This window comes from Janthinobacterium kumbetense (genome assembly GCF_023703445.1).
GTDB lineage: Bacteria > Pseudomonadota > Gammaproteobacteria > Burkholderiales > Burkholderiaceae_D > Janthinobacterium > Janthinobacterium kumbetense.
Genome location: NZ_JAMQGR010000007.1, coordinates 163788 through 220350, shown reverse-complemented (window position 1 = coordinate 220350; position 56563 = coordinate 163788). Strand labels below are relative to the sequence as shown.

50 protein-coding genes, 5 tRNA genes, 1 other RNA gene and 1 riboswitch (2 of these 57 only partly in view) are annotated in these 56563 nt (G+C 62.2%); of the genes, 33 read left to right on the top strand and 23 right to left on the bottom strand.

What is annotated here, in order from left to right; all coding sequences use genetic code 11:
* From NCG91_RS19860 to NCG91_RS19845, 4 genes are all read right to left on the bottom strand, one after another.
* A protein-coding gene (locus NCG91_RS19860; protein WP_251350907.1) for a GNAT family N-acetyltransferase crosses the window boundary here: on the bottom strand, window positions 1-1814 show its 5' portion. Its footprint begins 340 nt before the window's first position; 1814 of the gene's 2154 nt are visible here — the first part of the coding sequence; the start codon lies at window positions 1812-1814; the stop codon falls past the left edge of the window.
* 89 nt (window positions 1815-1903) lie between these two features.
* Window positions 1904-2281, bottom strand: a complete 378-nt coding sequence (locus NCG91_RS19855; RefSeq protein WP_251350906.1) for an ASCH domain-containing protein — start codon at window positions 2279-2281, stop codon at window positions 1904-1906.
* Between the two features lie 285 nt (window positions 2282-2566).
* Window positions 2567-2642 (bottom strand) — tRNA-Lys (locus NCG91_RS19850).
* Between the two features lie 72 nt (window positions 2643-2714).
* Window positions 2715-2790: transfer RNA gene (locus tag NCG91_RS19845), tRNA-Lys, on the bottom strand.
* Window positions 2791-2909: 119 nt separating this feature from the next.
* On the opposite strand from NCG91_RS19845, the gene NCG91_RS19840 reads away from it, so the two are divergent.
* Window positions 2910-3368 carry a MarR family winged helix-turn-helix transcriptional regulator gene (locus NCG91_RS19840; RefSeq protein ID WP_251350905.1) on the top strand — a complete coding sequence of 153 codons (459 nt, stop codon included), beginning with the start codon at window positions 2910-2912 and terminating at the stop codon, window positions 3366-3368.
* The gene (locus NCG91_RS19835) at window positions 3365-4852 is read left to right on the top strand and encodes an MDR family MFS transporter (RefSeq protein WP_251350904.1); all 1488 of its coding nucleotides are present in this window, start codon (window positions 3365-3367) and stop codon (window positions 4850-4852) included. Before NCG91_RS19840 ends, NCG91_RS19835 begins: the two co-directional genes overlap by 4 nt.
* On the opposite strand, the gene NCG91_RS19830 is transcribed toward NCG91_RS19835, so the two are convergent.
* A complete protein-coding gene (locus NCG91_RS19830; RefSeq protein WP_251350903.1) occupies window positions 4846-5934 on the bottom strand; it encodes an NADH:flavin oxidoreductase/NADH oxidase in 1089 nt (362 codons plus the stop codon). The two genes, NCG91_RS19835 and NCG91_RS19830, sit on opposite strands and share 7 nt — an antisense overlap.
* A gap of 106 nt (window positions 5935-6040) precedes the next feature.
* Between NCG91_RS19830 and NCG91_RS19825 the strand changes: the two genes are divergently transcribed.
* The 4 genes from NCG91_RS19825 (at window position 6041) to NCG91_RS19810 (ending at window position 8250) form a co-directional block, all read left to right on the top strand.
* Window positions 6041-6382 carry an ArsR/SmtB family transcription factor gene (locus NCG91_RS19825; protein ID WP_251350902.1) on the top strand — a complete coding sequence of 114 codons (342 nt, stop codon included), beginning with the start codon at window positions 6041-6043 and terminating at the stop codon, window positions 6380-6382.
* Window positions 6383-6504: 122 nt separating this feature from the next.
* On the top strand, window positions 6505-7635 hold the full coding sequence (locus NCG91_RS19820) for an acyltransferase family protein (protein WP_251350901.1): 1131 nt from the start codon (window positions 6505-6507) through the stop codon (window positions 7633-7635).
* 83 nt (window positions 7636-7718) lie between these two features.
* Complete coding sequence (locus NCG91_RS19815) at window positions 7719-7991, top strand: BrnT family toxin (RefSeq protein ID WP_251350900.1); 273 nt, start codon at window positions 7719-7721, stop codon at window positions 7989-7991.
* Window positions 7951-8250: a BrnA antitoxin family protein gene (locus NCG91_RS19810; RefSeq protein ID WP_251350899.1), complete on the top strand. Its 300-nt coding sequence runs from the start codon at window positions 7951-7953 to the stop codon at window positions 8248-8250. Before NCG91_RS19815 ends, NCG91_RS19810 begins: the two co-directional genes overlap by 41 nt.
* 149 nt (window positions 8251-8399) lie before the next feature.
* Here NCG91_RS19810 and NCG91_RS19805 read toward each other — a convergent pair whose 3' ends face one another.
* From NCG91_RS19805 to ybgC, 10 genes are all read right to left on the bottom strand, one after another.
* The gene (locus NCG91_RS19805; protein WP_251350898.1) at window positions 8400-9797 is read right to left on the bottom strand and encodes an ATP-binding protein; all 1398 of its coding nucleotides are present in this window, start codon (window positions 9795-9797) and stop codon (window positions 8400-8402) included.
* A gap of 137 nt (window positions 9798-9934) precedes the next feature.
* Window positions 9935-10010, bottom strand: a tRNA-Lys gene (locus tag NCG91_RS19800).
* A gap of 89 nt (window positions 10011-10099) precedes the next feature.
* Window positions 10100-10175: transfer RNA gene (locus NCG91_RS19795), tRNA-Lys, on the bottom strand.
* Between the two features lie 67 nt (window positions 10176-10242).
* Window positions 10243-11001: a tol-pal system protein YbgF gene (gene ybgF, locus NCG91_RS19790; protein WP_099664974.1), complete on the bottom strand. Its 759-nt coding sequence runs from the start codon at window positions 10999-11001 to the stop codon at window positions 10243-10245.
* A gap of 134 nt (window positions 11002-11135) precedes the next feature.
* A complete protein-coding gene (gene pal / locus NCG91_RS19785; protein ID WP_034786578.1) occupies window positions 11136-11657 on the bottom strand; it encodes a peptidoglycan-associated lipoprotein Pal in 522 nt (173 codons plus the stop codon).
* Window positions 11658-11700: 43 nt separating this feature from the next.
* The gene (gene tolB / locus NCG91_RS19780) at window positions 11701-12969 is read right to left on the bottom strand and encodes a Tol-Pal system beta propeller repeat protein TolB (protein WP_369811619.1); all 1269 of its coding nucleotides are present in this window, start codon (window positions 12967-12969) and stop codon (window positions 11701-11703) included.
* 5 nt (window positions 12970-12974) lie between these two features.
* Window positions 12975-13994, bottom strand: coding sequence for a cell envelope integrity protein TolA (gene tolA, locus NCG91_RS19775; protein WP_251350897.1), 1020 nt, complete (start codon window positions 13992-13994; stop codon window positions 12975-12977).
* A 48-nt stretch (window positions 13995-14042) separates the two neighbouring features.
* Window positions 14043-14483, bottom strand: a complete 441-nt coding sequence (locus NCG91_RS19770) for an ExbD/TolR family protein (RefSeq protein ID WP_223278896.1) — start codon at window positions 14481-14483, stop codon at window positions 14043-14045.
* A gap of 15 nt (window positions 14484-14498) precedes the next feature.
* Complete coding sequence (tolQ, locus tag NCG91_RS19765; protein WP_034759183.1) at window positions 14499-15188, bottom strand: protein TolQ; 690 nt, start codon at window positions 15186-15188, stop codon at window positions 14499-14501.
* Between the two features lie 47 nt (window positions 15189-15235).
* Window positions 15236-15637 carry a tol-pal system-associated acyl-CoA thioesterase gene (gene ybgC, locus NCG91_RS19760; RefSeq protein ID WP_099387060.1) on the bottom strand — a complete coding sequence of 134 codons (402 nt, stop codon included), beginning with the start codon at window positions 15635-15637 and terminating at the stop codon, window positions 15236-15238.
* A gap of 314 nt (window positions 15638-15951) precedes the next feature.
* Window positions 15952-16076: riboswitch (ZMP/ZTP riboswitch) on the top strand.
* Window positions 16077-16187: 111 nt separating this feature from the next.
* On the opposite strand from ybgC, the gene glyA reads away from it, so the two are divergent.
* The 11 genes from glyA to NCG91_RS19705 all read left to right on the top strand — a co-directional run bounded on the left by glyA (window position 16188) and on the right by NCG91_RS19705 (window position 28968).
* Window positions 16188-17435 carry a serine hydroxymethyltransferase gene (gene glyA / locus NCG91_RS19755; RefSeq protein WP_034786580.1) on the top strand — a complete coding sequence of 416 codons (1248 nt, stop codon included), beginning with the start codon at window positions 16188-16190 and terminating at the stop codon, window positions 17433-17435.
* Window positions 17436-17579: 144 nt separating this feature from the next.
* Window positions 17580-18041 carry a transcriptional regulator NrdR gene (gene nrdR, locus NCG91_RS19750; protein ID WP_077401309.1) on the top strand — a complete coding sequence of 154 codons (462 nt, stop codon included), beginning with the start codon at window positions 17580-17582 and terminating at the stop codon, window positions 18039-18041.
* Window positions 18042-18262: 221 nt separating this feature from the next.
* The gene (gene pilV / locus NCG91_RS19745) at window positions 18263-18853 is read left to right on the top strand and encodes a type IV pilus modification protein PilV (RefSeq protein ID WP_251350896.1); all 591 of its coding nucleotides are present in this window, start codon (window positions 18263-18265) and stop codon (window positions 18851-18853) included.
* Window positions 18850-19809, top strand: coding sequence for a PilW family protein (locus NCG91_RS19740; protein WP_354004630.1), 960 nt, complete (start codon window positions 18850-18852; stop codon window positions 19807-19809). Before pilV ends, NCG91_RS19740 begins: the two co-directional genes overlap by 4 nt.
* Before the next feature lie 39 nt (window positions 19810-19848).
* Entirely contained in the window at window positions 19849-20478 is a 630-nt protein-coding gene (locus tag NCG91_RS19735) for a pilus assembly PilX family protein (protein WP_251350894.1), read from the top strand.
* Window positions 20479-20570: 92 nt separating this feature from the next.
* Complete coding sequence (locus tag NCG91_RS19730; RefSeq protein ID WP_251350893.1) at window positions 20571-24437, top strand: PilC/PilY family type IV pilus protein; 3867 nt, start codon at window positions 20571-20573, stop codon at window positions 24435-24437.
* A gap of 57 nt (window positions 24438-24494) precedes the next feature.
* The gene (locus tag NCG91_RS19725) at window positions 24495-24998 is read left to right on the top strand and encodes a type IV pilin protein (RefSeq protein WP_251350892.1); all 504 of its coding nucleotides are present in this window, start codon (window positions 24495-24497) and stop codon (window positions 24996-24998) included.
* 48 nt (window positions 24999-25046) lie between these two features.
* Window positions 25047-25658 (top strand): GspH/FimT family protein, encoded by a 612-nt coding sequence (locus NCG91_RS19720; protein ID WP_435526502.1) that lies wholly within the window; start codon window positions 25047-25049, stop codon window positions 25656-25658.
* Between the two features lie 76 nt (window positions 25659-25734).
* Window positions 25735-26808, top strand: coding sequence for a bifunctional diaminohydroxyphosphoribosylaminopyrimidine deaminase/5-amino-6-(5-phosphoribosylamino)uracil reductase RibD (ribD, locus tag NCG91_RS19715; protein WP_285817183.1), 1074 nt, complete (start codon window positions 25735-25737; stop codon window positions 26806-26808).
* A 30-nt stretch (window positions 26809-26838) separates the two neighbouring features.
* On the top strand, window positions 26839-27474 hold the full coding sequence (locus tag NCG91_RS19710; protein WP_034786589.1) for a riboflavin synthase: 636 nt from the start codon (window positions 26839-26841) through the stop codon (window positions 27472-27474).
* Between the two features lie 99 nt (window positions 27475-27573).
* Complete coding sequence (locus NCG91_RS19705; RefSeq protein WP_251350889.1) at window positions 27574-28968, top strand: hypothetical protein; 1395 nt, start codon at window positions 27574-27576, stop codon at window positions 28966-28968.
* Here NCG91_RS19705 and NCG91_RS19700 read toward each other — a convergent pair.
* The gene (locus tag NCG91_RS19700) at window positions 28965-29390 is read right to left on the bottom strand and encodes an OsmC family protein (protein WP_251350888.1); all 426 of its coding nucleotides are present in this window, start codon (window positions 29388-29390) and stop codon (window positions 28965-28967) included. The genes NCG91_RS19705 and NCG91_RS19700 overlap by 4 nt on opposite strands.
* Window positions 29391-29812: 422 nt before the next feature.
* Here NCG91_RS19700 and ribBA point away from each other — a divergent pair, with 422 nt between their 5' ends.
* The 3 genes from ribBA (at window position 29813) to nusB (ending at window position 32263) form a co-directional block, all read left to right on the top strand.
* Window positions 29813-30931 (top strand): bifunctional 3,4-dihydroxy-2-butanone-4-phosphate synthase/GTP cyclohydrolase II, encoded by a 1119-nt coding sequence (ribBA, locus tag NCG91_RS19695; RefSeq protein ID WP_099664962.1) that lies wholly within the window; start codon window positions 29813-29815, stop codon window positions 30929-30931.
* Window positions 30932-31107: 176 nt separating this feature from the next.
* Window positions 31108-31590, top strand: coding sequence for a 6,7-dimethyl-8-ribityllumazine synthase (gene ribH, locus NCG91_RS19690; RefSeq protein WP_099664961.1), 483 nt, complete (start codon window positions 31108-31110; stop codon window positions 31588-31590).
* A gap of 202 nt (window positions 31591-31792) precedes the next feature.
* Window positions 31793-32263: a transcription antitermination factor NusB gene (nusB, locus tag NCG91_RS19685; RefSeq protein WP_034759129.1), complete on the top strand. Its 471-nt coding sequence runs from the start codon at window positions 31793-31795 to the stop codon at window positions 32261-32263.
* A 121-nt stretch (window positions 32264-32384) separates the two neighbouring features.
* On the opposite strand, the gene NCG91_RS19680 is transcribed toward nusB, so the two are convergent.
* Window positions 32385-33302 carry a transglycosylase SLT domain-containing protein gene (locus NCG91_RS19680; protein ID WP_180278601.1) on the bottom strand — a complete coding sequence of 306 codons (918 nt, stop codon included), beginning with the start codon at window positions 33300-33302 and terminating at the stop codon, window positions 32385-32387.
* 479 nt (window positions 33303-33781) lie between these two features.
* Here NCG91_RS19680 and ubiD point away from each other — a divergent pair, with 479 nt between their 5' ends.
* Window positions 33782-35266: a 4-hydroxy-3-polyprenylbenzoate decarboxylase gene (ubiD, locus tag NCG91_RS19675; protein ID WP_071650179.1), complete on the top strand. Its 1485-nt coding sequence runs from the start codon at window positions 33782-33784 to the stop codon at window positions 35264-35266.
* A 122-nt stretch (window positions 35267-35388) separates the two neighbouring features.
* Window positions 35389-35487, top strand: an RNA gene (gene ffs / locus NCG91_RS19670) — signal recognition particle sRNA small type.
* Between the two features lie 28 nt (window positions 35488-35515).
* Here the strand turns inward: ffs and NCG91_RS19665 are convergent.
* The gene (locus NCG91_RS19665; protein WP_161789605.1) at window positions 35516-35668 is read right to left on the bottom strand and encodes a hypothetical protein; all 153 of its coding nucleotides are present in this window, start codon (window positions 35666-35668) and stop codon (window positions 35516-35518) included.
* Between the two features lie 56 nt (window positions 35669-35724).
* On the opposite strand from NCG91_RS19665, the gene NCG91_RS19660 reads away from it, so the two are divergent.
* The 5 genes from NCG91_RS19660 to NCG91_RS19640 all read left to right on the top strand — a co-directional run bounded on the left by NCG91_RS19660 (window position 35725) and on the right by NCG91_RS19640 (window position 41484).
* Entirely contained in the window at window positions 35725-38028 is a 2304-nt protein-coding gene (locus NCG91_RS19660) for a DNA polymerase III subunit gamma/tau (protein WP_251350886.1), read from the top strand.
* Window positions 38029-38069: 41 nt separating this feature from the next.
* Window positions 38070-38396 carry a YbaB/EbfC family nucleoid-associated protein gene (locus tag NCG91_RS19655; RefSeq protein WP_034759121.1) on the top strand — a complete coding sequence of 109 codons (327 nt, stop codon included), beginning with the start codon at window positions 38070-38072 and terminating at the stop codon, window positions 38394-38396.
* A 47-nt stretch (window positions 38397-38443) separates the two neighbouring features.
* Complete coding sequence (recR, locus tag NCG91_RS19650) at window positions 38444-39034, top strand: recombination mediator RecR (protein ID WP_034786598.1); 591 nt, start codon at window positions 38444-38446, stop codon at window positions 39032-39034.
* A gap of 7 nt (window positions 39035-39041) precedes the next feature.
* On the top strand, window positions 39042-40262 hold the full coding sequence (locus NCG91_RS19645; RefSeq protein ID WP_251350885.1) for a CaiB/BaiF CoA transferase family protein: 1221 nt from the start codon (window positions 39042-39044) through the stop codon (window positions 40260-40262).
* An 88-nt stretch (window positions 40263-40350) separates the two neighbouring features.
* Window positions 40351-41484 carry an esterase-like activity of phytase family protein gene (locus tag NCG91_RS19640; protein WP_251350884.1) on the top strand — a complete coding sequence of 378 codons (1134 nt, stop codon included), beginning with the start codon at window positions 40351-40353 and terminating at the stop codon, window positions 41482-41484.
* On the opposite strand, the gene NCG91_RS19635 is transcribed toward NCG91_RS19640, so the two are convergent.
* The 4 genes from NCG91_RS19635 to NCG91_RS19620 form a co-directional block, all read right to left on the bottom strand.
* Window positions 41453-43612: a putative bifunctional diguanylate cyclase/phosphodiesterase gene (locus NCG91_RS19635; protein ID WP_099664956.1), complete on the bottom strand. Its 2160-nt coding sequence runs from the start codon at window positions 43610-43612 to the stop codon at window positions 41453-41455. The two genes, NCG91_RS19640 and NCG91_RS19635, sit on opposite strands and share 32 nt — an antisense overlap.
* 1 nt (window position 43613) lies before the next feature.
* Entirely contained in the window at window positions 43614-46472 is a 2859-nt protein-coding gene (locus NCG91_RS19630; RefSeq protein WP_251350883.1) for a hybrid sensor histidine kinase/response regulator, read from the bottom strand.
* Between the two features lie 315 nt (window positions 46473-46787).
* Window positions 46788-46988, bottom strand: a complete 201-nt coding sequence (locus tag NCG91_RS19625; protein WP_100876906.1) for a YbdD/YjiX family protein — start codon at window positions 46986-46988, stop codon at window positions 46788-46790.
* Complete coding sequence (locus NCG91_RS19620; RefSeq protein ID WP_251350882.1) at window positions 46988-49048, bottom strand: carbon starvation CstA family protein; 2061 nt, start codon at window positions 49046-49048, stop codon at window positions 46988-46990. The genes NCG91_RS19625 and NCG91_RS19620 overlap by 1 nt, the downstream gene beginning before the upstream one ends.
* A 241-nt stretch (window positions 49049-49289) precedes the next feature.
* Between NCG91_RS19620 and NCG91_RS19615 the strand changes: the two genes are divergently transcribed.
* The 6 genes from NCG91_RS19615 (at window position 49290) to NCG91_RS19590 (ending at window position 56329) form a co-directional block, all read left to right on the top strand.
* Window positions 49290-50660 carry a cache domain-containing protein gene (locus NCG91_RS19615; protein ID WP_099664953.1) on the top strand — a complete coding sequence of 457 codons (1371 nt, stop codon included), beginning with the start codon at window positions 49290-49292 and terminating at the stop codon, window positions 50658-50660.
* Window positions 50661-50674: 14 nt separating this feature from the next.
* Window positions 50675-51304: a response regulator transcription factor gene (locus NCG91_RS19610; protein WP_099664952.1), complete on the top strand. Its 630-nt coding sequence runs from the start codon at window positions 50675-50677 to the stop codon at window positions 51302-51304.
* A gap of 302 nt (window positions 51305-51606) precedes the next feature.
* Window positions 51607-52695, top strand: coding sequence for an EAL and HDOD domain-containing protein (locus NCG91_RS19605; RefSeq protein ID WP_354004628.1), 1089 nt, complete (start codon window positions 51607-51609; stop codon window positions 52693-52695).
* A 1-nt stretch (window position 52696) separates the two neighbouring features.
* Window positions 52697-54742: a putative bifunctional diguanylate cyclase/phosphodiesterase gene (locus NCG91_RS19600; RefSeq protein WP_251350880.1), complete on the top strand. Its 2046-nt coding sequence runs from the start codon at window positions 52697-52699 to the stop codon at window positions 54740-54742.
* A gap of 121 nt (window positions 54743-54863) precedes the next feature.
* Window positions 54864-54953, top strand: a tRNA-Ser gene (locus NCG91_RS19595).
* A gap of 194 nt (window positions 54954-55147) precedes the next feature.
* Window positions 55148-56329 (top strand): tyrosine-type recombinase/integrase, encoded by a 1182-nt coding sequence (locus NCG91_RS19590; protein ID WP_251350879.1) that lies wholly within the window; start codon window positions 55148-55150, stop codon window positions 56327-56329.
* A gap of 143 nt (window positions 56330-56472) precedes the next feature.
* Here NCG91_RS19590 and NCG91_RS19585 read toward each other — a convergent pair whose 3' ends face one another.
* Window positions 56473-56563, bottom strand: partial view of a hypothetical protein gene (locus tag NCG91_RS19585; protein ID WP_251350878.1) — the 3' portion only. The gene runs 77 nt beyond the window's last position; 91 of the gene's 168 nt are visible here — the last part of the coding sequence; the start codon falls outside the window, past its right edge; the stop codon is at window positions 56473-56475.

The following is a 56563-nucleotide window of genomic DNA, read 5'->3' as shown; positions in this document are numbered from 1 at the left end:
GATCGAATTGTGGCTGGCCCACCAATATAATGACGCTGACGAGATAGTTGAGCACGAGACCTCGGAAGCAATGATAATTGAGGCGAATGATTTAGAAGCGGCTCCGCATATTGAGGTTGGACAGGTACCAAAACACCTTTACGACCTTGCAAGCCAAATAGTCCAGGGCTGAATAAGCTTTCGAGCCGAAAGATGCTTAGAAGTGCAAGCTCACCATCTGCGCGTCCTACGGAGATTTGCTGGTCAATATGGCTAAATTGTACTGGTGATGACGGCAGCGTGATATCACAACATTCAATGAGTTTTCTTCGAACGACACCCCAATTTTTTGCTGTAATTACGTCGCCGATGCGTACTTTCTGCAGCTCGTTATTGGCCAGCTGACGACTGTAACCATAGCCTGCGGCAATTTCTCGTACTAACGCTTGCTTGGACGGAGAGTGTAATCTTATTCGATTGACTACTGAAAAATCATTCTGTTCGTCTACAAAGTTAAGCAAGAGGCGAGTGGTGTCAGACGCTGCCGCACTGCTCTCTGAAACCGCGATGCTGCCGATCAGAGTATTCTTCAAAAGAGTCTTTGCGAGAACCAAATATCCGGTTACATCGGTTCCCGCGCGTACCACTACTCGCTGTGAAGGATGTTCTCCACCATCGAAGGCCGCCCATCGGCTAGCCATTGCCGCAGGTGTCACATCGAGCGCATTTAGAATGGCACGGATACTTGGCTCATCGTCAGGTTGGGCCGTCAAAAGGGTAAGGGTATCTTCTGCCGTAGAAGGTTGGCTTTCGACAGGCCTGCGTTCGGTAGTGTCATTTTGAAAGGACTCTGGGGAAATTACCTCAATAGAAAATTCCTTGCGAAGTTGCGCAGAAGAATTAAGTATGGATGAGTCCGATGTTATGAGACCATGTAAACCATGGAAGATCGAAGTGGCTAAATGGCGGAGATCCGATATATCGTTAGCTGTTAGTGAGTTTGCCGTCGCTCGTTCGGGAAATACAATTTTCGCCAATTGCGGGCACAACACATCAGTGTATTCAACAGGGGGAATTGGAAATCTTGGCAATGCACGTGCAAGGGCTTGCATTGGATCAGTTTTTCCCTTATGAGCTGTGCGCTTAAGCTCGGCATCTATTTCTGAACTAATTGCAAGGCTGCAGGTTTGACCTCTCTCAGCCCTGAATACAGCTATCGCCTGCTCATGCCGTGTGCGGCGTGGGCCAAGATCGAACAGTACGTTCAAATCAAGAAGCAGCAATGGTCGAATGTCCTCTAGCTTATTTTCAAACCCTAATGGATTGGTTACTGAAATGCCACTCGGCTGGAAGAGTTGAGGCGTTTCCAGTTCATGGGCTCTGACCACAATCATTCGCTTCTTGGTCTGCCCTCCAGTGGATACACGTTGAGGATAGAACCCTTGTGCCTCCCAAAACGCGTTAGCATCTTGTAGATCCTCAGCTACTCGGGCTTGGATGGAAATGTATTGCAGTGACGTTAGCTGAGCTTTGAGAGCGTCTAAAATGAGTCGCCCAAGTCCATGGCCTCGGTATATGTTTTTGACATAAATCTGTCTGACATGTGCCTTGGGAAATGTCACATCGAAAAGCAAGTGACCTGCGTACTCATCTGATTGTCCATCCCTTGTCGCAATTACGAATAGCAGTTCGCGGCGGGCGAAATCCGTAAAGACGCTTTTTGGGAAAAATCCTAAAGCATGCTTATTATTGTCGGCTGCCGCCACAACCGCAGGCAGATGCGTGGATACTTCCGAATAGGAAGTTAAGATATGGAAAGACAGGTCGTTGTTCACAGCTTTATCCTGGAAGTTGATCCATGATAATTATAGTGCACCCACCGTTGATTATTGGAAATTCTGCTGAGTATAGTGACAATGATTTGCTATTTTTTTATGTAGCAAAAAGACTGCGGAGCGATCCCGCTTGGTAGTATGGTGTCGAGCGCGCGAGGTCGAGCATACCGTTTCACGGCTTTTATCTGGATAGCATGCGCGAGTGCTTTTCCGGAAAAATACTCATCAAAATAGCGTCGGCTAATCCCTGCACTTTCTTTGGTTTGGCTCCAAATTTTTTTTGGGGTATCGGAAATAATTTGGGAAATTTCGAACTCACCAACAACCTTGCCAATTGGTCGAGAGGCATAAATGACGATAATTTTGATATTCTGTGCTTTGGGGAGAATCTTTCGAAACTCATACTTCTTTTCCCCCGAGAGTATTTTTTCAGCAAACTCGGGTTTTATTGATAGAAGCACTTTCATATTTCCCTTAGCGTCTAGTACATGGCACAGGCGAATAAGCCGCGAAGCGCACCCAACGTGCGCACGATCAAAGTGGCGCCATGATAGGGGTACCCCCAAAAAAAAGCCAGTCCGAGACTGGTTTTCTGCGAACATTGGTAGACTATGCGGCGCTCGAACTTGTGACCAAAAGAGCAGCCATCCGCTTGTTTTAGTGTGGATTTAGAGGTGTTTCTCGATGTTCAGGACCAGAAATGGACCAAAACAGAAAAGCCAACCGCGAACGGTTGGCTTCTCTGAAGTATTTGGTAGGCCGTGCGGGATTCGAACCTGCGACCAACGGATTAAAAGTCCGCTGCTCTACCAGCTGAGCTAACGACCCAAAAACTTTTACAACTGAACTGCGGTAACGCTGTGCCGTATCAACATGCTTGCCATGCTGACGACTGAATCTTGGTAGGCCGTGCGGGATTCGAACCTGCGACCAACGGATTAAAAGTCCGCTGCTCTACCAGCTGAGCTAACGACCCAAGGGCGGCTATTATGACGGCCAATGGTGGTTTTGGGAAGGGCGGGGATGGAAAAAACCTTGCGCAACGCTCGGGGGCGGACTAATATAAGTAGATAGCCTACCTACTTATATGTTTCCATGTCCACTACCGAAGACCTTCCCATCCCCGAACGCGCGCTGGCGCTGTCCGATGAATTGCGCACGGCGTTCAAGCGCCTGCTGCGCTCCATGCAGCGAGAAGGGGGCGAGCTGGAAGGTGGCGTGTCGATGATGCAGTACATGCTGCTGGCGCTGATCCACGAGCAGCCCGGCATCGGCGTGGCCGCGCTGGCGCGCCTGCAGAACGTGCGCGGGCCGACCGTCAGCGCGCAGGTCAAGTCGCTCGAAGAGGCGGGTCTCGTCGAGCGCAGCGCGCCCGATCCGCAGGACCGGCGCCGTTCCGGCCTGCACCTGTCCGCACATGGCCTGGCCATCCTCGACACCCTGCGCGCGCGGCGCCGCGATGCGCTGGCGCGGCGCATCGCCCGCCTGACGCCGCAGCAGGTCGACGCGCTGGCCGCCGCCATGCAGCCGCTGCTCGAGATAGGCCAGGCATGAGCGGCCTTGGCATACCCGCAGGCGCAGAGGCGCCATTGACGGAGCGCGAAGTGCGCGCCACCTACCTGGGTCTGATGGCCGTGCTGGGCCTCGGCGCGCTGGACCAGAGCATCGTCGCCACGGCCTTGCCGCGCATCGTCGATGACCTGGGCGGCATGGCGCACCTGTCGTGGGTGGTGACGGCGTACGTGCTGGCCTCGACGGCCACCATGCCCCTGTACGGCAAGTTGGCCGACCAGTACGGCCGCCGCCCCATGATTTTCACGGCCTTGCTGACTTTCCTGCTCGGTTCCGTGCTGTGCGGGCTGGCGCAGAACATGACGGAACTGATCATCTTCCGCGCCATCCAGGGCCTGGGCGCGGGCGGCTTCATGCCGCTGGCGCAAATCATCATCGGCGACATCGTGCCGCCCGCCGAGCGGGGCAAGCGGCAAGGCATGGTGCCCATCGTGTTTGCCGTCACCAGCGTGCTGGGGCCCGTGCTGGGCGGCGTGATCACGGATGCCCTGTCGTGGCACTGGATTTTCTTTGTCAACCTGCCCGTCGGCGCCGCCGCCTTTGTCATCATCGCGCGCGCCATGCGCAAACCCGCGCCCGCGCATGCGCACAAGATTGATTATCTGGGCTCCGCCTTGCTGACGGGCGCCGTCACGGCGGCGCTGCTGGTGCTGGCATTGGGCGGCACCGAGTGGCCGTGGGATGCGCTGGCCATTAAGGTGTGCGGCGGCGTCGCCGTGCTGCTGGGGATCTGGCTGGCGTTCCACGTGGGGCGGGTGGATGAACCCGTGCTGCCGCCCGACCTGTTCGAGAACTGCACCTTCAATATCGCCAGCCTGGTGATGGCCATGACGTTCATGGGCCTGATGGGCGCCAGCGTCTTCTTTCCCCTGTTCTTCCAGCTGGTGATGGGCACCAGTCCCGCCGAATCGGGCGTCATGACGGTGGCGATGATGGTGGGGCTGGTGGCGTCGTCGATGTTCAACGGCCGGGTGCTGTCGCGTTCGGGCAAGTACAAGATGGTGCAGGTGGCGGGGCTGGCCGTGGCGGTCGTGGCGTTTGCCGTGCTGGCCTGGGCCATGGAAACGTCGCGCGGTTACTGGATCATCGAGCCGGCCATCTTCTTCCTGGGCACGGGGCTGGGGCTGGTGATGCCGAACATGACGATCGCCGTGCAAAATGCCTTGCCGCTGGCGCGCCGCGGCGTGGGCACGGCCATGCTGGCCTTTTTCCGCTCGCTGGGCGGCTTGCTGGGCGTGACGGCGTCCGGCGCTATCCTCGCCCGCCAGCTGCACCAGCATGGCGTGGAAGCTGTCTCGGCGCTGGGTGCGCAGGCGGCCGTGCAGACGGTGGAGGTGTACCGCCATGCGATCGCCAGCGTGTTCGGCGCCGGCGCCGTGCTGCTGCTGGTGGGACTGGTCTTCCTGCTATTCCTGCCGGAACTGCCCCTGGAGGGGCATCCGGCGACGGTCAAGGATGATCAGTAGCGTTCCAGCCAGTGCGCGTAGGGCGCAGGCAGGGCCCACGAGGCGCGTTCCACGCCGAGTTCCTTGGCGGCAAAATATGCCCAGTGCGGGTTGGCCAGGTGCGCCTTGCCGACCATCACCACGTCCAGCTGTTCATCCTTGACGACGCGCTCGGCGATGGCCGGCGTGCCGAAGCCCCAGGCGGACGAGACGGGCACGCCCGCTTCGCGTCGCACTCTCTCGGCGATCGGACCCATGAAGGCAGGGCCCCAGGGAATTGCCACATCGGGAATGGTAAAGCCCATGCTGACACTGATCATATCCATGCCGGCATCCTTGAACTGGCGCACGAGGGCTATCGATTCGAGCAGGGTTTGCTCGTCGCGGCCGTCGAATTCCAGCACGCCGAAGCGGATAGTCAGCGGCAGGTGCTCGGGCCACACTTCACGCACGGCTTTCAATGTTTCCAGCAGGAAGCGGCTGCGGTTTTCCAGGCTGCCGCCATAGATATCGTCGCGCTGGTTCGAGTGGGCGGAAAAGAAGCTTTGCGCCAGGTAGCCGTGGGCGAAGTGCAGTTCCAGCCATTCGAAGCCCACTTCGCGGGCGCGCATGGCCGCGTCGACGAAGTTCTGTTTCACGCGGGCAATATCGTCGAGGTCCATGGCGCGGGGCACTTTCGGCAGGCCGCCGCCAAAGGCGATGGCGGATGGGGCGATGGTTTGCCAGCCGCGCGCGTCTCCTTCGGCAATATGGTCGTCGCCTTCCCAGGGGCGGTTGGCGCTGGCCTTGCGGCCCGCGTGGGCGATCTGGATGCCGGGCACGGAGCCGGCCGCCTTGATGGCTTTCACGACGGGCACGAACGCTTGCGCCAGGTCATCGTTCCAGATGCCCGTGCAGCCCGGCGTGATGCGGCCTTCCGGCGCCACGGCCGTCGCTTCGACGATCACCAGGCCCGCGCCGCCGCGCGCCATGCCCGCGTAGTGCGACAGATGCCAGTCGTTGGCCTGGCCATCGACGGCCATGTACTGGCACATGGGCGGCACGGCGATGCGGTTGCGCAGGGTGATGCCTTTGAGGGTGTAGGGCTGGAAGAGGGCGGACATGGTGGCCTTTGTGTTTGTTGGTGGAAATGTCAGGGAATTCTGATTCGGTAGTTCGTAAATATTCGAAGAATGGAATTAGTATAGCGCATGCTGTATGATTCTGCTCATGCGCCCACACAAACATCCTTCTGCCAGCGAATTCGTCCTCGAACGCGTGCTGTACGCCTTGAGCGATTCCATCCGCCTCGACATCGTGCGCCACCTGGCCAGAGTCGACGCGGCCGCTTGCGGCGACCTCGATGGCGGACGGCCGAAATCGACCGTTTCCCACCATTTCAAGGTCTTGCGCGAAGCGGGCCTCGTCTACACGGAAAACGCGGGCACGACGCACATGAATACCCTGCGCCGCGCCGATATCGAGAGCCGCTTCCCCGGCTTGCTGGATGCCATCCTGGCGCAGCAGCCCTTGGTGTCCGAGCCGCCGCAGGCGGAAAAGCCGACAGTTTAGCCGCGTGCCGTACCCCGCCATTTTCCAGGCTCGGCTATGATATCGGCCTTTCGGTAAATCCTCAGCCGCGCGCCTGTTGCGCGATGGGCTGGCGAGACTACCTGGCATGGCAAGGGATGGGAATGACGGCAGCAGCAGTGGTATCACAGGCGGACCTGGCACATCGTCCGCAGTTTGGCTGGATCAATGGTTTGAAGGCAGGCGCGGCGCAGTTGATCGTGTTGCATCACCTGGCGTTTTACGGGCCCATGTCCGACTACGTGCAACCCCTGTGGCCCGAGCTGCTAGGCTGGCTGGGCGGTAGCGCGCGCATCGCCGTGCAAGTGTTCCTCGTCATCGGCGGCTTTCTCGTCGCCAAATCCCTGTCGCCCGCCGGCCGCCCCGGCATTGCCACGCCGCTGCAGGCGATCTGGCGCCGCTATGCCAAGCTGGCGCCGCCTTTCCTCGCAGCCACCTTGCTCGCGGCCATCGTCACGCCCGTGGCCGGCATCTGGATGCTGCACGATTCCATGTCGGCCGCCGTCACCCTGGGCCAGCTGAGTGCCCATGCCTTGCTGCTGCACGGCGTGCTCGGCTATGAGTCGCTGTCGGCCGGCGCCTGGTACGTGGCCATCGATTTTCAGCTGTACTTGCTGACGGTAGCGCTGCTGTGGCTGGGCGGCCGCCTGGCGGGCCAGCGGCGCGGGCATTGGCTGATGCCGCTGGCCGTCACCGTGGGCATCACCTTTTCCTTGCTGTATTTCAATCTCGACGCGGGCTGGGACAATTGGGCGCCGTATTTCTTCGGCAGCTACGGTCTCGGCATGCTGGCCTGGTGGGCCAGCGATCCGGCCCGCAAACCCGCTGCCATGAGCGCGCTCATGGCCCTGGCAGCCGTGCCCGTTCTGCTGGCCCTGGCTGTCGACTACCGCAGCCGCATCGCCCTGGCCCTGATCGTCGCCTGCGCCCTGTTCCTGTTCGGCCGCGCCCGCACGCCGTCCCAGGGCGGCGCCTGGAATGTCATCAACGCCCTCGGACGCATCTCGTATGCCGTGTTTCTCGTCCACTTTCCCGTCAGCCTGCTGGTCAATGCGCTGTTTATCAGCTATGTCCCGCTTGAGCCGGAGTGGCAGGCGCTGGGCATGCTGACGGCCTGGGGCGCCAGCCTGGCGGCCGGTGCCGCGTTTTACCGCTGGGTGGAGGTGCCGCTGGGGCGGGCGATGGGCAGCGTGGTGGCGCATCTGGCCGGGAGGTCGGCGTTGGTGTCGCGTTAAGGGTGGTGATGTAGCCGTCCCGATGGGGCCCTTGTTCGCGAAACAGGGCTGGCTGTTTCTATTATTTGTTACTACAATAAATAATGAGAATCACTTTTGATGCTGTCAAGCGTGAAAAGACGCTCAGGGAGTGTGGTCTCGACCTTGCGCGTGCGCGTGTAGTGTTTGACGGCCTCACCATTACGCTGCCGGACCAGCGCCAGGACTACGGCGAACCCCGCTTCATCACTGCAAGTTGGCTTGACGAGCGCCTGGTTGTACTGGTCTGGACGCCGCGTGGCCGGGCGCGCAGAATCATCAGCATGAGGAAGGCAAATGAACGCGAAATCGACAAATACAAGCAAAGCCTGGGCTGATCCGGACGATGCGCCTGAATTGACGGACGGTTTTTTCGAGCAGGGTGTCTGGCAAGTGGGCGATAAGCCCGTTTCCCGTCCCGAGGCGCGGCAGGAAGCGGTGCGCCGCCGCGGCAGACCCGCTGGCACTGGTGGCAAGGTCAGCACGACCATACGTTTCGATGCCGACATCCTCGAAGCCTTCAAGGCCACCGGCGATGGGTGGCAAACACGCATGAATGATGCGTTGAAGGAGTGGCTGCGGGCGCAGCGGGCGTAGTTTTTTTTTGCCAGTCTGGAATGAAATCGTGTGCCAATCGTGGTGAGTAACCTGGCCCCTTTGTCGTAGAAATTTTTCCTTGATCGAATTATTAAATTTTCATGAAATAAAAATTCGATCAAGTACTTTAAATGCATAATTTTAAGTTTCTATTGTCGTTTTCGATATTGGAAATTAAAAGCTGATGCATTTGGATCTACAACTTCAATTTTTTCTTCGGCGCGAAGTTTTTGAAGTGCTTTCTTTACCTTGTTAATGTCATCTTCCCCGCTAAGCTGTCTTGCTAGCTTATTTGTTACGATGGAATTTGGCGCGCTATTTAAGTACTGCAATACAACATCTTCAATGGATGCAATTCGTTGATGTCTCATGATAACTACAAATGCATTGCCTCTTTGCTCAAAAAAAGGCGCAACTAACCCGGCTTTAGCTAATTCATTTCGAACTGTGTCGAGGCCTTCTCCAATGTCATGATTCAGCGGATCTGGAAGATTGTGCAGCATCCGGACCAAGTTTGGATTTCTTGAAAAACGTTCATCGTAGAGATTTTCAATCGTCATGTAGCCAGGTAATACGCCAGGGCTAGAAATTTCAAGACGATTATCAAATATTCTAATGTGAATATCATCATTTAAGCTGTAGTCTCGATGGATAACAGCATTAACTAGAACCTCTTTAATTGCTTCCGCTGGATAGCGAAGAGAAACAAGTTTCTTTCCTTCATAATAAGATGATCCATCTAGTAGTTCGGAAACTTTCTCGATGGTCTTTAATATCAGTTCTTCTATGGGGCCATTTATTGTGGCTGGCATTTCTGCAAGATGCTCTCGTTTGTATTCAGCATCGGAGGTTCGGAGGCGATATACTTTAATGGCGCATCTGGTTTCTATGCTGGCCTGCGGCTCTTCATCGAAGAGTAATACGCAGCCAACATTTGGCACAAGTTTTTTTTCTTTTTCTATGAGTAGACGTTGTTTTCGCAGAAATTTTTCCATACCAAGTGCAGTTGGAGTTCTTTCTATGTACGAAGCCAGAACGCGGGATTCAATGATTTCTTGTAGATTTACAGACTCAACTCCAACACGTTCATATGGGGCTGAGCCTTTTGAATAGGCAAGACTTGTGATGCGTTCGCCTTTTATTTTAACTTTTCCGCCGTTTAATCGGATGAAACATTCACCTGTACCTGTGTAGTGAACTTTTGGACTCTTAGGTATGGATATGTGCAGGATGTGTCCTCCCGTTGAGGGTTGTAGGAATTCGATGTCTACGTTTTCAACGGAAGGTGTAGTTTGTTCTAGTAATACTGTAAGAATATTGTTTGCCTCTTCTTTTTGAGAAAAGGGTTGCAGTCGATTGCTCTTAAATTTCTTATCTTCGATGCCAATGTATAAGTCTCCGCCGTCGGCATTAGCAAATGCGACGAAAGACTCTTGAAGTTTGGATGGGAGTATTTGTTTTCCCTTGAGGTCAAAAAAATGATCCTCCTCGGTGGAGATAAGTTTGGAAAGTTCCTGCTGGGTAAGCTTTCTATCGTCTATCATCATATATTCTTGGAGTTCTGGCAAGCTTGCACTATACCTAAATTCGAGGCAAAAAGCCCATAGGTATACCGATCTATGTGCATTTGACTAGGTATAAAACAAAAAAGCCAACCGCGAACGGTTGGCTTCTTCATAGTATTTGGTAGGCCGTGCGGGATTCGAACCTGCGACCAACGGATTAAAAGTCCGCTGCTCTACCAGCTGAGCTAACGACCCAAAAACTTTTTACAACAACTTCGGTAACACTGTGCCGTAAAAAAATGCTTGCTATAACAACTCGCAAGCAGATCAGTACTGCGTATTCGTGGTAGGCCGTGCGGGATTCGAACCTGCGACCAACGGATTAAAAGTCCGCTGCTCTACCAGCTGAGCTAACGACCCGAAGAAGAAAGATTATAGGGGGTGCCCGGGATTCTGTCAAACCTAACGGGCAACTTTTTCCCCGCTTTTACTTTTTACCGCCCCGTTCCTTGGCCGCCTGGGCCGCGCTGGAGTCCGGGTAGCGCGAGATCAGGGCGTTCAGCGTCTTGGTCGCGTTCGGCTTGTCTTTCAGCTCCGTGTAGCAGCTGGCGATGTTGAGCATGGCGTCGGGCGCTTTCGGGCTGTCCGGGTAGTGTTTCAGCACGGCCTGCTGGGCCGTGATGGCGCTCTTGCAGTCGCGCTGGGCATAATAGGCGTTGCCCAGCCAGTATTGCGCGTTGGCCGCGTAGGCCGATTCCGGGTAGCGTTTCACGAAGCCGTCCAGGGCCGTCACGGCGCCCTTGTAATCGCCCGACTTGAACAGGCCGAACGCGGATTCGTACGCGCTTTGCTCGGACACGCCCACGGCCGCTTCCTGGCCGTCGATGGTGACCTGGCGCGGTTCGAGCTTGCGCAGGCGCGCATCGATATCGGTGTAGAAATCCTTCTGGCGCTTTTGCGTGTTTGCCAGGTCGTTGCCCAGCACTTCGATCTGGCCGCGCAGGCGGGCGATCTCTTGCATGGTCTGGTCGTGCTGGTTGAGCAGGCTCAAGGTGCTGGTCTTGTCCGCCTTGGCGTCGATGCGGCTGTTCAGGTCGCGCGCCATGGCGTCGACCTTGGCGCGCAGCTCGAGGATGGCCTTGCGTGCTTCGTCGTCATCGAACAGGGCGGCGTTGGCGTGCAGGGGCAGGTAGGCAAACGCGGCCATCAAGGCGGCGGCGACGCCGGCTTTCGAGAATGTCATCATGAGTCGGGCTTTCAAAAGTTACGCAAACATGCAAACGGGGCGCCGGGCGGTGAATCACCGCGCTGCGCCCCATTATTATGCCTATGACTGGCCAGTTAGGTAAGCGTCAATGCTGCCGCGCTCACCTCTGAACATCAATAAACGATGTCAGCGCGGCGGTTTTCTGCCCATGCTGCTTCGTTGCTGCCTTGAGCTTTAGGCTTTTCTTTGCCCAGCGACACGGCTTCCATTTGGCCTTCTGGCACGCCCAGGGCTGCCATCGACTTACGCACGGCTTCAGCACGTTTCTGGCCCAGGGCCAGGTTGTACTCAGCGCCACCGCGTTCATCGGTGTTACCTTGGATCAGGATCTTGCGGCTAGGCGTTTTCACCAGGTAGCCAGCGTGGTTTTGCACAACTGGGGTGTCCGCTTCGCGCACGACGTATTTGTCGAAGTCGAAGTAGATGCTGCGGTTAGCCAGCACGCCTTTTGGATCGTCCAGTGGATCGACCGATGCGGTCGTTACTGGCTGAACTTGACGGGTGTCAACTGGAGCGACGACTTTTTCAGGAGCGCGCTCAACCACTGGGGTCTCTGCTACTTTGACTGGGGTGCTGCAGGCGGACAGCAGGGCTGCGGTAGCGGCGATGAAAGCCAAACTTTTAAAGTTACTCATTTTTATTCTCCGGGTCATGGTTAAAGGTGAAACTGTACAGCATTTACTTCATAAAAGGACCCCAGGTGGGCTCCTTGATATTGCCAGCTTGCGTAGTCAAACGCTGTTTGACGCGGCCATCCACCGATACCACTGCCAGCGACTTGCGTCGTCCGGATTCGGTCGCGTACATGATATATTTCCCGTTGGGCGAAAAGCTCGGTGATTCGTCGTTGGCGGTGTCCGACAGGCGCAGTTCCTGGCCACTAGCCAGGTCGAGCGCGTAGAGCTGGAAATTGCCGTCGCGACGGGAAATATAAGCGAGTGTCTTCCCGTCGGACGAAATCCGCGGGCTGATGTTGTAGGAGCCGCCAAACGTCACGCGCTTGGCTTCGCCACCGCTGGTCGACATGCGGTAGATTTGTGGTCCGCCGCTGCGATCGCTGGTGAAATAAATGCTTTGGCCATCGGCCGAGAATTGGGGTTCCGTATCGATGCCGCTGCTGGTGCTGACGCGGCGCAAGCCGCTGCCGTCGGCATTGACGGTGTAGACCTGGGTGTGGCCGTCGCGCGACAGGGCCACGGCCAGGCGCGAGCCGTCCGGGCTCCAGCTCGGCGCCGAGTTGCTGCCTTTTTCATTCGACACGATGGTGCGCTGGCGCGTCACCAGGTTTTGCACGTAGACGATGGGCTTTTTCTTTTCGAACGACACATACGCGACCTTGGTGCCGTCCGGCGACCACGACGGCGAAATGATCGGCTCGTTCGAGCGCAGGGCGACCTGGATGCCTTCGCCATCGGCGTCGGCCACTTCCAGGCGGTATTCGCGGCCCGATTGCGTGACGTAGGCGATGCGGGTGGCGAACGCGCCTTTGACGCCCGTCAACTTTTCATAGATATCGTCGGCGATCTTATGCGCCAGCAAACGGTTGAACTGCGGCGCGGCCGCATTGTTCATGCTGGAGATCTGCGCGCCCTTGATGGTGTCGAACAGCTTGTAGCGCACGTCCAGGCGGCCATCGGCCATGCTTTGCACGGTGCCGGCCGCCAGCGCGTCGGCGCCGCGCGATTTCCACTGCTCGTAGCTGACGGGCGCCGTTTCCGACACGGGCGCATCGGCGTCGATCAGCTTGAACACGCCGCTGCGCGCCAGGTCGGCCTTGATAATGCCCGACAGCGACTGCGGCGCCGCCGATTCATTGACGAAACTGGCGACAGCCACCGGGATCTGGTTGCTGCCGATCCCCGTAATCTCCACGCGCAGCTGCGCCTGGGCGCCGGAGGCTCCCAGCATCAGGCCGGCGCAGAGCACGACATAGCTCATTTTTTTCATGGTCATCATTTAGGCAAATCCTTCATCTCGAATATGAGTTCAATCTCGCGTTCCACGGTGCCGTCTTTTTTCTTCGGCAGTGGCGACGATTTATTAATGGCGTTTTCCACCGAGCTGTCATACGCCGGCAGGCCGCTACTTTTAATCTTTCGGACCGAAATAATTTCCCCAGTTGGCAGTTGCTCGATCTTGAACACGGCGCGCGGGTTGCCCGGCACGTCCGTGCTACCGCTGTACGCGATATTGCTCTTGATCTTGCTCGTCAGGGCAGCGACATAGCCGCTGTCCTTGCGTGGCGCGGTCGCTTTCGCGGCCGTACCTGTTGTGCCTGCACCTGCAGCGCCCGTGATGCGGCGCATTTCCGCCTCACGCGCCTTGTCGGCGGCTTTTTTCTCTTCCGCCGCTTTTTTCGCCTTGGCCGCTTTTTCGGCCGCCGCTTTTTTATCGGACAGTTCTTTCTCGGCTTTTTCTTCCGCCGCTTTTTCTTTCTCTTTGGCTTGCTTGGCTTTCTCCAGCTTGTCGGCCTTTTCTTTTTCCAGCTTTTCAGCCTTGTCTTTTTCTTTTTGCTTCTGTTTTTCCAGTTCGCGCTTTTCTTCCTCGCGTTCCTTCAATTCCTGCTTGCGGCGTTCTTCCGCTGCCGCTTTGTCTTTTTCTTCCTTCAGCTTGGCCTTCTTGCGCTCGAGGGCGATCTCCGCCTCGCGCAGGTCGACCTTCGGCTCGGGCGCGGCCACGGGCGGCGGTGGCGGCGGGGCCGGCTGTTCCACTTGCGGTTCCGGCGGCGGCGCCGGTGTCGGTTCCGGTTCCGTCGCCACTTCGGGCGGCGGCGCGGCCGTCTGCACTTTCAGGTCCCATACTTCCGCTTCGACGGCGACAGGTTCCGTATTTTGCCAGTGTACGCCCACCCACAGGAAAAACAGCAGGCCAAGGTGCATCGCCAGCGCCAGGCCCAGCGAGGGCCAGCGGCTGCGTTCGCGCGGCACGCTGTAGGGCTTGCCGAGTACATGGTCGATTTGTTTGGTCTGCAAAGTCTAGTCTATCTAAAAACGGTCAAGTCTGGAAACAGGGTGCTGCGCTTACTTTGTGGCCAGGCCGACGCGGGTAATGCCCATTTTTTTTGCTTCCGAAATGAGCTGGATCACATCGTCGTACTTGCTTTCCTTGTCGCCCGCGATCATCACGGGATAGTCGGGATTGCTTTCGTGCAAACCGCGCAGCTTGCGCAGCAGGGCGTCGCGGTTCGGTTCCGTTTCCGGCGACAGCTGTTCCTTGCCGATGACGCCGATCGACAGCGAACCATTCGGCTTCAGCACGATCTGAATATAGTCATCGGGCGGTTTCGCCGACTTTTCCGCGTTGGGCAAGTTCACCACGCTGGGATTGTTCGACGACGGCATCACCATGAAAATGATCAGCAGCACCAGCATCACGTCGATATACGGCACGACGTTGATCTCGGACTTGAACTTGCGGCCACGACCACCGCGCATGCCGCCACTATTAAAGGAGGAACCCATGAAACTTGCTCCCTCTTAGCGCGACTGGCGCTGCAGGATGTTGGAGAATTCCTCGACGAAGCTCTCGAAGCGGATCGCCAGGCGGTCGATGTCATGCGAAAAACGGTTGTAGGCGACGACGGCGGGAATGGCCGCGAACAGGCCGATGGCGGTGGCGATCAGCGCTTCGGCAATGCCGGGCGCGACGGCGGCCAGGGTGGCTTGCTGCACGTTGGCCAGGCCGCGGAAGGCGTTCATGATGCCCCACACGGTACCGAGCAGGCCGATGTACGGCGAGACGGAGCCGACGGACGCGAGGAAGGCCAGGTGCGATTCGAGCACGTCCATTTCACGCTGGAAGGCGGCGCGCATGGCGCGGCGTGCGCCGTCGAGCACGGCGCCGACGTCCAGCGCTTCGCGCGAACCGTAGGAAGCCTTGCCCTTGATGAATTCGCCCATGCCGGCGTCGAAGATGCGGGCCAGCGCGCCGCTCTGGTCGCGGTTGCCGCTGGCGTTCTGGTGCAGCGCATGCAGGTTGCCGCCGGCCCAGAAGCTGCGTTCGAATTCGATGGTTTGCTTGCGCGCCTGGCGCACGGCAAACATCTTGCGGAAAATGTAGGTCCAGCTGGTCAGGGAAATCAGCAGCAGCAGGGCCATGATCAGTTGCACGATCAAATGGGCATTGGAGATGAGCGCGAGGAAAGAAAGATCTTGTGTAACGTTCATTGGCTGGCAGTCTGTTGGGTGAATTGTCCGGGGGTGGCGGGTAGGGCTCAGGCGGCGCGCATGCGGGCCGCGACTGCATCAGGCACGGCGCGCGGGCGCAGTGCCGAATCGACGCAGCCGATCTTGACGCGGGCCGTGTTGAGCAGGCGGTCGCCGCACCAGGCTTGTTGCAGGAAAACGATGGAGGCACGCCCCATTTTTTCTATGCTTAAGGTTAATCTTACCGTGTCATCGAGCCTGGCTGGCGCATGATAGTCGGCGTTGACGCTTTTGACAACGAACATCGCGTCATGCTGTTCCAGCAATGCCTGCTGGCCCACGTCGATGGCGCGCAGCCATTCGGTGCGCGCGCGCTCGAAGAATTTCAGGTAGTTAGCGTAATAGACGATGCCGCCGGCGTCGGTGTCTTCATAGTAGACACGTACGTTCCAGGTAAAGACTGAAGGCATGTTTATTGCGCCAGTAGTGAGATTGAGCAACATTTTACGCGATTTTTCTTCTTGTGACTGTGGGCGCTTGCTGGAAAGCCATGCAAAAGCTGCATATAAGTTGCACCGCAGCATTGTAAATCCGGCGTGTGCAATGGCAAGCTTCGTAACATACGCTTACATGCCATGGCCAGGTTTAAGCCCAGCTTAAAAGCCGCAGCCATCCCCGGGGCGGCCTGTGGCCGCGCCCGGGCGGCGATGGCGCGCGGCGATTATAGCCGCACGGTTGCATTCCTTGCTCAATTTGGGTACTTAACTTACAATTTGACTTCCATTACGTCTCACGTGACTGGCGAAAAGTCGGGCGATCTCCATGAATGGCGGTCGGCAAACCGGCGAAAGGTGGGCACCCACCGGGAAACGTGAGATTTTTCATCAGCCGTTCGCCTGGGTAGCCACTATGGAAAAGCACGAAGAGGCTGCCTGTCCAATGTTGTTATTCACTTAACGCCGGCTCCCCTCATTCGATCCAACCTGCCAGTACAAGCACCCTCATACTTGGAGTTTTTACATGTTTGCAAAAGATCACAACCTCGCCAACGTCGATCCTGAATTGTTCGCCGTCATTCAAAAAGAGAACACGCGCCAGCACGACCACATCGAACTGATCGCGTCGGAAAACTACACGTCGCCAGCCGTAATGGAAGCGCAAGGCTCGCAGCTGACGAACAAGTACGCCGAAGGCTACCCGGGCAAGCGTTACTACGGCGGCTGCGAATACGTCGACGTGGCCGAGCAACTGGCCATCGACCGCGTGAAACAGCTGTTTGGCGCCGAATGCGCGAACGTGCAGCCGAACTCCGGCTCGCAGGCGAACCAGGGCGTGTTCTTCGCCATGTTGAAACCAGGCGACCTGATCATGGGTATGTCGCTGGCCGAAGGCGGTCACCTGACCCACGGCATGCCGCTGAACATGTCCGGCAAATGGTTTGACGTCGTTTCCTACGGCTTGACGGCGGAAGAAGACATCGACTACGAGGCAATGGAGCGCCTGGCCCGCGAACGCAAGCCCAAGCTGATCATCGCCGGCGCGTCGGCATTCTCGAAAAAGATCGACTTCGAACGCTTCAGCAAGATCGCCAAGGAAGTGGGCGCCTACTTCATGGTCGACATGGCCCACTACGCCGGCCTGATCGCCGCCGGCCTGTACCCGAATCCGGTGCCGTTCGCCGACTTCGTCACCTCGACCACGCACAAATCGTTGCGCGGCCCGCGCGGCGGCATCATCCTGATGAAGGCCGAACACGAAAAAGCCATCAACTCGGCCATCTTCCCAGGTATCCAGGGCGGCCCGCTGATGCACGTCATCGCCGGCAAGGCCGTCGCCTTCAAGGAAGCGCTGAGCCCTGAATTCGTCGAATACCAGAAGCAAGTGATCAAGAACGCCGACGTGCTGGCGAAAACCCTGATCAAGCGCGGCTTGCGCATCGTTTCCGGCGGCACCGAATCGCACGTCATGCTGGTCGACCTGCGCGCCAAGAACCTGACGGGCAAGGAAGCCGAAGCCATCCTCGGTTCCGCGCACATCACCTGCAACAAGAACGGCATCCCGAACGACCCGCAAAAACCGTTCGTCACCTCGGGCATCCGCCTGGGCAGCCCGGCGATGACGACGCGCGGTTTCAAGGAAGCGCAAGCGGAAGAAGTGGGCAACCTGATCGCCGACGTGCTGGACAATCCGCATGACGCCGCCACCATCGAGCGCGTGAAAGCGGCCGTGAAAGTACTGGCCGACGCGCACCCAGTGTACGCAGCATAATTATTTGTCCAGAATGTGTCATACGGAGTAAGATTCTGTATGACACATTCCAGTCGTGCCCAAGGGCGCCCGGAGTGATTCGGGCGCCCTTTGTACAAGGGCGGCGATTTCCCGTAATTATTACTATAAAGTTGTAGCCAGCCCATGAAATGTCCATTTTGCCAGCACGGCGACACCCAGGTTCTCGATACGCGCGTATCGGAGGAAGGGGATGCCATTCGGCGCCGCCGCCGCTGCGGCAAATGCGACAAGCGTTTTACCACGTACGAACGCATTGAACTTATCATGCCGGCCGTCGTCAAAAAGAATGGCAGCCGGACGGAGTTCGCTGCGGATAAGTTGCGCGGCAGTTTGATGCTGGCCTTGCGTAAGCGTCCCGTCGCGGCCGCCTCTGTGGATACGGCCATCGCGTCCATCCAGGAAAAGCTGCTCACCAGCGGCTTGCGCGAAGTCGAATCCGGCTATATCGGCGAACTCGTCATGCAGGAACTCAAGCGCCTGGACAAGATCGCCTACATCCGCTTTGCCTCCGTCTACAAGAATTTCGAAGACCTGGCCGAGTTCCAGGACGCGATCGCCGAAGTGGGCCAGGCGCGCAAGCCCTGACGCTCACCCGGACATTCACTTTGCCGGCAACGGGGCCGCTCGTGCGCCCCGTGTTCACCATGCCAGCGCTTGCCTGGCAAGCGGTCTGATCAATCCCAACGCCGTTCTTCTCGACTTATCATCGTCCTGTTTGCGCTAGCGCAGACGCGGGTTTTTGCGCGCGCCTATCTTGTAGCTGGGCCGCCTGTTCCTGCGGCTCTTTCTGCGGAAGGGAGTAGCGCATGCGCAAGGGCGGTCGCACTATGTTTCCTGCGGATGGCAGCAGCCTCGTCGAAGTGCTGGTGTCGCTGCTGCTGTTGGCGCTGGGCCTGCTGGGCGCCAGCGTCCTGCAATTGAACGCCCTGCGCGCGCGCCACGAGTCGGCGCTGCTGTCGGCAGGCGTGCAACTGGCCGCCGGCATGGCCGAGCGCATGCGCGCGAATAACGTGCTCATGAATGGCCCCGATGCGGGCAATCCCTACCTGAACGTGGCATATGCGGCGGCGGACAGCGCCGAAGCTGGCGGTGGCGCGCCGGACTGTCTTGGCGCTGCCGCCTGCAGCGCGGCCGAACTGGCGCAATTCGACATCGCCGAATGGAAGCAAGGGCTGCATGCGGCCTTGCCCGGCGCGCGCCTGCGCATCTGCCGCGATCTTGCCGCGTGGGACGCCGCCGCCCAGGGCTTGCAGTGGGCGTGCAGCGGCGGCAAGGGCGCACCCATCGTCATCAAGCTGGGCTGGCGCGGCCGCCTGCCCGTTGGCTCGCCCGCCGTGAATGCGGCAGGCGAGTCGCTGCCCAGGCTGGCATTCCAGCTGGGCGGGGGCGGCGCATGAACGGCGGGCATCGTGGCATGAGCCTGATCGAATTGCTGGTGGCCCTGTCGCTCGGTGCACTGTTGATGCTGGCTGCCAGTAGCGTACTGCTGGCGGCCAGCGGCAGCTATGGCGACCAGTCCGCCAGCGCTCGCCTGGATGACAACGCCCGCTATGCGCTCGACACCATCGCCCGCGCCGTGCGCCAGACGGCGTATGTGAATTGGGACAGCAGCGCCGCGCCCGTCGCCCATGCCGTTTACGACAGCGCGAATGTCGCCGGGCTCGACGCGCGCAGCCTGGGCAAGAACAGCGACGGCATCAGCGGCGCGCTGCCTGGCGCCTTGCATGGCAGCGACGTGCTGGCCCTGCGCTATTACGGCGCCGGCAAGGAAGAGGGCGGCGACGGTTCCGTCCTCAATTGCGCCGGCTTCGGCGTGGGCGCCGCGCAAACGGAGGCGCAGCGGGGCTGGAGCATTTTCTACGTGGCGCAGGGCGCCGATGGCGAAGGCGAGCTGCGCTGCAAGTACCGGGGCGCGAACGGCTGGGGCGCGGACGCCGTCATCCGTGGCGTCGATGCTTTCCAGGTGCTGTATGGCCTCGACACGGATACGCCGCCTGACGGCGTGGCGAACCGCTATGTCAACGCCAGCGCGCTCGACGCCTACGATGCGGCGCTGCTGCTGGAAGGGGCGGACGCGGCCGCGCGTCAGCGCGATTTTCACCGGCGCACGCACTGGAAACGCGTGGCCAGCGTGCGCGTGGCACTGTTGCTGCACGGCGAGGCGGGACCGGCCGACAAGATGGCGGAACTGGGGCCGGCGCAGTTCGACCTGTTCGGCAAGGCGTATGCCGAGGCGCATGGCGCCGGCGACACGGGCGTGCGCATCGCGCGCGCATCGTTGCCTGCCGCGACGCGTTCGCGGCTGCGGCAACTGGTGCAGACGAGCATCATGCTGCGCAACGGGCCGGCCTAGGCGGGCGGCGCGATGGCTGGCGCGGGCGTCCGCTGTTGCGTGCCTTGGCGCCCACCTCGTGCGCGATGCGGCGGCGCCACCCTCGTGTATGTGCTGTGCCTGCTGGTGATCATCTTGTTGCTGGGCATATCGGCGGCGCAGATGGCCTTGCAGGGAGAAAAGGCGGCGCGCGGCGAGCGCGACCGGCAGATCGCGTTTCAGGCGGCGGAGGAGGCACTGGTGGATGCGCAAAACGATATCGAAGGCTTGCCCGGCGCGCCGGGACGCAGCAGCCTCTTCGCGCCAGGCAGTGCGGCCGGGTTCGCGGAGGGTTGTGGTGAGGGCGGCGCGCTGGGCCTGTGCCTGCCCGCAGCCCCGGAGGCGCCGGCCCTCTGGCTGAGTACGGACCTCGATGGCGCCGAAGCCAGCAGCCGCACCGTGCCATACGGCCAGTTTACGGGCGCCGTCATGCAGACGGGGCAGGGATTCCTGCCGTCGCGCCGACCCCGCTACCTGATCGAATTGCTGCCGTTTCACCCGCCCGGCGCGCAGGCCACGACAGTGGCCGGCGGTCTGGCCACGGAAAGCTATGTGTACCGCATCACGGCCATCGGTTTTGGCGCGCAGGAAAGCACGCAAGTCGTGCTGCAAAGCTATTACCGCAAGCAGGCGGCGGGAGCGGGGCCATGAGGGCGTCGTGGTTCATCTTGCCGCCCACTTTGCCGTCCACTTTGTGGCATGCTTTGCGGTCTGCCCGGCGGCATGCCGGCTGCGTCTGGCTGATGCTGTTGGCCTGTCTGGCCAGCCTCTGTTGCGGCGGCGCCCTTGCCGCCGCCGTCCCGCCGGTGACGCTGGCACGGGTCGACGCGGGCTTGCACGGCGCCAGGGTGCCGCCGAATCTGTTGCTCAACCTGTCCTTCACGCATGCGGCAGCCGCTGCCGCGCATGGCGGCGAGTATGCGCAGCAGCGCGAGTACGCAGGGTATTTTCATGCGCGCATGTGCTACAGCTATCCGTATCGCAACAAGGATGGCGTCATGCTGCCGGACTTGCGCGTAGCGACCGCTTACTTCTCCGTGCTGAAACCGGCCGATGCGCTGCACGGTTGCGGCGGCGATAGTTTCAGCGGCAACTTTCTCAACTGGGCCAGCACCAGCATGCTCGACCTCGTCCGCTATGCGCTGACGGGCGGCGACCGCGTCATCGACGAAGTGCGCAAGACGGTGCTGCAGCGCGCCCACCTGCCTGACGCCGACAGCCCCATCGACTTTTTTGCCCACCCCGTCTTTTTCCCGCGCAAGGTCTTGCAGGCCGGCGTGGCGGCGGCGACGCCATTTGCGCTGGCGCAACTGGCCATCGTTTCTTGCCGCAACCGCCTGCTGTTCGGCGACGCCAGCCTTGGCCAGTCTGCGGGCGGCACTTGCGATGCGCCTGGCCTTGCTGCTACGCACGGGGTGTTCCTCGCGCGCGTGCGCGTGTGCGACGCTGACGAGGGGCCGCTGCGCGACGACTTGTGCCTGGCGTATGGCAAGAACTACAAGCCGGTGGGCGCCGTGCAGCGCCATGGCGGCAGGGTGCGCGTGGGCGTGTTTGGCCATTTGAACGGCGTGCCCGCCAGCGCCGGCCCCGTGTATGGCGGCGTGCTGCGCGCGCCGCTGGCCCACGTGGGCAGGCAGCGCTGGACGGCGCCCGACTATTTGCCGCAAGACAATGCCGGCACCGAGTGGAATCCCGCCACCGGCGTATATATGGCCGAAGCTGCGGCCCAGGGCGTGGGCCTTGGCGGCGGGGTGACCGCTTACATCAATGGCCTGGGCCGTGGCAATGCGGGGCATCCTGGCGCGTACGCCAGGGCGGCGCCGCTGGCCGAATTGCTGTACGAATCGCTGCGCTACCTGCAGGGACGGCAAGCGAGCGCCCCGGTGCCGCCTGCCACGGCCCCGCCTGCCATCGACGACGGCATGCCGGTCGTGACCCAATGGAGCGACCCGCAAACGGCCAGTTGCCAGCGGCATATCGTCGTCAGCCTCGGCGATGCGGGCATGGCGGGCGACCGTTACGTGCCCGGCAATGTCCCGGTCACTCCTGCCGCATCCGGCGACCGCGCCCGCGCGCCGGACAGTTTTGCGCCGCCGCCGTTCGATGCGATGGCCTGGACGCATGCGGTGGGCAGCCTGGAAAGCGGCGGCATGCCCGGCAATCCCGCGCCACGGCCGGAGCTGGCGGCGCTGGAATTGCTGGCCGACGGGGCGAGTGGCGCCAGCTACCATGCGGCGGGCCTGGCCTACTGGTCGCATGTGCAGGCCCTGCGTCCCGGCGGCAAGAACGACGGCGGCGCAAAGGTCGAGCACTATGCGGGCGACTTGCGCCAGGGCGACCCGGCCGGCGAATCTGCTGCCACTCCCGCCTCTACCCCCTTGCTGCTGGCGTCCAAGTATGGCGGCTTTCTCGATGCGAATGGCGACGCCAACCCCTTCAAGAGCGCGACGGGCGGCGCGCTGGATGAATGGAGCCTGGACGGCCGCTGGCCCGGTCATTACTTGCCCGGCAGCGATCCGGCCGCCCTGATCGCGGGACTGCGCGCAGCCTTCGCGGCAGCCGATAAGGGCACCTTGCCGGCGGCGCTCGCAGGATCGGCCCTGATGGCGCTGGCCACCGGCACGGAAGAGGCATACTGGTTCCAGACGCAGCTGCGCCTGGCCGATGGCGGCATGACTGTGTCGCGCACCGCGTTTGCCGTGGGGGCCGATGGCGCATTGCTTCCCGGCAAGCCATGGTGGACTGTCGGCGGACAGGATAAGCCCGTGCCGGATGGCGCGCCCGCGTCCTTGCGTCCCGTCTACACGCTCGACGCCCAGGGCAGCCTGATGCCGCTGGCCTGGAACCGCCTCGACGCAGCGCAGCGCGGCGCATTCGACAGTGGCGATGGCCGGGGCGAGGCGCGCCTGGCGTACCTGCTGGGCCAGCGCACGCACGAGGTGGGCCAGCCAGGCGGTTTCCTGCGGCGCAGGTCAGGCAGCCTGGGCGCGGCGCCATACGGCAATCTCGTGTACGTGGGCGCGCCCGGGCTGGGCATGCCGGGCGCCGGCTATGGCTTGCACCGCCAGGCGCTGCTGCAGCGGCGCAAAATGCTGTACCTGGGCGCCAGCGACGGCTTGTTGCATGCCTTCGATGCGCGCACGGGCAGCGAATTGTTTGCCTATCTGCCGCAAGCGCTGCTGCACCTTGCGCCAGCCGCTGCAAGCACTCACTACAGCTCCGGCCCGCTGCTTGACGGCGCGGCGGCCACGGCGGAAGTGCTGGCGCTGGGACATTGGAAGACGGTGCTGGTGTCGGGCATGGGCGGCGGGGCGCAGGGCGTGTTTGCGCTCGACATCACCGACCCGGCCCGCTTCGCGCAAGACGGGGTGCTGTGGGAATTTACGGACCGCGACGACAGGCTGATGGGCAATGTGCGCGCGCCGCCCGCCTTCGCCCGCATCAATATGGGCGGCAAGGAGGGCGCGCCGGCCTACCGCGACTTTGCCATCGTCGCCAGCGGCTACAACAACCATGTGAACGATGGCAAGGACACGACGGCGCCCGCGTCGGCCGCCGCCATCTTCCTGCTGGCGCTGGACAAGGCGCCCGGCACGCCATGGGTGTTGGGAAGTAATTACTTCCGCCTCAAGGTGCCCGTGGCCAGCGGTGGTGGGGGCGGCCATGACGCTGATGCAGACGCGAACGTTGATGCGGATGTGGACGCCATGCCCCGGGCGCTGGGTCCGCCCGCCGTGGTGCCGGGCAGCGACGGCACGCTGGCGTATATGTATGCAGGCGATTTGCAGGGCAATATCTGGCGCCTCGACATGGCTGGCGGGCCGCCGTGGAAGGAGGGGCAGGGACGCAAGCTCGTCTTTGTCGCGCGCGATGCGCAGGGCCGGCGCCAGCCCGTGACGCAGCAACTGAGCGTGGCCTACGCGCCCGGCGGCGGCTATGTGCTGCTGTTCGGCACGGGCAAGCTGGTCGAAGCGGCCGATACCTGGCCTTCCGCCTTCCTGTCGCAGTCGTTTTATGCCGTGCACGACGATCTGCGGGAATCATCTTCCACGCGCAGCCGGGCCGACCTGGAGCAGCGCAGCCTGGGCGAGGCGGCGGGCGGCGTGCGCGTCGACGGCGCCGAATTGCGCTACACGGGCAGCGACGCCATGCGCGGCTGGTACCTCGATTTCCTCAATACCGCGCAGACGGGCGAACGCAGCATCAGCAGTCCCGTATTGGCCGCCGGCAAGGTGATCTTCAACACCGTTTTGCCTGGGCGCGATCCTTGCGCCAAGCCGGCCACGCGCCTGTACGTGCTCGATGTGCTGAGCGGCTTTGCCGCCGATGGCGCCGGTGTCGTGCAGGCGGGCGAGCAGACGGGGCGCTTGTTCGATGGCCTGGCGCGCGCGCCGCCGCTGGCGCTCGAACTGAACAGCACGGTTGGCGCCCCGACGGCGGCAGGGCGGGCCGAGGGGCGCAAGGAGCTGGCCGTGCTGCAACCGGGCTTGCCTGGCGCAGCCAGCGGGGCGGCGCTCAAGGTCGTCAGCGCGCCGCTGCCGGCCCGGCGCCTCAGCTGGCGTGAAGTGGCGAACTGGCGCGAATTGCACGAGGCGGCCAAGAAAAAATAGGCATGGCAAGGCTGGCGCAGCGTATCGGCAGGCGCTTTTTGGAAAGGGGGAAATCGCATGGGGACGTTGGCAAGGCGGCATTGGTGCACTGCAAACGGAGGCGCTCCTGCTGCCAACCCGCCGGGCTTCAGCCTGATCGAACTGCTGGCCGTGCTGGCGATCGTGAGCCTGCTGCTGGCGCTGGCCGCGCCCGCTTATCACGGCCATGTCGTGCGCGCCAAGCGGGTGCAGGGGCAGGCGGCCCTGCTGCGCCTGATGCAGCAACAGGAGCGCTATTATTCGCAAAACAATCACTATCTGGCCTTTTCCTCGGCGTCGCCCGCGCCGCAGGCGCAGCAGTTTCCCTGGTGGTCCGGCGAAGGACCGGCTGCCGGCAGCGCGTATGAAATCGAGGCGCTGGCCTGTCCCGGCGCGACTATCGGGCAATGCGTGCTGTTGCGGGCCATGCCGGGCACGGCCAAGGTCGATGCGCAATTCCAGGATGTCGATTGCGGCATCCTGTCCTTGAACAGCACGGGCCAGCGCGGCAGCAGCGGCCCCGCCAGCCATTGCTGGCCCTAGGTCATGGTTGCGCTGGCGCTGGCGCGGGCACGAGGCAGCGGGGATTCACTGTCATGCCGCCTTTCGCCTTCCTGCGGCCGGCCCTGGTTTGCCCGTTCGCGCAAGCAGCCACGCCGGGCGGGGCATACCTTGCTCGAATTGCTGGCCGTGCTGGCGATTGCCGCGCTGCTGGCGGCCGCCGCCATGCCCAGTCTGCAGCAGGTGCTGGCGCGCCAGCAGGTACGGGCGGCGGCCACGGACTTGTTCTCGGCCATCGAATTGACGCGGGCGCAGGCGATGGCGCGGGGGCAGCGCGTGCTGCTGATGCCGGCCGGACCCGGTGGCATGGATTGGCGCATGGGCTGGCTGGCATTCATCGACCGCAATGCCAACCTGGCGTTCGATGGCGATGACGAATTGCTGTTCCGCCAGGGGCCGCTGCCGGAGGGTATCACGGCCCAGTTCGCGTTTTCGACGGCCACGGCGCCGTTTTATATCGCCTACAATGGCGCAGGCCGCAGTTGCAGCGCGACCAATAGCCTGGCGGCGCGCTGGGGGACCTTGTCCCTGGCTTTGGGAAAGCAGGTGCGCCATATTAAAATCAATATGCTGGGCAGGGTGCGCGTGTGCGACCCGCAGCAGCAAGCGGCCAATTGCAGCGGCGTGGCCGACAGTTCGTAATCCGACTCATCTAATCCGACTCATTTATCACTCACTATCAAAGAAGCCCGTGGAAATACTCAACGATATCGATGGCATGCGCCTGGCGCTGGAATGGGCGGCGCGCGGTTTGTACACGACCTCGCCCAATCCCCGCATCGGCTGCGTGATCGTCAAGGATGGCCAGGTGATCGGCGCCGGCGTGACGCAGGCGGCCGGGCAGGATCATGCCGAGGTGCAAGCCTTGGCCAATGCGGCGGCGCGCGGCAACGATGTGCGCGGCGCCACGGCCTATGTCACCCTGGAGCCGTGCAACCACCATGGCCGCACGCCGCCATGCTCCGATGCGCTCGTGCGCGCGGGGCTGGGCCGCGTCGTGGCCGCCATGACGGATCCGAATCCGCTGGTGGCAGGGCAGGGGCTGGCCAAGCTGGAAGCGGCCGGCATTGCCGTCACGACGGATGTGCTGGCCGACGAGGCGCATGAAATGAATATCGGTTTCTTTTCGCGCATGCAGCGCGGCAAGCCGTGGGTGCGCTTGAAAACGGCGGCCAGCCTGGACGGCATGACGGCCTTGCACAATGGCCAGAGCCAGTGGATCACGGGGCCGGCAGCGCGCGCCGACGGCCACGCCTGGCGCGCGCGCGCCTGCGCCATCCTGACGGGCATCGGCACGGTCAAGGCGGACGACCCGCAACTGAACGTGCGCGCCGTCGAGACGCCGCGCCAGCCGCGCCGCATCGTCGTCGACAGCCGGCTCGACATCAGCCTCGACGCACGCATCCTGCAGGGCGGCGGCACGTGGATCGTGGCGGCCGTCGCCAATCCGGAGAAACAGGCGCAATTGCAGGCGCTGGGTGCCGAAGTCATCCTGTTGCCGAACGCGGCCGGCAAGGTCGACCTGGCCGCGCTGATGCTGGAACTGGGACGCCGGCAAATCAATGAAGTCCACGTCGAGGCAGGCGCCAAACTGAACGGTTCGCTGATCCGCGAAGGCTGCGTCGACGAGCTGCTGGTCTACCTGGCGCCCACCTTGCTGGGCGATGCGCAAGGCATGTTTGCCTTGCCCACCTTGACGGATATCAAGCAGCAGCGCACTTTGCAATTTCACCAGGTTCAGCAAGTGGGCGAAGATGTGCGTATCCTTGCAAGATTCGCCCAGCGTACTTAATAGATTTACACTTTTTATAAGGTTAGCTCCATGTTTACAGGAATTGTTGCCGCCATCGGCAAGATTGAAACCGTGCAACCGCTCGACGGTGGCCTCGATGCAGGCGTGCGCCTGAATATTCACGCGGGCGGTTTGCCGCTGGCCGACGTGGCCCTGGGCGATTCGATCGCCATCAATGGCGCGTGCATGACGGTGGTGGAAAAGTCGGACACGGGTTTTGCCGTCGATGTCTCGCGTGAAAGCCTCAATTGCACCGTGGGCCTCGATACCACCACGGAAGTGAACCTGGAAAAAGCCCTGACCCTGGCCGAGCGCCTGGGCGGCCACCTGGTGTCCGGCCATGTCGACGGCCTGGGCATCGTGCGCAAGTTCGAAGCCGTGGGCGAATCGTGGGAACTGGTGATCGAAGCGCCGCACGAACTGGCGAAATACCTGGCCTTCAAGGGTTCCGTCGTCGTCAATGGCGTGTCGTTGACCGTCAACCGCGTGGAAGACCTGGGCGCGGGCGCCGTTAACGGCTGCCGCTTCTCGATCAACCTGATCCCGCACACGATCGCCATGACGACCTTGAAACACTTGACGGTCGATGGCAAGGTCAACCTGGAAATCGACCTGATCGCCCGCTATGTCGAGCGCATGCTGTCGCTGGACAAGGCCGCCGCCTGATATAAGAACTGAACAGGGCAACACAGCCGCCTTGCCAGGCGTGTGTTGCTTTTCTTGCAGACGCGCATACTATGAAGCTTTCCGCAGTGGAGGCTAGCCATGAACCCGATTTCGCGCGCAACCGTGCCCAACACCATCCCGGCCACGTCCCGCGTGGGCGCAACGGCACCTCTGGCGCCGGCGCAGCCCGTGCCGGCATCCGGCGCGGCGGCTGCCCTTGCAATACTTTCCTCGACGCAGGTAGACATCTCCCCGCTGGGCCAGTTCCTGTCCGGCGTGGCCTTGTCGCGCCGGCAACTGCTGGCCTTGCAGGGCGCCACGGAAGAGGCCAGGGCGGCCAATACCCCTGTGAATGTCAATGAAGACTTGCTGGCGCTGGCGCGGCAACTGACGGAATCGTTTGCCCAGCTGCAAACGAGCGGCATCGACGCCAGCCAGCTCGCGACGGCCGGCGACACGCCGGGCAGCCTGGCGCAGCGCTACGATTTATTGTCGGGCGACGGCACGACGGATGTGGCCACGGCGCTGGCGCAGGACGGCAGCTTGCTCACGCAGGCACAACTGACCCGCATCGGCATCGACTTGCGCAATGAAGATGTCGATGCGGCAACGTTGCAAGCCGCGTATGCGGCCGACAGCAATGCCACCCTGGACGCCTTGCAACAGGGAACGGAGGTGCTGGCGCAAGTGGGCGCCGTGCTGGCCCGGCAGCAGGGCGCGCCGCTGGCGGCCGGTGTCGAAGCGGATTTGACGGGGGAAACACTGCCGTCCGGCGTCGTGCAGGCGTCGCAGGCCGCGCAGCAGTCCGTCGACACGGCGCCGCCGCAGACGGCGGCCATTGCACAGCGGCAACTGGAACTGCAGCAGCAACTGGAAGCGGAAGAACTGAACCTGGACTTGCAGGAACTGCGGCCCCAGCCGCCAGCGCAACAGGCCGACAATGCAGCGGACTTGCTGCAGACGCAGCGCACGGACAACCTGCGCGTCGATGCCCAGCGCCTGGACGCCGAACGCATGAATACCGATCAGCAGGCGCAGCAGCAGGACGCTGCGCGCGTGGACGAGCTGCGCCAGGGGCAAGTACGGCAGCAGGGCTTGCAGCCGCAGGCGCAAGCGGCGGCGGACGATGCGGTACGGACGCAGCTGGCCGGAAGCGACGTGCAGATGGCGGCCCAGGCGGCATCCGATCGTGCGCAATCGCTGGCGCGCGCAGCGCAGGGGCAAGCCGATGCGGGCCTGGCGACGGCGCAAGCCCAGCTGGCCCAGCAAAATGCGCAGGCGCAAGAGCTGGCCGCGCAAGCCGCGGGCATGGCCGTGCCGCCGCCGTCGTCGCAAGACCCGTCCGTGGCGGCGGCCATCGCCGCGTATAACCTGAACAATGCAGCCCTGAATCCCGGCTTGATGAACCGGTCATTGCCGGCCAGCGACTCGCGCCTGCCGCTGGTGGCGCCCGTCGCTGCCGTGGAGCCCGTCAAGCCCGTGACGAAAATCTAGGGTTGCAGGGTAGCGTCCAGCGTGATATTGGCTTTGAGCAGCTTCGACACGGGGCAGCCGGCCTTGGCCTTGGCCGTCAATTCTTCGAATTGAGCCTGGCTGGCGCCGGGGATCTTCGCTTTCAGGATCAAATGAACGGCCGTGATGGCAAAGCCGTCGTCCACCTTGTCGAGGGTCACTTCGGCCGTGGTTTCCATCTTTTCCGCCGTCAGGCCCGCTTCGCCAAGGATCAGCGACAGGGCCATGGTGAAGCAACCCGCGTGGGCGGCGCCGATCAGTTCCTCGGGATTCGTGCCCGGCTTGCCTTCGAAGCGGCTGGCAAAGCCGTAGGGGTATTCCTGCAAGGCGCCGCTGCGCGTGCTGATGGCGCCCTTGCCATCCTTGATGCCGCCTGACCAGATGGCCGATCCGTTGGTTTTCATAGTGCCGCTCCTGTGTGGGGTGTCGCTGCGAATGGGGCGTCAGCGCCGTGGCGGTGACGGGTCGATCTTATGCTCTTTGCAAGGCCGGCGGCGCGCGTCTTGCCGCCGCCGTGTGCGCTGGATCAGGGAATTGGCGCTTTGCGGGGCAGGCGGTGGCATCCGTGCCGCAAAGCTGTCTTATTTCAGGTCTGCAAGCGCTAAATCCTTTAAAATAGCAGGTTATAAGAAAATTCCCGGAAATTCGCGGAATTTTCGCGCTCGATATTTCAGTTTTTAGTTTCATTAACAACGCCAGGCAAAACCGTCGCGAGCGGAAGGAAGAGGTGGCTGAGAAGCGCAACCGTACGAAGGTACGGTGAGCATCGCAAGCCGCCTATACCGACGCGCAGCAGGTTTTGCCAGGTGTCTTCAGAGGATGAATAATGTCAATATCCAGCACCGAAGAGATCGTCGCTGAATTGCGCGCCGGCCGCATGGTGATACTGGTCGATGAAGAGGACCGGGAAAATGAAGGCGATCTGGTGCTTGCCGCCGATTTCGTGACGCCTGAAGCCATCAATTTCATGATCACGCATGCGCGTGGCCTGGTTTGCCTGACCCTGACGGAAGAGCGTTGCGACGAGCTGAACCTGTCGATGATGACATCGCGCAACGGCACCGCCTACGGCACCAATTTTACCGTGTCCATCGAAGCGGCCGAAGGCGTGACGACGGGCATTTCCGCCGCCGACCGCGCCAAGACCATCCAGGTGGCGGTTGCCAAGGGCACGCAGCCTAGCGATATCGTCCAGCCTGGCCATATCTTCCCGCTGAAAGCGCAAAAAGGCGGCGTGCTGATGCGCGCAGGCCATACGGAAGCCGGTTGCGACCTGACGGCCATGGCCGGCTTGACGCCCGCGTCCGTGATTTGCGAAATCATGAAGGACGACGGCACCATGGCGCGTTTGCCGGACTTGCTGTTGTTTGCCGAGCAACATGGCTTGAAAATCGGCACGATTGCCGACCTGATCCATTACCGCAGCCAGACGGAGTCCCTGGTCGAGCGCGTTGCCGAGCGTACCCTGCATACGGCGCATGGCGAATTCCGTTTGATCGCCTTCCGCGACAAGCCGAGCGCATCGGCCCATTTGGCCCTCGTGCATGGCGACCTGGCGCCCGGCCTGGAAGCGCTGGTGCGCGTGCACCAGCCCGTTTCCCTGTTGGACGTGCTGGAAAGCGAAGCGACTACCCACTCGTGGACGGTGGCCGCCTCGATGGCCGCCATCAAGCAGGCCGAGCGGGGCGTGATGGTCTTGCTGAATTGCGGCGAGACGTCGGGCGAGCTGTTTGCCCAGTTCGCCGCGCTCGATACGCCGCAAGCCAAGCCGAAAGGCCGCGCCGCCAGCATGGACTTGCGCAGCTACGGCATCGGCGCGCAAATCCTGCGCGACCTGGGCGTGAGCAAGATGCAATTGCTGGCCAGCCCACGCAAGATGCCGTCGATGGTCGGTTTCGACCTGGAAGTAACAGGTTTTCAGTGCCACCCAGGCCAGGGCACCTGACTAAATCTGCTGCGCGTCGCGATTTGCGGCCTGTGATGCTCACTGTACCTTCGTACAGTTGCGCTTCTCGACCACAACTCGCTGCCGCTCGCTACGATTTTGTCAGGCGTCGATGTAGAGTAAACGATGGCGACATGTGCATGTCGCCCTGAACCACCAGATTAAAGAGGCATATGATGACCGTAGGAGCATACGAAACTAATTTTGCCGGCGAAGGTTTGCGCGTCGGTATCGTCCAGGCACGATTCAATGAAATCGTCGGTGGTGGCTTGCTGTCGGCATGCCTGGAAGAGTTGAGCAAGCTGGGCGTGGCCGATGAAGATATCCTGCACGTGACCGTGCCGGGCGCCCTGGAAATCCCACTGATTCTGCAAAAAATGGCGGAAACCGAGCAATTCGATGCCCTGATCGCACTGGGCGCCGTGATTCGCGGTGAAACCTACCACTTCGAGCTGGTATCGAACGAATCGGGCGCGGGCATCACGCGCGTCGGTCTCGATTACGGCATCCCCATCGCCAACGCAGTGTTGACGACGGAAAACGACGAGCAAGCGGAAGTACGCATGCTGGTCAAGGGAGCAGAAGCGGCACGCGTGGCAGTGGAAATGGCTAATCTGGCGCAAGCGCTGGAAGAGTTGCAAGAATCCGAGGAGGACTAGCCGTGTAGTGAACGTCCGATAAAACGCCCATAGCTGCGTTGCAAGCCCTCGCCGTACATTCGTACTGTCTTCGGGCTCGCGCCTTGCTCTGAGCATTTTCTCGAACGTTCTGACACGCGGTTGGCTGCGGCGCGTTGAAAAGCGCGCCGTGCTGTCTCGCCGGAATTTGTAGTGAACACGTACTTAAGAACAGGTAACAATCATGACTGAGAAAAATTTGCTCGCCAATCCCAGCAAAAACCGCACGCCGCGTCACCGCGCGCGCGAGTTTGCGCTGCAGGGCTTGTACCAGTGGCTGCTGAACAATGAAGACGCGACTACCGTCGTGAACAATATTCGCGCCGCGCATGGTTTCGACAAGGCCGATGGCGATCATTTCACGGTGTTGCTGTACGGCGCCATCAAGGATTCGCTGGCGTTGCGCGAAAGCATGGCACCCTTGATCGACCGCAATATCGCGGAACTGTCGCCCATCGAACACGGCATCCTGCTGATCGGCGCTTTCGAGCTGAAGAACAACATGGAAATCCCGTACCGCGTCGTCATCAACGAAGCGGTCGAGCTGGCCAAGTCGTTTGGCGGTATCGATGGCCACAAGTATGTGAACGGCGTGCTGGATAAATTGGCAGTGAAATTCCGCGAGGAAGAAGTCAACGCCAACAAGCGCAAGTAATATAGAGAGCAGTTCCTGCGGCCAGTGCCGCAGGGCAATAAAAAAGCCACCGGCACTTGCGTGCGGTGGCTTTTTTACTGGGTGCTGCTTTTTGGATGCCCCTGTGAGGGCTTTTAAAGGGTCACAGGCCGGCGATCTCGTTGTGGGGCAGTACTTTGATGGTGATGCCGCTTTCCGCTGCCGGCGCCTTGGCTGGCGCTGGCGTGTTCGATGCCATCACCGGCGTCGTCGTCGGCACGCGCTGGCCGGCCGACACTTGTTTCAGGCGGCGGTATTCGGCCAGCACGCGCGAGCCGTAGCCCGAGTCGGTGGCGAAGTTGGCGGCGCCCACGTAGGTTTTGAGGCCCGCTTCGACGGAACCGCCACGCGTGACGTAGTCCTTCAGGATCAGCGAGCCGACGCGGATGTTGGCGACCGGGTTCAGCGCCGCTTGCACGCCGCCCATTTCCTGGAAGCGCTCATGGTGCACTTTCGACATGACTTGCATCAAGCCTTGCGCGCCGACGGGGCTTTCCGCGAACGGGTTCAAGCCCGATTCGATGGCCATCACGGCCAGGATCAGCAGCGGGTCCAGCTTGATTTCGCGGGCCGTCAGGTAAGCCGTCGAGACGAGCATATTGGTCGCGTCGTTGGCCACGCGGTAGCGCTTGGAGAGCCAGTTGGTAACCCATTGCTGCTGCTTTTGCGTGCCCAGCAAGGCTTTTTCTTCCTTGGTCAGCGGGGTATCGCTGGCGGCGGCCGTCTGCACGGAAGCAGGCGCTTCCATCAGTGCGGACAGGGCCGGTGCTTCAACGGCTTGCGCCTCTGCCATCGGCAGCGGGAACAGGCTGTGCGTCAGTTGCTTGCCCAGGTCCGGGCGGAACATCAGCAGGGCGATCAGTGCCAGGGCGGAAATGCCGAAGACTGTCAGTGTGTGTTGTGCCGTGGTCAAAACGCCACGTGCTGAAATGGCCTGTGCGCGGGCGCGCAAACGCGCCAACGCTGGCTGGCCAGCCACGGTTGAAGCAGGCAATGCTGCTTCAGTGCTACGATGAGTCATAGAGTTCCCCGAAATGTCGCGTCAACAGGCAGTCCCTCCGCGGTCTCGCGGTGTTGTGGGTACTGCCAATGCCGTGCATCAGAAATATCATCGTTTCCGCCGCGTATGGATGCGTGCGAGAAACGCCGTCATTGCTTGCTTGAGCTGATCGGTCCCGTTTTTGGTATTGGATCAGTCGCAATACAACTTTTACCGGGGGTAAGGCAGACGCCTTTTGAAAACACTCCTTAAAATGTCATGTGGAGCCCCGACTCCGTGAATGAAAGAGAAACGCTAAAATCAAGCTCTGGGCCGGCGTGCTCTTTCAAGTTGGGCGAATTGTAGAAGCCGTTTTATATCAAGTCAATACTAACGAATCGTTTCTTTATTACTTTTATGTCTTACTTTTTGACTTGCATTGTGCCAAAAGCCAATAAAATCAATTACTTGGCATAGATCCTTCAGCAACGGCGTCCGACGTCAAAAAAAATTAAAAACACATGAAATATTCAGATTTGCGAGATTTTATTTCTCAACTGCAACAAATGGGTGAACTTAAGCCCATTTCGACCCCCATTTCACCGATTTTGGAGATGACGGAAGTGTGCGACCGCACCTTGCGCGCAGGCGGACCGGCCTTGCTGTTCAACAATCCGACGGGATACGACATGCCGGTGCTGGGCAATCTGTTCGGCACCACGCGCCGCGTGGCGCTGGGCATGGGCGCGGAAGACGTCAGCGAGTTGCGCAAGATCGGCCATGTGCTGGCGCGGCTGAAGGAGCCGGAGCCGCCGAAGGATTTCAAGGACTTGCTGGGACTCGGTTCCCTGGTGAAATCCGTGTGGGACATGTCGCCGAAGGAGTTGCGCGGCGCGAAGTGCCAGGAAATCGTCTGGGAAGGCAACGACGTGGACCTGGCGCGCCTGCCGATCCAGCATTGCTGGCCCGGCGACGTCGCTCCCCTGATTACCTGGGGCCTGGTGATTACCAAGGGCCCGAACAAGAAGCGGCAAAACCTGGGCATTTACCGCCAGCAAGTGCTGGGGCGTAATAAAGTCATCATGCGCTGGCTGGCGCACCGGGGCGGGGCGCTGGACTTCCGCGAGCACGCGATCCAGAGCAAGGGCAAGCCGTATCCGATCGCCGTGGCGCTGGGCGCCGATCCCGCTACTATATTAGGGGCCGTCACGCCGGTGCCGGACAGCCTGTCCGAATACCAGTTCGCCGGCTTGCTGCGCGGCAGCCGCACGGAGCTGGTGAAAGCCATCGGCAGCGAGCTGCGCGTGCCCGCGTCCGCCGAAATCGTGCTCGAAGGCCATATCTATCCGGATGAAAACCATCCGAGCGGCTACGAGCACGCGCTGGAAGGGCCGTATGGCGACCATACGGGCTACTATAATGAGCAGGACAGTTTCCCCGTGTTTACCATCGACCGCATCACCATGCGCCGCGATCCGATCTACCACTCCACGTATACAGGCAAACCGCCGGACGAGCCGGCCGTGCTGGGCCTGGCCCTGAATGAAGTGTTCGTGCCGCTGCTGCAAAAGCAGTTCAGCGAAATCACCGACTTCTATCTGCCGCCCGAAGGCTGCAGCTACCGCATGGCCGTGGTGCAGATCAAGAAACAGTACGCGGGCCACGCCAAGCGCGTGATGTTCGGCGTGTGGAGCTTCCTGCGCCAGTTCATGTATACCAAGTTCATCGTGGTGGTCGATGAAGACGTGAATATCCGCGACTGGAAAGAGGTCATCTGGGCCATCACGACGCGGGTTGACCCCATCCGCGACACGACCCTGGTCGACAACACGCCCATCGATTACCTGGACTTCGCCTCGCCGGTCAGCGGCCTGGGCAGCAAGATGGGCATCGATGCGACGAATAAATGGCCGGGCGAAACGACGCGCGAATGGGGCACGACGATCGCCATGACGCCGGAAGTGAAGGCGAAGGTGGATGGCATCTGGCAAGAGCTGGGGCTGTAGAACGGCTGGGGTCAGACCCTCAACACCGCTGACGCAAAGGTCATTGCCAACTTGACCGGGGGTCTGACCCCGGATTTCAGCTTGCTTCCCCAATCGTGCGCAGGTCGGTTATAATTGTCCCCGGCGGGCCCCTGCGCATCGTGGCATGGCTAACCTGGTCAGGTCGGGAACGAAGCAGCCACGGCTATTAACCATGAGTGCCGCAGATCAGGCTCGCCTCCTTCGGGAATGTTTTATCAGGATCGACAATCAAGCTGCCATGGGCAGCTTTTTTGCTTTTACGGCCCCATTTTCTTGCCGACCCGCAGCATTGCCGGGCTTGCCGTGTTTTCCATATTTCCAGCTGGCCATGTTATACAATTGCTGCTTTGCCGCGTTTGCCATTTTGAATGGCCCGGCCATGAGGCTTGCGCCCGCCGCGCAGGATCACCCGCAAAATCGCATGGTAAAATCTCAGCATGTCCTATCAAGTCCTCGCCCGTAAATACCGCCCCAAGAATTTCGAGACGCTCGTCGGCCAGGAGCACGTCGTGCGCGCGCTCACGCATGCCTTGCACAGCGGCCGATTGCATCACGCCTACCTGTTCACGGGCACGCGCGGCGTCGGCAAGACGACCCTGTCGCGCATCCTGGCCAAGTCGCTCAATTGCATCGGCCCCGATGGCACGGGCGGCATCACGGCCCAGCCGTGCGGTGTGTGCGAAGCGTGCACGGCGATCGACGCGGGACGCTTTGTCGACTATATAGAGATGGATGCGGCGTCGAACCGCGGCGTCGATGAAATGGCGCAGTTGCTCGAGCAAGCCGTGTATGCGCCAAGCAATGCCCGCTTCAAGGTCTATATGATCGATGAGGTGCACATGCTGACGAACCACGCGTTCAATTCCATGCTGAAGACGCTGGAAGAGCCGCCCGAGCACGTCAAGTTCATCCTGGCCACGACGGACCCGCAAAAGATACCCGTGACCGTGCTGTCGCGCTGCCTGCAGTTCAACCTCAAGCAGATGCCGCCCGGCCACATCATCAGCCACCTGGACAATATCCTGGGGCAGGAGGGCATCGCCTTCGAACAGCCGGCCTTGCGCCTGCTGGCCCAGGGCGCCCACGGCTCCATGCGCGACGCGCTGTCGCTGACGGACCAGGCCATCGCCTATGCGGCCGGCGAAGTCACGTTAGATGCCGTGCAAGGCATGCTGGGCGCGCTCGACCAGTCGTACCTGGTGCGCCTGCTCGACGCGCTGGCGCAGCAGGATGGCGCCGATTTGCTGGCCGTGGCCGACGAAATGGCCTCGCGCAGCCTGTCGTATAACGGCGCCCTGCAGGATTTGGGCACTTTATTGCACCGCATTGCGCTGGCGCAAACCGTGCCCGCCGCCTTGCCGCAAGATTTGCCCGAATACGCGGATATCGTGCGCCTGGCCGCCGCGTTTGACGCGGAAGAAGTGCAGCTGTTTTACCAGATCGCCGTGCATGGCCGCAATGAACTGGGCCTGGCGCCCGATGAATATGCGGGCTTTACCATGACCTTGCTGCGCATGCTGGCCTTTCGGCCCGGCATAGGCGGCGCCGATGGCGTGCCGGCCGCCGCACCAGCGGCCGCTCCGGGCAATCGTCCCGCCGCCGTGGCCGCCGCGCGCGCCGCGGCAGGCGCATCTGCCCCGGCGGCCCGCGCCGCCACGAACAGCGTGGCCAGCCACGCCGCCGTGACCCCGCCCGCCGTCGTGGCCGCCGCTGCCGCCAGCATGGCGCGCAGCGAAGCGCCGCCGCCGCGCGCGGCTGCTCCGGCACCGGCGCCTGTCGCCGCCCCGGCGCCGCCACCAGCGGCGCCGCCAGCTGCCGCAGCCGCCCCGGCCGCATCGGGCGCCCCGATCAGTTCCGCCCGCGCCGCCATCAATGCGGCGCTGGAAGCGGCCCGCGCCGCCTCGAAAGGCCGTCCCGGCAGCGCGCCGTCGGCGCCATCGTCGGCGCCCAAGCCGGCTGCACCCGCACCAGAGCCGGTCGCCGCGGCGCCAGCCCCGGCCGCACCCGTCCAGGCCGCGCCACCGCCGCCGCCCGCCGCCGCGAAAGCGCCTGCGCCGTGGGACGATGCGCCCCCAGTTGCCGTGATGGAAGCACCAGCGGCCGCTGCGGCGCCCGTGCAACAGGCACGTCCTGCCGCGCCGCCGCCAGCGCAGCCGGATGACGACTTGCCGCCGTGGGTCACCGAATTTTCCGACGACAGCGCGTCCGCCGCCGTGTCGGCGCCCGCCGCGCCAAGCAGCGAGCAGCCGGCCGTCGTCATGCCGCAGCGAGCCGCCAAGCAAGCCGCGCCCAGCGGGCCGTATGTGATCACGCCCGTGCCGGGCCTGGACTGGGACGGCAACTGGCCGGCCGTGGCCGCCGTGCTGCCCTTGCGCGGCGTGGCCCAGCAGCTGGCCGTGCAGGCCGAGCTGATCGAATGCCTGCACGATGGCCACAGCACCACGTTCCGCCTGCGCGTGCCCATCGATACGTGGCGCAGTCCCGCCAACGTGGAAAAACTGGCGGCCGCGCTCACCGAACGCTTCGGCCGCAAGGTCGCGGTCGACACGGAACTGGGCGCCGTCTGGTACACGGCCAGCGCGGAAGCGCAGGCCCATCGCGAGGCGTGCCAGCTGCAAGCGGAAGCAACCATCGCCAGCGATCCCTTCGTGCTCGACATGAAGCGTGTATTCGACGCTTTTGTTGTGCCGGGAACGATTACCCCTGCACCGGCCGGTTCCGCCGCGCCGACCCTGCATTGATGATTAACACACTCACAAACTGAATTGAACGGAGCATTCTCATGATGAAAAATCAACTGGCTGGCCTGATGAAGCAGGCGCAAGCAATGCAAGACAACATGAAAAAGGCCCAGGAACAACTGGCGCTGGTGGAAGTGGAAGGCCAGTCCGGCGCCGGCCTCGTGAAAATCGTCATGACGTGCAAGAACGACGTCAAGCGCGTGTCCATCGACCCGTCGCTGCTGGCCGACGACAAGGACATGCTGGAAGACCTGGTGGCCGCCGCCTTCAACGACGCCGTGCGCAAGGCGGAAGCGACGTCCGCGGAAAAAATGGCAGGCTTGACTGGCGGCATGAACTTGCCAGCCGGCTTCAAAATGCCATTCTGATGCAAGACCGCATGCGCTCGATCTATGGCACGGGGCAAGGTTGATCCATGTCCAAGTCGCTTGAATTCTTGACCGAGGCGCTGCGGCGCCTGCCCGGCGTCGGCCCCAAGTCGGCGCAGCGGATGGCATTTCATTTGTTGCAGCACGATAGGGAAGGCGCGGCCATGCTGTCGCGCGCCCTGTTCCAGGCCGTCGATGCCGTGCATCACTGCGGCCTGTGCAATACGTTTACCGAACACGAAGTGTGCGAGACCTGTCTCGACGAAGAGCGCGACAAGCGTTTGCTGTGCGTGGTGGAAACGCCCGCCGACCAGCTGATGATCGAGCAGACGCTCACCTACAAGGGCCTGTATTTCGTCCTCATGGGGAGATTGTCTCCGCTGGACGGCATCGGCCCGAAAGATATCCACCTGGAAAAATTGCTGAACCGCGCCAACGATGGCGTGGTCGGCGAAGTGGTGCTGGCCACCAATTTCACGAATGAAGGCGAAGCGACGGCCCACTACATCAGCGAAATGCTGAAGGCGCGGGGCTTGCGCGTGAGCCGTCTGGCCCGCGGCGTGCCCGTGGGCGGCGAACTGGAATACGTCGACGCGGGCACGATTGCCCGCGCGATGCTCGACCGCAGGGCAACCTGACTACAACATGACAGACGCTTCCGCATCTTCCGGCCCCCTCCAGGGCATCAAAGTCCTGGAACTGGGCACCCTGATCGCGGGGCCGTTCTGCGCCCGCATGCTGGCCGAATTCGGCGCCGACGTGATCAAGATCGAGTCGCCCGATGGCGGCGACCCCATCCGTACCTGGCGAGTGCTGAAAGACGGCACCTCGCTGTGGTGGTCGGTGCAGGCGCGCAACAAGAAAAGTTTAACGCTGAACCTGAAAACGCCCGAGGGCCGGGCCATCGCGCGCCAGCTGGCCCTGGAAGCGGACATCATCATCGAGAACTACCGCCCCGGCGTGCTGGAAAAGTGGGATCTCGGCTACGAGCAGCTCAAGAAAGAGAAACCGTCCCTCGTCATGGTGCGCCTGTCCGGCTTTGGCCAGACGGGACCGATGAAGGACTTGCCCGGCTTCGGCGCCATCGGCGAATCGATGGGCGGCTTGCGCTATGTATCCGGCTTTGCCGACCGCCCGCCCGTGCGCGTGGGCGTGTCCATCGGCGACTCCGTGGCAGCCCTGCACGGCGTGATCGGCGCCATGATGGCGCTGCGCCACCGCGACGTGACGGGTGGCCGGGATGGCGGCGAAGGGCAGATGGTCGACGTGGCCCTATACGAATCCGTGTTCAACCTGATGGAGTCGCTGGTGCCCGAATACGACCAGGCGGGCGTGGTGCGCGAGCGCACGGGCGGTTCCTTGCCCGGCATCGTGCCCTCGAATACCTACACGACGGGCGACGGCGAAAACATCGTCATCGCGGGCAACGGCGACGCTATCTTCAAGCGGCTGATGCTGGCTATGGGCCGCATCGACATGGCGGGCGACCCGCAGCTGGCGCGCAACGACGGCAGGGTGGCGCGCACGCAGGAAATCGACGACGCCATCGGCGCCTGGTGCGCCACGCACACGATCGACAGCGCGCTGGCCGTCTTGAAGGCGGCAGACGTACCGGCTGGCAAAATCTACTCGGTGCGCGACATGCTGAGCGACCCGCAATTCCTCGCCCGCGACATGTTCGAACAACACCATTTCGCCGACGGCACGCCTGTCAAATTGCCCGCCATCAGCCCGAAACTGTCCGCCACGCCGGGCAAGACGCAGTGGCTGGGGCCCACCCTGGGCCAGCACAACGACGAGGTGCTGGCGTCGCTCGGCTATGATGCGGCCGCCATCGCACGGCTGAAGACTGATGGCGTGGTGTAATTCGCTATTAACCCACAGAATTAAAGCTGGGGTCAGACCCGGCGGGTCTGACCCCGGAATTTGCTTCCCGACTTATTTGATACCGATCATGCCTCCATTGTTCCGCACCGCGCTTGCCCTGGCGTCCGCCGCCGTTCTTCTCTCCGCCTGCGCCAGCTTCTCCCACGACGCACCCATCGCGGGCTTGCGCCTGATCGGCGAACAGCGCATTGCGCTCAAGCAGCCGTTTGAGGGCACGACGGTGGGCGGCCTGTCCGGCATCGATTACGATACGGCCAACAACAGCTGGGTGATGGAAAGCGATGACCGCTCGGAAATCAATCCGGCCCGCTTCTACCGCGCCGCGCTCGACTACGACAGCCGCGCATTTGCCGGCGTGACCTTCAACAGCGTGCATTTCTTCACGCAGCCCGACGGCAGCCGCTATCCGAACCTGGCCCATGCCAGGCTGGAGCAGGGCGACCAGGTGGCCGACATCGAAACCATCCGCGTCGATCCGCAGGATGGCAGCCTGTGGTACGGCAGCGAAGGCAACCGCAAGGTGGGTTTGCACCCGTTCGTGCGCCACGCCGATAGCGGCGGCCACTACCTGGCCACCTTGCCCACGCCCGCCATGTTCAAGGTGGCGAAGGAAGAAACGGGATCGCGCAACAACATGAGCTTTGAGGGGCTGTCGTTTGCCAGCGATGGCAAGAGCCTGTGGCTGGGCATGGAAGCGGCGCTGTACCAGGATGGCCCGCTGGCCACGCCGGACCACGGGTCGGTGGTGCGCATCACGCGCCTGGACCGCGCCGGCACCGTGCTGGGCCAGTACGCGTATCCGATCGAGCCGGTGGCCTCGCGGCCCGCGCCGGGGAAGGAAGCGGACAATGGCGTGTCGGAAATCCTCGCCGTCAACGATCACCAGGTGCTGGTGGTGGAGCGGGCCGGCGTGGAACACGCTGACGGCATCTACACGAACCACGTGCGCATCTACGAGATGGATACGCGGGGCGCCACCGATATCCAGGCCATCCCGGCCCTGGCGGGTGCAAGCTATGTGCCGGCGCGCAAGCGCCTGCTGCTGGACCTGGAAAAGATCGGCTTGCCGCGGGTCGACAATATCGAAGGCATCAGCTGGGGCCCGCGCCTGGAAAACGGCCGCCGCAGCCTGGTGATGATTTCCGACGATAATTTCAACGCCCAGCAAGTCACGCAAATCCTTGCCTTCGAAGTGCTCTAGTTTCCACGCTGGCCAGCTGGCCCCTCTGCCTGGCCAGCATGGCCGTGATCGTGTCGTGCGGCGACGGGTGGCCTAAAAAATATCCCTGCGCCATGTCGCAGCCGTATTCTTCCAGCATCAGCAGCTGTTCGTCCGTTTCCACGCCCTCGGCCACCACCACCATTTTCAAACCATGCGCCATGGCGATGATGGCGCGCGTGATGGCCGCGTTTTCCGTATCCTGCGGCAAGCCGGCGATAAAACTCTTGTCGATTTTCAAGGCCCGCACGTCGAAGCGTTTCAGGTAATTCATCGACGAATAGCCCGTGCCGAAGTCGTCGATGGACAGGTACACGCCGATGCCGCGCAATTGTTCCAGGGTCACCATGGTGGCGCGCGCATCGTCCATCAACGTTCCCTCCGTCAATTCCAGTTCCAGCAGGCGCGCATCGAGGCCCGTGTCGGCCAGGACCGACAGCACGATCTGCATCAGGTTTTCATCCTTGAATTGCTTGGCCGACAGGTTGACGGCCATGCGGATGGCGCGCCCGCCGTCGCTTTGCCACGCCTTGGCCTGGTTGCACGCCGTGCGCAGCACCCATTCGCCGATGGGCACGATCAACCCCGTCTCTTCGGCCAGCGGGATGAATTCCGTGGGCGAGATGATGCCCCGTTCGGGATGGCGCCAGCGCACCAGCGCTTCCACGCCGACGATCTGCGTGCTGGGCACGTCGATCTGCGGCTGGTACAGCAGGTACAGCTCGTTGTTTTGCAAGGCCTTGCGCAGCCCCACTTCCATCTTGACGTGGCTCATGATTTCCATCGTCAGCGAAGAGCTGTACAGCTTGGCGTTGTTCTTGCCGCAGTTCTTCGCGTGGTACATGGCCGTGTCCGCATATTTGAGCAGCGAGTTGCAATCCTCGCCATCTTCCGGATACAGCGAAATGCCGATGCTGGCCGTGACGAAAATCTCGTGTCCTTCGATCATGAAGGGCCGGCGCATGGCTTCCTTGACGCGGTGCGCCACGTTGAGCGCGTCTTCCACCCGTTCCAGGTCGGGAATCAGGATGGTGAATTCATCGCCGCCCAGGCGCGCCAGGTTGCTGCCGCCGAAGGTGGTTTCAAACTCGTGTTCGGCGCGCAGCACCAGGTCGCTGGGGCGGATGGTTTCGCGCAGGCGTTCGGACACCACCTTGAGCAAATGGTCGCCCACGTCGTGGCCCAGGGTGTCGTTGATGCGCTTGAACGCGTCCAGGTCCATGAACAGCACGGCGAATTTCTTGTCGTGCTCTTTCGAGCGCAGCAGTTCGCGCTCCAGGGTTTCCAGGAACGCTTGCCGGTTGGGGATGCCCGTCAGGCTGTCGCAATAGGCGAGGCGGCGGATCTGCTCTTCCGTGCGCTTGCGTTCGCTGATGTCGCGCACCAGGCCCAGTACCTCGTCGGCCCCCGTCGCCACCAGGCGCGCCTCGAAATGGCGCGTGCTGTCTTCGTGCGTGAGCGTGTAGTCGACCGAGCCGATATGCTGCGTGGCCAGCACGGCGTGCGCCTTGTCGAGCAGGCGCGCGGCGATTTCGGGCGGCAGCACGTCGCGGATATGGCTGCCCACGCAGTCGCTGAGGGAAAATCCCGCGCTGGCGTCGTGGCCCTGTTCGTAGTCGAGATAAAAGCCTTCGCGGTTCAGGCGGAAGAAGGTGTCGGGGATGGCGGCCAGCACGGCGCGGTTGTGCGCGTCGGCGATGCGCAGGCGGGCGATGGCGTCGCTGGCGCGCAGCACGTACAGCACGCGGTGACCGAGGATGGGCCAGTTGATGGGCTTGGAAATGAAGTCGGTGGCGCCCACCTCGTAGGCGCGCGTGACGGCTTCCAGCTCGTCGCCGCCCGTGACCATGATGATGGGCACCGTGCCGCCCACTTCCTGGTGGCGGATTTCGCGGCACACGGCAAAGCCGTCCATGGCCGGCATGTCGACGTCGAGCATGACCAGGTCCGGCCCGCTGTGCTTGTAGCTGGCCAGCGCCTGCACGCCGTCCTCGGCCTCGATCACGTCCAGGCCCACCTGCGTGAGCATTTGCCGCATCAGCAAACGCATCACGGGATCGTCGTCGGCCACCAGCACCAGGCCGCGGGGAGGGGAGAGGGGCGCTGTCATGTCAGTGTTCCTTCACGAGGATGGCGTTCAGCGATTCGCGTACGGCCAGGAAGGCTTGCTGCATCTGCTGCAGCAGGGGAGCCGCGCCCTCGGTGCTGCCGGCGCGGCCCAGTTTTTCCATTTCCTTGCACAGCTGCGCCAGGCCGTCGGCGCCCACGTTGGCGCTGCCCGACTTGAGGCTGTGCGCCACCTTGCGCAGCGCTTCCGCATCCGCTTTCGCGATGGCTTCGCGCATGGCGCCCAGCTGGCGCGGCGTCTCGCCGGTAAACGCGAGGATGACCCGTTCGAGCAGCGCATCGCCATCCGTGCCGGACAGCGCGCGGATGTTTTCCAGCGCCTGCCGGTTCAGCGGCGGGGCCGATGCCGGGGATGCAGGCGCCGGCGGCGGCACTTCGGGCGGCGGCTCGGCAGGCGCCTCCTGCGGCGCTTCGCTGTGGTGCACGGTGGCGGCGCGCGGCAGGGTGATCCAGCGGGCGATCGTGTGGCCCAGGTCTTGCTGCGTAAAAGGTTTGCTCAGGTAATCGTCCATGCCGGCCGCCAGGCACGCTTCGCGGTCGCCCTGCAGCGCATTGGCCGTGATGGCGACGATGGGCAGCACGCGCGCGTGGCCGCAGTGCTGTTCATGGCGGCGGATTTCCGCCGTGGCGGCAAAGCCATCCATCACGGGCATCTGGCAATCCATCAGGATCAGATCGAAATCCTCGGCCTGCGCCGCCTGCAAGGCTTCTTCGCCGTTGCGCGCGCAGACGACATCGAGGCCCAGGCTGTCGAGCATGGCCAGCGCCACTTCCACGTTGACGGGATTGTCCTCGGCCAGCAGCACGCGGCGGCGCTGGCGCCGGCCCACCTGGCGCGCCGTGTGCGGCGGATGGATGCGCAGGCTGTCGCTGGCGCGCGGCGGCGTGACGATGCAGTCGAACAGGTCGCATTCGCGGGCCGGCTTGATCAGCTGGTAGGCCACGCCCGCCTCGCGCCGCTGCACGGGGTCGGCCGCCGCCTGTTCCGTGCTCAGCAGCAAAAGCTTGAGGTCGGCCAGCAGCGGGTCGCTCTTGATGTTGGCGGCCAGGGCCAGGCCGCTGGTGCGCGGCAATTCCATGTCGAGCAGGGCCACGGCATACGGCGTGCCCGCCTGGGCGGCCGCGCGCAGCTTGCCCAGGCAATCGCTGGCCGTGCCGGCGCTGTCGCTGACGATGTGCCAGCTGGCCAGTTGCCGCTCCAGCACGGCGCGCGTGGCGGGTGTGTGGTCGACGATCAAGGCGCGTAACCCTCGCGTGGTTTTCAGGTTGAAGGACGGGTCGTCGCTGTCGACCCGCCGCTTATCGAAATTTACTTCGAACCAGAAGATCGAGCCTTGCGTTAAAGCATTATCAACGCCGATAGTGCCGCCCATCAGCTCCACCAGCTGTTTCGAGATCGTCAGCCCCAGGCCCGTGCCGCCGTGCTTGCGCGTGGTCGAGCCGTCCGCCTGCGAGAACGATTCGAAGATACGCGTCTGCGCCTCGTTCGACACGCCGATGCCCGTGTCGTGCACCTCGAAGCGCAAGCCCACGCTGGGCGCGTCTTCGCTGCACACGGTCACTTTCACCGTGACCTTGCCCGTTTCCGTGAACTTGATGGCGTTGCCCAGCAGATTGACGATGATCTGGCGCAAACGGTTCGGGTCGCCGCAGATGGCGATCGGGATGTCGTAGGCGATGTCGAATTCCAGGCTGATGTTTTTCGCTTCCGCCTGCGGCGCGAACACGTGTTCTATATCGTCGAGCAATTCGCGGAAATTGAAGCGGATGTATTCGACGCTCAGCTTGCCCGCCTCGATCTTGGAAAAGTCGAGGATGTCGTTGATGATCACCAGCAAATTCTGTCCCGAGCGCTGCACCATGCTCGTGTAGTGGCGCTGCTGCGGGCTCAAAGGGCTGGCCAGCAGCAGTTCCGTCATGCCCAGCACGCCATTCATCGGCGTGCGGATTTCATGGCTCATGGTGGCGAGGAAGGCGCTCTTCGCCTGGCTGGCCGCCTCGGCCGCATCCTTGGCCTTTTCCAGCTGCGCCGTGCGCACGCCCACCTGGCGTTCCAGCTGGTCACGGTAATTGGCCAGGGTGCTGTCGCGGCTGTCGATCTGCGCCAGCATGTCGTTGAAACTGTCGATCAGCACGCCCAGCTCGTCGCTGCGCTGGTGCGCGATGCGGTGGCTGTAGGTCTGGCTGCTCGACACCTTCTGCGCCGTATCGATCAGCTTGGTGATCGGTTCGGCGATCACGCTCTTGAAGCGCCGCGCGAGGAATACGGCGACCAGGAAGGACAGCACGGTGGCGCCGCCGATGGCGCTCACGTGGCGGCCGATGTCGCGCCACATGTGGTTCAGGTCCGCCTCGATCAGCACGGCGCCGATGATCTGTTGCGGCTCGCCCGGCCGGTAGACGGGGCGGTACAGGCGCATGGCGGGTGCCAGGGTCGTGCCCGAGCCTTGCGTGACGGGCTGCACGGCCATGTCGGCCAGCAAGGCCGGGTCCATGTCTTCCGGCGCCGGCAGGCCGTCCGCATGCTGCGGCGCGCGGTACAGGGCGAACAGGCGCCCGCCCTTGTCGAACAGGGCCGCCTGGGCCACCTCGTTGCGCGCGGACAGGGCCGCCAGCACCTGTTCCGCCTGCCCCTGCGCCGATTTTCCCGCCAGCAAAGGCACCGCGCCGGCCGCGCCGATCACGCCCGCCAGCGACAGCAGTTGCTTGCCTTCATCGTTTTTATGGCTGAGCACGGACGTCAGCGCAAACGCCACGAACACCAGCAGCAGCGCGCAGCCCGACGACAGTACCGAGATCATGGTCAGCTTCTGGCTGATGCTGGAGCGTTGGAAATTGAACATGCGTCGCTGCTTCCCCGGTCGCCCGTTGACTGTTATTTAATTCCTATTGGAAAAATATAGACGCGAAGACACACCCTGATATTGATGTGGGTCTAATGGAAGAAAGGGGAGGGGAACTTATAAGAGAGGAAATGAAAAGGGCAGTCTCACAAGACCGCCCTCAAATTATTGCTTAGCAACAACACCTGACTCAGCCGTAGCGAGCGGAAGGGAGAGGTGGCCGAGAAGCGCAACCGTACTTTGTACGGGGCCGCCGAGGCGGTGAGCATCGCAAGCCGCCTATACCGACGCGCAGTAGGCTGGGTCAGGTGTCCGCTAACAGCAACCGCCACGCTTGCCGGCGCCGCCGTAACGCGCTTCCTGCCGTTCGCGGAAAAACTCTTCATACGTCATCATCGGCTCGCCGGGATGGGTCACTTCCCGGTGTGCCACGTAGGTGTCGTACTCGGGCAAGCCGCACATGAGCCGCATGCTTTGCCCCAGATACCGTCCAGCCTTGATGATTTCTTCTATCATCATTGCACCGTGGGCATGGCCTGGAACGGCGTTTCCTTGGTGCTCGGGCGGCTGTCGGCGCGCGCCTTCAGGATCGTGCGGATGCCGAAGAACAGCACGCTGACGACGACGATGACGAAGAAGGCGGCCAGGCCGGCGTCCAGGTAATCGTTGAAGATGATCTGTTGCATCTGCGCCACCGACTTGGCCGGCGCCAGCAGGGTGCCTTCATCCAGGGCCGCCGAGTATTTCCTGGCGTGCGCGAGGAAGCCGACGCGCGGGTTGGCGTCGAAGATCTTTTGCCAGCCCGCCGTCAGGGTGCACAGCAGCAGCCAGATGGTCGGCGTGATCGTCACCCACGCATACTGGCCACGTTTCATCTTGAACAGTACGCAGGTGCCGAGGATCAGCGCGATGGCCGCCAGCATCTGGTTGGCGATGCCGAACAGCGGCCACAGGGTGTTGATGCCGCCCAATGGATCGACCACGCCCTGGTACAGGAAGTAGCCCCAGGCCGCCACGCACAGGCCCGTGGCCAGCAGGTTGGCGATGACGTTCTCCGTCTTTTTCAAGCTTGGGACGAAGCTGCCCAGCAAGTCTTGCAGCATGAAGCGGCCGGCACGCGTGCCCGCATCGACGGCCGTCAGGATGAACAGCGCTTCGAACAGGATGGCGAAGTGGTACCAGAAGGCCATCATGGCCTTGCCGCCGATGGCGCCGGACAGGATCTGCGCCATGCCGACGGCCAGGGTCGGTGCGCCGCCGGCGCGCGAGATGATGCTGTGCTCGCCAACATCCTTGGCCGTCTGCGTCAGCATGTCCGGCGTGACATAGAAGCCCCACTGCGAGATCGCCTGTGCGGCGGACTCTGCCGTGGTGCCGATCAGGGCGGCCGGGCTGTTCATGGCGAAATAGATGCCCGGCTCGATGGTCGAGGCAGCCACCAGGGCCATGATGGCGACGAACGATTCCATCAGCATGGCGCCATAGCCGATGAAGCGGGCGTGGCTTTCGTTTTCAATCATCTTCGGCGTGGTGCCCGAGGAAATCAGGGCATGGAAGCCGGACACGGCGCCGCAGGCGATGGTGATGAACAGGAAGGGGAACAGATTGCCCGACCAGACGGGGCCGGAGCCGTCGATGAACTTGGTCATGGCCGGCATTTTCAGGTAAGGCGCGACGACGATGATGCCGATGGCCAGGCCCAGGATGGTGCCGATTTTCAGGAAAGTCGACAGGTAGTCGCGCGGCGCCAGCAGCAGCCACACGGGCAGCACGGAAGCGATGAAGCCGTAGCCGATCAGCATCCACGTCAGTTCCGTGCCCGTGAACGTGAACATCGGGCCCAGCACCGCGTGTTCCTGTACGTACTGGCCGCCGATGATGGCCAGCATCAGCAGCACGAAGCCGATGATGGAAATCTCGCCGATGCGGCCCACGCGGATGAAGCGCGAATACACGCCCATGAACAGGGCGATGGGAATCGTCGCCATCACGGTGAAGCTGCCCCATGGGGAGCCCGTCAGCGCCTTGACGACGATCAATGCCAGTACGGCCAGGATGATGACCATGATCATGAAGCAGCCCAGGAGCGCAATCATGCCGGGAATTTCGCCCAGTTCAGCCTTGATCAGGTCGCCCAGGGAGCGGCCGTCGCGGCGCATGGAAATGAACAGCACGATGAAATCCTGCACGGCGCCGGCAAACACGACGCCCGCCAAGATCCACAGCATGCCGGGCAGATAGCCCATCTGTGCGGCCAGCACGGGGCCGACCAGGGGGCCGGCGCCGGCAATCGCCGCGAAATGGTGGCCGAACAGCACATATTTATTCGTCGGCACGTGGTCGAGGCCATCGTTGTGCTTGAAGGCGGGCGTCATGCGGCGGGCATCGAGGCCCAGCACCTTGTCGGCGATGAACAGGCTGTAGAAACGGTAGGCGATCAGGTAGACGCAGACGGCGGCGATGACGATCCAGATTGCGCTGATCGGTTCGCCGCGTTGCAGGGCGACGACGCCCAGGGATCCGGCGCCTGCCAGCGCAAGCGCTGCCCAGCCGAGCTGTTTGAAAATGCGGTTCATGCTTCCTCCAGAGATTGACGGGCGCTGTGCCGTGCGATGATGTGTGCTGCCGAGCCTGGTCGTTGCCAGTTTGGTATGAATTGGTGTATCTGCAGCTTATGGCGAGTATTCAGGAATCGTATAATTGCCGCAAGCGCACGACTACGCAGTAACGCTCAGTATTACTACGCAGACCGATCGCGCCGCCGCGACGTAAAATCACGCATTCCCACCAGCATCGACGCCGCCGGAGCGCCAGGCCATGAAACTCAGACAGAAAGTCATCTTCCTGGCCCTCACGCCGCTGATCCTCGCCCTGTGCGCCATCGCATTTGCCGTGCGGCACCAGGCCATCACCCTGGCCGAGCAGCAGCGCGCCACCATCCAGCAAGCGTACCTGGCCAGCAAGGAAGCCGAACTCAAGCATTACGTGACCCTGGCCAGCCATTCCATCGCTTCCCTGTACCAGTCGGGGCGCAAGGATGCCGCCACGCAAGAGGAAGCCAAGCGCATCCTGTCTGCCCTCAGCTATGGCGACGATGGCTATTTCTTCATCTATGATTTGCAGGGCAAGTCGCTGATGCATCCGCGCCAGCCCGAACTGGTGGGGCAGAATCTGTGGCAGTTGCGTGACGCCGAGGGCAATCTGACCATCCAGCGCCTGATGCAGCGGGCGAAGGGTGGCGGCGGTTTCGAGCGCTACAACTGGATCAAGCCGTCGAGCAACAAGTCCGCGCCCAAGCTCGGCTATGTGATCCTGATGCCGGAATGGGGCTGGATGATGGGCACGGGCATCTACATGGATGACGTGGACCAGGCGCTGGCCAAGGTCGACGCCCAGCAGTCGCGCAATATCCGCTCGACCATGGAATTGATCGCTGCCATCGCCATCCTCGGTTCCCTGCTGGTGGCCGCCTGCGGCCTGGTGCTGAACTTGCGCGAATTGCGGGTGGCCGACGCCAAGCTGAAAGTGCTGGCGCAGCGCGTGGTCGAGTCGCAGGAAGAGGAGCGGGCACGGCTGTCGCGCGACTTGCATGACGGCATCAGCCAGTGGCTGGTGTCGATCAAACTGCAGATCGAGGCGGGCATCGCGCGCCTGGCCGGCAATGCCGAACAGAAAGACAAGGCGCCCGCCACGTTCGAGCGGGCCGCCGAGCAGCTGAACAAGGTGCTGGGCGAGGTGCGGCGCATTTCGCACAACCTGCGCCCGGCCATCCTCGACGACCTGGGCCTGGCCGCCGCGCTCGACCACCTGGTGCATGAATTTAACGACAGCAGCAGCGCGCAAGCCAGTTTCACGGCCAGCCCGGCGGCGGCGGGCGAGGGCTTGCCCGATATGGTCAATACCGTGCTGTTCCGCATTGCCCAGGAAGCGCTGACCAATTGCGAGCGCCATGCGCACGCCAGCGGCGTGGAAGTGAGCCTGCACGAGGCGGGCAAGGCGGTGGAATTGCGCATCCAGGATAATGGCGGCGGCTTCGATTTCGACGGCATCGCCCTGCATCCGCAGCGCGGCATCGGCTTGCGCAACATGACGGAGCGCATGGAAGCCATCGGCGGCAGCCTGCACATCACCTCGTCCCCGGCCGGCACCCTGGTGCTGGCGCGGCTCGGCCTTCCATCCACACACTAAATAGATACGCAACCATGACCGAGAAGATCAACATCCTGCTGGTGGACGACCACCCCCTCGTGCGCGACGGCTTGCGCGCGCGCCTGGAAGCGGTGGCGCATTTCGACGTGGTGGCCGAGGCGGGCGGCGCCGACGAGGCGTTGAGCCAGGCGCGCGCGCACCAGGTGGATCTCGTGTTGATGGATATCAATATGCGCGGCACGAATGGCATCGAGGCGACGGCGCTGTTCAAGCAGGCGTTCCCGCAGATTGCCGTGCTGATCCTGTCCATGCACGACAAGCTCGAATACGTGTCGCAAGCGATTGCCGCCGGCGCGCGCGGCTATGTGCTCAAAGATGCTCCTGGGAAAGATATCGTCTTCGCCATCGAGACGGTGATGTCCGGCGGCATTTATTACAGCGCGGCCCTGGCGCGGCAACTGTCTCGCCCGCAAGTGCACGATTCCTTCCTCACCACGCGCGAGCAGCAAGTGCTGCAGCATATCGCGGCGGGCCAGTCGAACAAGCAGATCGCCCGCGACCTCGACCTGAGCGTGCGCACGGTGGAGACGCACCGGCTGAACATCAAGCGCAAGCTCGGTATCGAAGGGCAGGCCGAATTGATCAAATATGCGGTCGAGCACGCGCATGGCGGCAGCGCCTGAACAGGCGTGCGCGGTGCCGTGGTTTTGTCAAACCCGCATGACAGGCGGGTCTCCCGGTGGAATGTTTTTTTTGAATATTTATTGCCAAAATTAAACTGTTTCGTGGGTGAGATTCGGATAGAATGATTCTCGCTGTCGAAATGGCATCCCTGTCGGGCCAGGGTTGCCAATGCTGGTCAGTTTATTTACTATGGCGCCCTACCCACACTGAGATACCGATGTCAGCGTCTGAATCAAACCTGTTTCCGTTGGTGGGATTACAAGCAGTTGCCAATGCTCATAACGAGTGGGTCGCTGTCACCTTGCATGTACCGCAGGCCTCGACGGCGCCGCTGCTGGCAGCGCTGGCCGCCGCCGATGCATATGCCTTCCTGGCGCCGCTCGACTGCATCATTCCCCTGGCCGACCCGCATGACGTGGACGAGGCCGTGCTGGCGCAACTGGCGCCGCAACGCACCATCTTCCGTTTGCCGGCCCATCTTGCCGGCGACAAGCACATCCAGAAAAAATGCCAGCAATGGCGCGACGCCGGCTATCGCCTCATTCTCGATGGCGCCGAAGCCGGTCCCGTGACGGCGGCGCAAGTCGACGCGCGCGCGCTGAGTTTTGACGCGTCCGGCGCCCGTCCGGCCCTGCACCAGTTGCTGCCCTTGGCGGGGCCGCACCTGGCCTACAACATCGCCGACGCGGGGCAGTTTGCCGCCTTGCAAGAACTCGGCGTCAGCTGGTTTGCCGGCGATTACGCGCTGCACCATGCGCGCCAGCAAAGCGAGCCGGAAGACGCCACGTCGCGGCGCCGTTTGCTGGCGCTGCTGGGCTTGCTGGCCCGCGATGCCGACGCGCACGAGCTGGAAGTGCCGCTCAAGCAAGATCCATCGCTCAGCTATCATTTGTTGAAACTGGTCAATTCAGCCGCCTTCGGTTTCACGGCGCCGATCACCAGCTTCAGCCAGGCCATCACTTTGCTGGGCCGGCGCCAGTTGCAGCGCTGGCTGCAACTGCTGCTGTATGCACGGCAACAGGACGATGGCAAGATCCACGCGCTGCTGCCGCTGGCGGCCGTGCGCGCGGCGCAGATGGAAGCGCTGTGCCAGCTGCGCGGCGGCGACCGCGACGCGCAAGACCTGGCCTTCATGGCGGGCGTGTTCTCGCTGCTCGACGTCCTGCTGGGCATGCCGATGGAAGAGATCATCGCCACCCTGAACCTGGCGCCGGAAGTGAGCGTCGCCTTGCTCGAACGCAATGGCGAGCTGGGCACCTTGCTGGCGCTGGTCGAAAGCGCCGCGCCGCCGCCCGAGGGCTTGCGCCGCGCCGGCATCGATGGAGAAACCTATTGGCGCAGCCTGCTGCAGGCCTACCAATGGGCCATCCAGGTCAGCCGGAACCTCTAGCATGACCCTGTTTCCGGTGTCGGATTTCCTCGGTGACAGCGCCGCCCTGTGCGACGCCGTCGTGCGTTTGCGCGGCCCCGCGCTGGTCGCTGAGCTGGGCCGCATCGCCAGCGCCGTGATGGCCAGCCCGCACGGCCAGTTCCTGCCCGCGGCCAGCCTGGACGCCGCTGCGCCGCCCGTGCCGTTTCCCCGCGATACGCCCGCCTTGCTGCAGGAAATCAGTTTTGATGGCCACTGTTTCGGCCATTACAGCGTGGCCGGACGCAGCCTGTACAGCGACGCCGACCGCCGCCACCTGGCCAGCCTGGCATCCTTGACGGCGGGCGTCTTGCAAGTGCATTCGCTGGCGCAACGTTCCACGCACGCCTACGCGCAAGTCGAAGCCTTGCTGGCGCAGCAGACGCAAATCCTCGACCAGCTGCACGAATCCGTGCTGACGATGGACTTGACGGGCTACATCACCAGCTGGAACAAGGGCGCCGAGCGCCTGTTCGGCTACACCTCGGTGGAAGCCGTGGGGCGCAACATCCTGTTCCTGTACGACGATGAAGACACGGGTTTCCATGACGCCTTCCTGGAGCAGGGAGGGCGCCTGATGGAGGTGCGCCGCCGAAAGAAGTCAGGCGAGATCTTCTGGGCCAGCCTGTCCTTGTCGCCGCTGCAAGACCTGGACGACAAGCCCATCGGACTCATCGCCTACCTGACGGACATCACGGAGCGCAAGCTGGCCGAAGAGCGCTTGCACCACCTGGCGTATTACGACCCGCTGACCAGCCTGCCTAACCGCACTTTGCTGGCCAAGCTGGTCGACCAGGCCCTCTCCGTGGCGCAGCGCAGCAAGATGCTCGGCTGCGTGCTGTTCATCGACCTGAACCGCTTTAAACTGATCAACGACACCCTGGGCCGGCGCATCGGCGACGAACTGCTGCGGCAAGTCTCGCTGCGTTTCCGCCATGCCTTGCGCGACCAGGACCTGGTGGCGCGCCTGGGCGGCGACGAGTTCGCCGTCGGCCTGTTCGACATCGGCCAGCATTTCGAGGCCAGCATGGTGGCGCAAAAGCTGCTGGGCTCGTTGGTGGAACCGTTCCTGATCGAAGGCCACGACCTGCGCGTGGGCGCCAGCATCGGCATCAGCGTGTATCCGCAGGACGGGCAGGACGCGGAAACCCTGCTGCGCCTGGCCGATATCGCCATGTACCGCGCCAAGCAGGACAGCGGCGGCGAAGGGGAAAGCGTGGCTTTCTACAGCCAGGACATGAACCTGGGCATGCAGGCGCGCATGCGCCTGGAAACAGGCTTGCGCCAGGCTTTGTCCGAGCAGCAATTGTTGCTGCACTACCAGCCGAAATACGCGCTGGGCAGCGGCCGCATCATCGGCGCCGAAGCCCTGGTGCGCTGGCACCACCCGCAGCACGGCATGATCCCGCCGGCCGAATTCATCCCCCTGGCCGAATCGACGGGCCTGGTCGTGCAAGTGGGCGAATGGGTGCTGGAAGCGGCCTGCGCCCAGGCGCAGGCGTGGAAGCTGGCCGGCCTGCCGCCGATCCGCCTGGCGGTGAACGTTTCCGCCCGCGAATTCACGGCAGCCTTGCCCGCCAGGGTGGCGGCGACCCTGGCCCGCTACGGCCTGGAAGCGGCCTGGCTGGAGCTGGAAATCACGGAAAGCACCCTGATGCACAACATCGAGCGCGTGATCGGCATCATGGACCGCATCACGGCCCTGGGCGTGGCCCTGTCGCTGGACGATTTCGGCACAGGCTACTCAAGCCTGTCCTATTTAAAACGTTTCCCTATCGACACCCTGAAGATCGACCGGTCTTTTACCACCGGCATCCCCACCGACGCCAGCGACTGCGCCATCGCCAGCACCATCATCAGCATCGCCCAGCAGCTGCACCACAAGGTGATCGCGGAAGGCGTGGAGACGACGGAACAGCTGGCTTTCCTGAAGAGTTCCGGCTGCGACGAGGTGCAGGGCTACCTGTTCTCGCGCCCGCTGCCGGCAGCGGAGTTCGAGAAGGCGCTGCGGGAAAACTGGGGCGTGTAGGCATTCCGTTGGCGTACCGGCGCAGCTCACTGACCCCAGAGGCCGCTTTGGGGCTTAAATGCGCCCCACCGACTACTCGCCATTGGTAAGCCACGGACCTTTATGTATAATGCTGCCATCTGGAAGCGTGGCCGAGTGGTTGAAGGCACCAGTCTTGAAAACTGGCGACGGGTTAAACTGTTCGTGAGTTCGAATCTCACCGCTTCCGCCAAGTACATAAAAAATTCGTGAGTATACTCAACCTATATTCCACCGAATTTCATTGAAAATCAACGACTTAGCTTGATTTTAATCCCTCCGAGTCACAGATTCGGAACCATCAAAAAACCATCCCACAGAATCACGCGTAGGCTGAAATGTAGGTATCATGCGGTTTTTCTCAAACCCGTACCTACAGGATTCCGCATGTCCATCAATACGCTTACCGATGCAGACTGCCGCCGCGCCACGCCGAATGACGGCAAGCTGCGCAAGCTCTTCGATGGCCACGGCCTGATGCTGGCCGTCCTGCCGAGCGGAAACAAGGTCTGGCGCATGGCCTATCGTAACGACGAGGGGAAGCAGCAAACTGCCGTCATCGGCCCGTATCCCCTGATCGGCCTCAAGGAAGCACGCGAGCGCCGTGACGTTTTGCGGTTGAAACTGATCGACGGCGACGACCTCAAGCCCAAGCGCAAGACAAGCAGCCCATCCATTACCCTTGATGCCGCCATCGATACCTACTGGGCCGGGCGCACGGACATCAGCGTCGGCTACAAGGCAAATGCACTGCGCGCGCTGGCCATGTACGTCTCGCCGACGCTGGGCGCGAAAACCGTGCGTGAAATTACCAAGGAAGACTTGATGGCCGCGCTGCGCCCGATGGATGCCGCCGGCCTGTCCGTGTACGTCCGGCGCGTGCGCATGTGGGTGGGCCAGGTGCTCGACTGGTCCATCCAGCACGGCCACTGCGAAGAGAACCCCGCATCGAACATCAATTCGAAGGTCGCTTTTTCCCGCAAGCCGCGCGAAGGCTTCGCCGCCCTGGCATTGGCCGAGGTGCATCCGTTCATGGAGCGCCTGGCCCTGGAAGATGAAATTCAGTCTGTACTCGCCTGCAAGCTGCTGGCGTTGACGTGGACGCGCACGGACGAGCTGCGGCGCATGACCTGGGCGGAAGTGGAGGGTGATGTCTGGCGGATACCGGGCAAGCGCATGAAGAAGGGCCGCGAGCACCTAGTGCCGCTGTCTTCCCAGGCGCTGGATCTGCTGGCTGAAATGAAGCTGCGTTCGCGGGGCAGCAACTACGTTTTTCCGAACGACCGGGGCGGTAGCCGCCCCATGAGTGAAAACGCGATTCTTTACCTCATTCACCGTATCGGCTTCAAGGGCAAGATGACGGGCCACGGCTGGCGCAAGGTCGGTTCCACCTGGGCCAACGAGCACGAGTACAACTCGGACCATGTCGAGGTGCAGCTCGCGCACAAGGACGGCGGCGTGCGCGGGGTCTACAACTCCGCGGAGTACCTGAAGCAGCGCCGCGTGATGCTTCAGGCCTTCGCCGACTGGTTGTTAAAGCAGCCTGATCCCAGCGGCTTGGAGCGTTGAGAGGCGCCATCCCAGCGTGCGCTGGGTGATGGCAACGTCCGCCGGCGGCAGCTTGTTCTCCTTCACCCATCTGCGCAGCGTCTCCGAAGTGACGCCCAGCATTTTGTATAAGTCCTGACGGTAAATAATTCGGTCTGCGTTCATTACTTGATTCCTTTCGTGGTGGGGTTTTTCTTGCGCTGGGCTGGTTCTGTATGGCCGCCTTTGTTTTGCACCGCCAAGGCGAATGCTTCG

What these genes read in the sequence shown, in the direction of transcription:
- NCG91_RS19635 (WP_099664956.1), bottom strand. Translation starts at nt 43,612, where the DNA reads ATGACAGCGCCCCTCTCCCCTCCCCGCGGCCTGGTGCTGGTGGCCGAC.
- NCG91_RS19600 (WP_251350880.1), top strand. Translation starts at nt 52,697, where the DNA reads ATGACCCTGTTTCCGGTGTCGGATTTCCTCGGTGACAGCGCCGCCCTG.
- NCG91_RS19815 (WP_251350900.1), top strand. Translation starts at nt 7,719, where the DNA reads ATGAGAATCACTTTTGATGCTGTCAAGCGTGAAAAGACGCTCAGGGAG.
- NCG91_RS19615 (WP_099664953.1), top strand. Translation starts at nt 49,290, where the DNA reads ATGAAACTCAGACAGAAAGTCATCTTCCTGGCCCTCACGCCGCTGATC.
- NCG91_RS19700 (WP_251350888.1), bottom strand. Translation starts at nt 29,390, where the DNA reads ATGAAAACCAACGGATCGGCCATCTGGTCAGGCGGCATCAAGGATGGC.
- NCG91_RS19835 (WP_251350904.1), top strand. Translation starts at nt 3,365, where the DNA reads ATGAGCGGCCTTGGCATACCCGCAGGCGCAGAGGCGCCATTGACGGAG.
- NCG91_RS19660 (WP_251350886.1), top strand. Translation starts at nt 35,725, where the DNA reads ATGTCCTATCAAGTCCTCGCCCGTAAATACCGCCCCAAGAATTTCGAG.
- NCG91_RS19820 (WP_251350901.1), top strand. Translation starts at nt 6,505, where the DNA reads ATGACGGCAGCAGCAGTGGTATCACAGGCGGACCTGGCACATCGTCCG.
- nrdR (WP_077401309.1), top strand. Translation starts at nt 17,580, where the DNA reads ATGAAATGTCCATTTTGCCAGCACGGCGACACCCAGGTTCTCGATACG.
- NCG91_RS19630 (WP_251350883.1), bottom strand. Translation starts at nt 46,472, where the DNA reads ATGTTCAATTTCCAACGCTCCAGCATCAGCCAGAAGCTGACCATGATC.
- pal (WP_034786578.1), bottom strand. Translation starts at nt 11,657, where the DNA reads ATGAGTAACTTTAAAAGTTTGGCTTTCATCGCCGCTACCGCAGCCCTG.
- NCG91_RS19680 (WP_180278601.1), bottom strand. Translation starts at nt 33,302, where the DNA reads ATGACTCATCGTAGCACTGAAGCAGCATTGCCTGCTTCAACCGTGGCT.
- NCG91_RS19620 (WP_251350882.1), bottom strand. Translation starts at nt 49,048, where the DNA reads ATGAACCGCATTTTCAAACAGCTCGGCTGGGCAGCGCTTGCGCTGGCA.
- ribH (WP_099664961.1), top strand. Translation starts at nt 31,108, where the DNA reads ATGACCGTAGGAGCATACGAAACTAATTTTGCCGGCGAAGGTTTGCGC.
- tolB (WP_369811619.1), bottom strand. Translation starts at nt 12,969, where the DNA reads ATGAAAAAAATGAGCTATGTCGTGCTCTGCGCCGGCCTGATGCTGGGA.
- NCG91_RS19770 (WP_223278896.1), bottom strand. Translation starts at nt 14,483, where the DNA reads ATGGGTTCCTCCTTTAATAGTGGCGGCATGCGCGGTGGTCGTGGCCGC.
- NCG91_RS19805 (WP_251350898.1), bottom strand. Translation starts at nt 9,797, where the DNA reads ATGATGATAGACGATAGAAAGCTTACCCAGCAGGAACTTTCCAAACTT.
- NCG91_RS19840 (WP_251350905.1), top strand. Translation starts at nt 2,910, where the DNA reads ATGTCCACTACCGAAGACCTTCCCATCCCCGAACGCGCGCTGGCGCTG.
- NCG91_RS19830 (WP_251350903.1), bottom strand. Translation starts at nt 5,934, where the DNA reads ATGTCCGCCCTCTTCCAGCCCTACACCCTCAAAGGCATCACCCTGCGC.
- NCG91_RS19825 (WP_251350902.1), top strand. Translation starts at nt 6,041, where the DNA reads ATGCGCCCACACAAACATCCTTCTGCCAGCGAATTCGTCCTCGAACGC.
- tolQ (WP_034759183.1), bottom strand. Translation starts at nt 15,188, where the DNA reads ATGAACGTTACACAAGATCTTTCTTTCCTCGCGCTCATCTCCAATGCC.
- NCG91_RS19740 (WP_354004630.1), top strand. Translation starts at nt 18,850, where the DNA reads ATGAACGGCGGGCATCGTGGCATGAGCCTGATCGAATTGCTGGTGGCC.
- NCG91_RS19810 (WP_251350899.1), top strand. Translation starts at nt 7,951, where the DNA reads ATGAACGCGAAATCGACAAATACAAGCAAAGCCTGGGCTGATCCGGAC.
- NCG91_RS19655 (WP_034759121.1), top strand. Translation starts at nt 38,070, where the DNA reads ATGATGAAAAATCAACTGGCTGGCCTGATGAAGCAGGCGCAAGCAATG.
- NCG91_RS19710 (WP_034786589.1), top strand. Translation starts at nt 26,839, where the DNA reads ATGTTTACAGGAATTGTTGCCGCCATCGGCAAGATTGAAACCGTGCAA.
- ubiD (WP_071650179.1), top strand. Translation starts at nt 33,782, where the DNA reads ATGAAATATTCAGATTTGCGAGATTTTATTTCTCAACTGCAACAAATG.
- ribD (WP_285817183.1), top strand. Translation starts at nt 25,735, where the DNA reads ATGCGCCTGGCGCTGGAATGGGCGGCGCGCGGTTTGTACACGACCTCG.
- NCG91_RS19625 (WP_100876906.1), bottom strand. Translation starts at nt 46,988, where the DNA reads ATGATAGAAGAAATCATCAAGGCTGGACGGTATCTGGGGCAAAGCATG.
- NCG91_RS19705 (WP_251350889.1), top strand. Translation starts at nt 27,574, where the DNA reads ATGAACCCGATTTCGCGCGCAACCGTGCCCAACACCATCCCGGCCACG.
- NCG91_RS19640 (WP_251350884.1), top strand. Translation starts at nt 40,351, where the DNA reads ATGCCTCCATTGTTCCGCACCGCGCTTGCCCTGGCGTCCGCCGCCGTT.
- recR (WP_034786598.1), top strand. Translation starts at nt 38,444, where the DNA reads ATGTCCAAGTCGCTTGAATTCTTGACCGAGGCGCTGCGGCGCCTGCCC.
- pilV (WP_251350896.1), top strand. Translation starts at nt 18,263, where the DNA reads ATGCGCAAGGGCGGTCGCACTATGTTTCCTGCGGATGGCAGCAGCCTC.
- ribBA (WP_099664962.1), top strand. Translation starts at nt 29,813, where the DNA reads ATGTCAATATCCAGCACCGAAGAGATCGTCGCTGAATTGCGCGCCGGC.
- ybgC (WP_099387060.1), bottom strand. Translation starts at nt 15,637, where the DNA reads ATGCCTTCAGTCTTTACCTGGAACGTACGTGTCTACTATGAAGACACC.
- nusB (WP_034759129.1), top strand. Translation starts at nt 31,793, where the DNA reads ATGACTGAGAAAAATTTGCTCGCCAATCCCAGCAAAAACCGCACGCCG.
- NCG91_RS19665 (WP_161789605.1), bottom strand. Translation starts at nt 35,668, where the DNA reads ATGGCCGGGCCATTCAAAATGGCAAACGCGGCAAAGCAGCAATTGTAT.
- NCG91_RS19725 (WP_251350892.1), top strand. Translation starts at nt 24,495, where the DNA reads ATGGGGACGTTGGCAAGGCGGCATTGGTGCACTGCAAACGGAGGCGCT.
- NCG91_RS19645 (WP_251350885.1), top strand. Translation starts at nt 39,042, where the DNA reads ATGACAGACGCTTCCGCATCTTCCGGCCCCCTCCAGGGCATCAAAGTC.
- NCG91_RS19590 (WP_251350879.1), top strand. Translation starts at nt 55,148, where the DNA reads ATGTCCATCAATACGCTTACCGATGCAGACTGCCGCCGCGCCACGCCG.
- ybgF (WP_099664974.1), bottom strand. Translation starts at nt 11,001, where the DNA reads ATGATGACATTCTCGAAAGCCGGCGTCGCCGCCGCCTTGATGGCCGCG.
- NCG91_RS19610 (WP_099664952.1), top strand. Translation starts at nt 50,675, where the DNA reads ATGACCGAGAAGATCAACATCCTGCTGGTGGACGACCACCCCCTCGTG.
- NCG91_RS19730 (WP_251350893.1), top strand. Translation starts at nt 20,571, where the DNA reads ATGCTGTTGGCCTGTCTGGCCAGCCTCTGTTGCGGCGGCGCCCTTGCC.
- NCG91_RS19855 (WP_251350906.1), bottom strand. Translation starts at nt 2,281, where the DNA reads ATGAAAGTGCTTCTATCAATAAAACCCGAGTTTGCTGAAAAAATACTC.
- glyA (WP_034786580.1), top strand. Translation starts at nt 16,188, where the DNA reads ATGTTTGCAAAAGATCACAACCTCGCCAACGTCGATCCTGAATTGTTC.